At 73.3% G+C, this 56,063-nt stretch carries 53 protein-coding genes (1 of these 53 only partly in view); 25 read left to right on the plus strand and 28 right to left on the minus strand.

Annotated elements, in window-relative coordinates; translation table 11 throughout:
• Window positions 1-265: 265 nt before the first annotated feature.
• The 4 genes from AC07AB_RS08515 to AC07AB_RS08530 form a co-directional block, all read right to left on the minus strand.
• Window positions 266-1,489 (minus strand): bifunctional RNase H/acid phosphatase, encoded by a 1,224-nt coding sequence (locus AC07AB_RS08515; protein WP_478562165.1) that lies wholly within the window; start codon window positions 1,487-1,489, stop codon window positions 266-268.
• Window positions 1,490-2,233: a zinc ribbon domain-containing protein gene (locus AC07AB_RS08520; protein ID WP_478562641.1), complete on the minus strand. Its 744-nt coding sequence runs from the start codon at window positions 2,231-2,233 to the stop codon at window positions 1,490-1,492.
• A 13-nt stretch (window positions 2,234-2,246) separates the two neighbouring features.
• A complete protein-coding gene (locus AC07AB_RS08525; RefSeq protein ID WP_478562167.1) occupies window positions 2,247-3,086 on the minus strand; it encodes a Nif3-like dinuclear metal center hexameric protein in 840 nt (279 codons plus the stop codon).
• A 101-nt stretch (window positions 3,087-3,187) separates the two neighbouring features.
• Window positions 3,188-4,219 (minus strand): ABC transporter substrate-binding protein, encoded by a 1,032-nt coding sequence (locus AC07AB_RS08530; RefSeq protein ID WP_478562170.1) that lies wholly within the window; start codon window positions 4,217-4,219, stop codon window positions 3,188-3,190.
• A 199-nt stretch (window positions 4,220-4,418) separates the two neighbouring features.
• Between AC07AB_RS08530 and AC07AB_RS08535 the strand changes: the two genes are divergently transcribed.
• Both AC07AB_RS08535 and AC07AB_RS08540 read left to right on the plus strand, forming a co-directional pair.
• Window positions 4,419-5,633, plus strand: a complete 1,215-nt coding sequence (locus tag AC07AB_RS08535) for a hypothetical protein (RefSeq protein WP_478562644.1) — start codon at window positions 4,419-4,421, stop codon at window positions 5,631-5,633.
• A gap of 296 nt (window positions 5,634-5,929) precedes the next feature.
• The gene (locus AC07AB_RS08540; protein WP_478562173.1) at window positions 5,930-6,106 is read left to right on the plus strand and encodes a hypothetical protein; all 177 of its coding nucleotides are present in this window, start codon (window positions 5,930-5,932) and stop codon (window positions 6,104-6,106) included.
• A 119-nt stretch (window positions 6,107-6,225) separates the two neighbouring features.
• Here AC07AB_RS08540 and AC07AB_RS08545 read toward each other — a convergent pair whose 3' ends face one another.
• From AC07AB_RS08545 to AC07AB_RS08555, 3 genes are all read right to left on the minus strand, one after another.
• On the minus strand, window positions 6,226-7,164 hold the full coding sequence (locus AC07AB_RS08545; protein ID WP_478562176.1) for a 3-oxoacyl-ACP reductase: 939 nt from the start codon (window positions 7,162-7,164) through the stop codon (window positions 6,226-6,228).
• 29 nt (window positions 7,165-7,193) lie between these two features.
• Entirely contained in the window at window positions 7,194-8,270 is a 1,077-nt protein-coding gene (locus AC07AB_RS08550; RefSeq protein WP_478562178.1) for a Zn-dependent alcohol dehydrogenase, read from the minus strand.
• A gap of 107 nt (window positions 8,271-8,377) precedes the next feature.
• Entirely contained in the window at window positions 8,378-9,232 is an 855-nt protein-coding gene (locus tag AC07AB_RS08555; protein WP_478562180.1) for a MaoC/PaaZ C-terminal domain-containing protein, read from the minus strand.
• A gap of 361 nt (window positions 9,233-9,593) precedes the next feature.
• Between AC07AB_RS08555 and AC07AB_RS08560 the strand changes: the two genes are divergently transcribed.
• On the plus strand, window positions 9,594-10,793 hold the full coding sequence (locus AC07AB_RS08560; protein WP_478562183.1) for a sensor histidine kinase: 1,200 nt from the start codon (window positions 9,594-9,596) through the stop codon (window positions 10,791-10,793).
• 126 nt (window positions 10,794-10,919) lie between these two features.
• On the opposite strand, the gene AC07AB_RS08565 is transcribed toward AC07AB_RS08560, so the two are convergent.
• Entirely contained in the window at window positions 10,920-11,723 is an 804-nt protein-coding gene (locus AC07AB_RS08565) for a GAF and ANTAR domain-containing protein (protein ID WP_478562186.1), read from the minus strand.
• Window positions 11,724-11,898: 175 nt separating this feature from the next.
• Here AC07AB_RS08565 and AC07AB_RS08570 point away from each other — a divergent pair, with 175 nt between their 5' ends.
• The 4 genes from AC07AB_RS08570 to AC07AB_RS08585 all read left to right on the plus strand — a co-directional run bounded on the left by AC07AB_RS08570 (window position 11,899) and on the right by AC07AB_RS08585 (window position 14,687).
• Entirely contained in the window at window positions 11,899-12,270 is a 372-nt protein-coding gene (locus tag AC07AB_RS08570; RefSeq protein WP_478562188.1) for a hypothetical protein, read from the plus strand.
• Window positions 12,271-12,303: 33 nt separating this feature from the next.
• Window positions 12,304-13,107, plus strand: a complete 804-nt coding sequence (locus tag AC07AB_RS08575; RefSeq protein WP_478562191.1) for an SDR family oxidoreductase — start codon at window positions 12,304-12,306, stop codon at window positions 13,105-13,107.
• A 329-nt stretch (window positions 13,108-13,436) separates the two neighbouring features.
• Entirely contained in the window at window positions 13,437-14,078 is a 642-nt protein-coding gene (locus AC07AB_RS08580; RefSeq protein ID WP_478562194.1) for a response regulator, read from the plus strand.
• Window positions 14,079-14,339: 261 nt separating this feature from the next.
• A complete protein-coding gene (locus tag AC07AB_RS08585; protein ID WP_478562197.1) occupies window positions 14,340-14,687 on the plus strand; it encodes an SH3 domain-containing protein in 348 nt (115 codons plus the stop codon).
• A 103-nt stretch (window positions 14,688-14,790) separates the two neighbouring features.
• On the opposite strand, the gene AC07AB_RS08590 is transcribed toward AC07AB_RS08585, so the two are convergent.
• From AC07AB_RS08590 to AC07AB_RS08600, 3 genes are read right to left on the minus strand one after another with little or no spacing between them, the layout of a single operon-like run.
• On the minus strand, window positions 14,791-15,981 hold the full coding sequence (locus tag AC07AB_RS08590) for a lipid-transfer protein (protein WP_478562200.1): 1,191 nt from the start codon (window positions 15,979-15,981) through the stop codon (window positions 14,791-14,793).
• A gap of 12 nt (window positions 15,982-15,993) precedes the next feature.
• Window positions 15,994-18,177: an acyl-CoA dehydrogenase gene (locus AC07AB_RS08595; protein WP_478562203.1), complete on the minus strand. Its 2,184-nt coding sequence runs from the start codon at window positions 18,175-18,177 to the stop codon at window positions 15,994-15,996.
• Window positions 18,178-18,214: 37 nt separating this feature from the next.
• Window positions 18,215-19,816, minus strand: coding sequence for a SpoIIE family protein phosphatase (locus tag AC07AB_RS08600; protein ID WP_478562206.1), 1,602 nt, complete (start codon window positions 19,814-19,816; stop codon window positions 18,215-18,217).
• A 334-nt stretch (window positions 19,817-20,150) separates the two neighbouring features.
• On the opposite strand from AC07AB_RS08600, the gene AC07AB_RS08605 reads away from it, so the two are divergent.
• From AC07AB_RS08605 to AC07AB_RS08620, 4 genes are all read left to right on the plus strand, one after another.
• Entirely contained in the window at window positions 20,151-20,789 is a 639-nt protein-coding gene (locus tag AC07AB_RS08605; protein WP_478562209.1) for a class I SAM-dependent methyltransferase, read from the plus strand.
• A gap of 153 nt (window positions 20,790-20,942) precedes the next feature.
• On the plus strand, window positions 20,943-21,821 hold the full coding sequence (locus AC07AB_RS08610; RefSeq protein WP_478562212.1) for an N-acetylmuramoyl-L-alanine amidase: 879 nt from the start codon (window positions 20,943-20,945) through the stop codon (window positions 21,819-21,821).
• Window positions 21,822-22,134: 313 nt separating this feature from the next.
• On the plus strand, window positions 22,135-23,037 hold the full coding sequence (locus tag AC07AB_RS08615; protein WP_478562215.1) for a hypothetical protein: 903 nt from the start codon (window positions 22,135-22,137) through the stop codon (window positions 23,035-23,037).
• 217 nt (window positions 23,038-23,254) lie between these two features.
• Entirely contained in the window at window positions 23,255-24,265 is a 1,011-nt protein-coding gene (locus AC07AB_RS08620) for an LLM class F420-dependent oxidoreductase (protein ID WP_478562217.1), read from the plus strand.
• Between the two features lie 92 nt (window positions 24,266-24,357).
• Here AC07AB_RS08620 and AC07AB_RS08625 read toward each other — a convergent pair whose 3' ends face one another.
• On the minus strand, window positions 24,358-25,701 hold the full coding sequence (locus AC07AB_RS08625) for an MFS transporter (protein WP_478562220.1): 1,344 nt from the start codon (window positions 25,699-25,701) through the stop codon (window positions 24,358-24,360).
• A gap of 104 nt (window positions 25,702-25,805) precedes the next feature.
• Between AC07AB_RS08625 and AC07AB_RS08630 the strand changes: the two genes are divergently transcribed.
• The gene (locus AC07AB_RS08630; RefSeq protein ID WP_478562223.1) at window positions 25,806-26,258 is read left to right on the plus strand and encodes a winged helix-turn-helix transcriptional regulator; all 453 of its coding nucleotides are present in this window, start codon (window positions 25,806-25,808) and stop codon (window positions 26,256-26,258) included.
• 121 nt (window positions 26,259-26,379) lie between these two features.
• Here AC07AB_RS08630 and AC07AB_RS08635 read toward each other — a convergent pair whose 3' ends face one another.
• From AC07AB_RS08635 to AC07AB_RS08645, 3 genes are all read right to left on the minus strand, one after another.
• Window positions 26,380-27,870, minus strand: coding sequence for a M1 family metallopeptidase (locus AC07AB_RS08635; protein ID WP_478562226.1), 1,491 nt, complete (start codon window positions 27,868-27,870; stop codon window positions 26,380-26,382).
• A gap of 73 nt (window positions 27,871-27,943) precedes the next feature.
• Window positions 27,944-28,735: a maleylpyruvate isomerase family mycothiol-dependent enzyme gene (locus AC07AB_RS08640; protein ID WP_478562229.1), complete on the minus strand. Its 792-nt coding sequence runs from the start codon at window positions 28,733-28,735 to the stop codon at window positions 27,944-27,946.
• A 39-nt stretch (window positions 28,736-28,774) separates the two neighbouring features.
• Window positions 28,775-29,323, minus strand: coding sequence for a hypothetical protein (locus tag AC07AB_RS08645; RefSeq protein WP_478562232.1), 549 nt, complete (start codon window positions 29,321-29,323; stop codon window positions 28,775-28,777).
• Window positions 29,324-29,969: 646 nt separating this feature from the next.
• Here AC07AB_RS08645 and AC07AB_RS08650 point away from each other — a divergent pair.
• The 5 genes from AC07AB_RS08650 (at window position 29,970) to AC07AB_RS08670 (ending at window position 32,692) form a co-directional block, all read left to right on the plus strand.
• Complete coding sequence (locus AC07AB_RS08650) at window positions 29,970-30,164, plus strand: hypothetical protein (RefSeq protein WP_478562235.1); 195 nt, start codon at window positions 29,970-29,972, stop codon at window positions 30,162-30,164.
• Window positions 30,165-30,176: 12 nt separating this feature from the next.
• Complete coding sequence (locus tag AC07AB_RS08655; RefSeq protein WP_478562238.1) at window positions 30,177-30,386, plus strand: DUF397 domain-containing protein; 210 nt, start codon at window positions 30,177-30,179, stop codon at window positions 30,384-30,386.
• A gap of 59 nt (window positions 30,387-30,445) precedes the next feature.
• Window positions 30,446-30,646, plus strand: coding sequence for a DUF397 domain-containing protein (locus AC07AB_RS08660; protein ID WP_478562241.1), 201 nt, complete (start codon window positions 30,446-30,448; stop codon window positions 30,644-30,646).
• A 280-nt stretch (window positions 30,647-30,926) separates the two neighbouring features.
• On the plus strand, window positions 30,927-32,288 hold the full coding sequence (locus tag AC07AB_RS08665; protein WP_478562244.1) for a PARP domain-containing protein: 1,362 nt from the start codon (window positions 30,927-30,929) through the stop codon (window positions 32,286-32,288).
• Between the two features lie 110 nt (window positions 32,289-32,398).
• Window positions 32,399-32,692 (plus strand): hypothetical protein, encoded by a 294-nt coding sequence (locus AC07AB_RS08670; protein WP_478562246.1) that lies wholly within the window; start codon window positions 32,399-32,401, stop codon window positions 32,690-32,692.
• Window positions 32,693-32,738: 46 nt separating this feature from the next.
• Here the strand turns inward: AC07AB_RS08670 and AC07AB_RS08675 are convergent, their stop codons facing one another.
• The 4 genes from AC07AB_RS08675 to AC07AB_RS08690 all read right to left on the minus strand — a co-directional run bounded on the left by AC07AB_RS08675 (window position 32,739) and on the right by AC07AB_RS08690 (window position 36,609).
• On the minus strand, window positions 32,739-33,281 hold the full coding sequence (locus tag AC07AB_RS08675; RefSeq protein WP_478562248.1) for a hypothetical protein: 543 nt from the start codon (window positions 33,279-33,281) through the stop codon (window positions 32,739-32,741).
• Window positions 33,282-33,347: 66 nt separating this feature from the next.
• Window positions 33,348-34,430: a prenyltransferase/squalene oxidase repeat-containing protein gene (locus AC07AB_RS08680; RefSeq protein WP_478562251.1), complete on the minus strand. Its 1,083-nt coding sequence runs from the start codon at window positions 34,428-34,430 to the stop codon at window positions 33,348-33,350.
• Window positions 34,427-35,170 carry a class I SAM-dependent methyltransferase gene (locus AC07AB_RS08685; RefSeq protein WP_478562254.1) on the minus strand — a complete coding sequence of 248 codons (744 nt, stop codon included), beginning with the start codon at window positions 35,168-35,170 and terminating at the stop codon, window positions 34,427-34,429. Before AC07AB_RS08685 ends, AC07AB_RS08680 begins: the two co-directional genes overlap by 4 nt.
• Before the next feature lie 86 nt (window positions 35,171-35,256).
• A complete protein-coding gene (locus AC07AB_RS08690; RefSeq protein ID WP_478562256.1) occupies window positions 35,257-36,609 on the minus strand; it encodes a glycosyltransferase family 4 protein in 1,353 nt (450 codons plus the stop codon).
• A 229-nt stretch (window positions 36,610-36,838) separates the two neighbouring features.
• Here AC07AB_RS08690 and AC07AB_RS08695 point away from each other — a divergent pair, with 229 nt between their 5' ends.
• Both AC07AB_RS08695 and AC07AB_RS08700 read left to right on the plus strand, forming a co-directional pair.
• The gene (locus AC07AB_RS08695) at window positions 36,839-37,471 is read left to right on the plus strand and encodes a TetR family transcriptional regulator (RefSeq protein ID WP_478562259.1); all 633 of its coding nucleotides are present in this window, start codon (window positions 36,839-36,841) and stop codon (window positions 37,469-37,471) included.
• A gap of 192 nt (window positions 37,472-37,663) precedes the next feature.
• Window positions 37,664-38,275, plus strand: a complete 612-nt coding sequence (locus AC07AB_RS08700; RefSeq protein ID WP_478562262.1) for a response regulator transcription factor — start codon at window positions 37,664-37,666, stop codon at window positions 38,273-38,275.
• 219 nt (window positions 38,276-38,494) lie between these two features.
• Here the strand turns inward: AC07AB_RS08700 and AC07AB_RS08705 are convergent, their stop codons facing one another.
• The 6 genes from AC07AB_RS08705 to AC07AB_RS08730 all read right to left on the minus strand — a co-directional run bounded on the left by AC07AB_RS08705 (window position 38,495) and on the right by AC07AB_RS08730 (window position 47,277).
• Entirely contained in the window at window positions 38,495-40,465 is a 1,971-nt protein-coding gene (locus tag AC07AB_RS08705; RefSeq protein ID WP_478562265.1) for an ATP-binding cassette domain-containing protein, read from the minus strand.
• Window positions 40,458-42,239, minus strand: a complete 1,782-nt coding sequence (locus AC07AB_RS08710) for an ABC transporter transmembrane domain-containing protein (protein ID WP_478562268.1) — start codon at window positions 42,237-42,239, stop codon at window positions 40,458-40,460. The genes AC07AB_RS08705 and AC07AB_RS08710 overlap by 8 nt, the downstream gene beginning before the upstream one ends.
• Window positions 42,240-42,351: 112 nt before the next feature.
• The gene (locus tag AC07AB_RS08715) at window positions 42,352-42,477 is read right to left on the minus strand and encodes a SapB/AmfS family lanthipeptide (protein WP_478562271.1); all 126 of its coding nucleotides are present in this window, start codon (window positions 42,475-42,477) and stop codon (window positions 42,352-42,354) included.
• Window positions 42,478-42,546: 69 nt separating this feature from the next.
• Window positions 42,547-45,471: a class III lanthionine synthetase LanKC gene (gene lanKC, locus AC07AB_RS08720; protein WP_478562273.1), complete on the minus strand. Its 2,925-nt coding sequence runs from the start codon at window positions 45,469-45,471 to the stop codon at window positions 42,547-42,549.
• Between the two features lie 112 nt (window positions 45,472-45,583).
• Window positions 45,584-45,817 (minus strand): ferredoxin, encoded by a 234-nt coding sequence (locus tag AC07AB_RS08725; protein ID WP_478562275.1) that lies wholly within the window; start codon window positions 45,815-45,817, stop codon window positions 45,584-45,586.
• Complete coding sequence (locus AC07AB_RS08730; protein ID WP_478562277.1) at window positions 45,817-47,277, minus strand: aldehyde dehydrogenase; 1,461 nt, start codon at window positions 47,275-47,277, stop codon at window positions 45,817-45,819. Before AC07AB_RS08730 ends, AC07AB_RS08725 begins: the two co-directional genes overlap by 1 nt.
• Before the next feature lie 156 nt (window positions 47,278-47,433).
• On the opposite strand from AC07AB_RS08730, the gene AC07AB_RS08735 reads away from it, so the two are divergent.
• The 6 genes from AC07AB_RS08735 (at window position 47,434) to AC07AB_RS08760 (ending at window position 54,765) form a co-directional block, all read left to right on the plus strand.
• Window positions 47,434-48,477, plus strand: a complete 1,044-nt coding sequence (locus AC07AB_RS08735; RefSeq protein WP_478562281.1) for an MBL fold metallo-hydrolase — start codon at window positions 47,434-47,436, stop codon at window positions 48,475-48,477.
• A gap of 394 nt (window positions 48,478-48,871) precedes the next feature.
• A complete protein-coding gene (locus AC07AB_RS08740) occupies window positions 48,872-50,128 on the plus strand; it encodes a prenyltransferase/squalene oxidase repeat-containing protein (protein WP_478562284.1) in 1,257 nt (418 codons plus the stop codon).
• A complete protein-coding gene (locus AC07AB_RS08745; protein WP_478562287.1) occupies window positions 50,125-50,805 on the plus strand; it encodes an SCO2322 family protein in 681 nt (226 codons plus the stop codon). Before AC07AB_RS08740 ends, AC07AB_RS08745 begins: the two co-directional genes overlap by 4 nt.
• Entirely contained in the window at window positions 50,802-52,238 is a 1,437-nt protein-coding gene (locus tag AC07AB_RS08750; protein WP_478562290.1) for an energy-coupling factor transporter transmembrane component T, read from the plus strand. The genes AC07AB_RS08745 and AC07AB_RS08750 overlap by 4 nt, the downstream gene beginning before the upstream one ends.
• Window positions 52,235-53,929 carry an ABC transporter ATP-binding protein gene (locus AC07AB_RS08755; protein ID WP_478562293.1) on the plus strand — a complete coding sequence of 565 codons (1,695 nt, stop codon included), beginning with the start codon at window positions 52,235-52,237 and terminating at the stop codon, window positions 53,927-53,929. Before AC07AB_RS08750 ends, AC07AB_RS08755 begins: the two co-directional genes overlap by 4 nt.
• A complete protein-coding gene (locus tag AC07AB_RS08760) occupies window positions 53,926-54,765 on the plus strand; it encodes an ECF transporter S component (RefSeq protein WP_478562296.1) in 840 nt (279 codons plus the stop codon). The genes AC07AB_RS08755 and AC07AB_RS08760 overlap by 4 nt, the downstream gene beginning before the upstream one ends.
• Here the strand turns inward: AC07AB_RS08760 and AC07AB_RS08765 are convergent.
• The 3 genes from AC07AB_RS08765 to AC07AB_RS08775 all read right to left on the minus strand — a co-directional run.
• The gene (locus tag AC07AB_RS08765) at window positions 54,762-55,298 is read right to left on the minus strand and encodes a hypothetical protein (RefSeq protein ID WP_478562299.1); all 537 of its coding nucleotides are present in this window, start codon (window positions 55,296-55,298) and stop codon (window positions 54,762-54,764) included. The two genes, AC07AB_RS08760 and AC07AB_RS08765, sit on opposite strands and share 4 nt — an antisense overlap.
• Window positions 55,282-55,530 carry a toxin-antitoxin system HicB family antitoxin gene (locus tag AC07AB_RS08770; protein WP_478562302.1) on the minus strand — a complete coding sequence of 83 codons (249 nt, stop codon included), beginning with the start codon at window positions 55,528-55,530 and terminating at the stop codon, window positions 55,282-55,284. Before AC07AB_RS08770 ends, AC07AB_RS08765 begins: the two co-directional genes overlap by 17 nt.
• 115 nt (window positions 55,531-55,645) lie before the next feature.
• Window positions 55,646-56,063, minus strand: the 3' portion of a protein-coding gene (locus AC07AB_RS08775) for a GNAT family N-acetyltransferase (protein ID WP_478562305.1). Its footprint extends 248 nt past the window's final position; only the last 418 of its 666 coding nucleotides appear in the window; the start codon falls outside the window, past its right edge; the stop codon is at window positions 55,646-55,648.

The raw sequence follows: 56,063 nt of genomic DNA on the forward strand, positions 1-56,063 counted from the left end.
GAGGGGTCTTAGCCCCACAGAGCAGCACAAGCCCCATCCCAAACCGCAAAGGGTCGCGCCAACTCGACGGCCCCCCCCCCCCCCAAAAACCCCACCCCCCCCCCCCCCCCCCCCCCCCCCCCGTCCCCGCACCACAACGCACGCCGCACCAGCCCACGGCGGGGCACCACACCCAGGCACCCCGCACCACAGGGGCATAAGCGCCGCAGGCGCCCCGCACCGCAGGGGCATAGATGAAGCCCACCGCAGGTGAATGGCGCCAAGCTCACCGCAGGTGGCTGGTGTCGTTCAGCAGCCGCACCGAGGCATTGCCGTCCGCGTAATACGCCACCGCCGACAGCGACGCCGCCGCCAGCTCCATGCGGAACAGCGACTCGGGCGGCGCGCCCAGTGCGAGCCGTACCAGCGTCTTGATCGGCGTCACATGCGTGACCAGCAGGACCGTACGCCCCGCGTACCGGGTGATGAGCTTGTCGCGCGACAGCGCGACCCGGCGGGCGACCGTGGCGAAGCTCTCGCCGCCGCCCGTCGGCGCGGCCTCGGCGGATCCGAGCCACGCGTCGAGGTCATCCGGGTGGCGCTCGCGCACCTCGGCGAAGGTCAGCCCCTCCCACGCCCCGAAGTCGGTCTCGCGCAGCCCCTCGTCGATACCGACGTCCAGGCCCAGCCGCTCGGCGACCGTCTCGGCCGTCTGCCGGCAGCGGCGCAGGGGTGAGCTGACGACGGCCTGTACGGTGCCGCGCGCGGCGAGCGCGGTCGCGGCGGCCTCCGCCTGGCGGCGGCCCACGGCGGACAGCTCGGGGTCGGCGCCGCCGCTGCCGGAGAACCGCTTTTGCGGGGTGAGGGCCGTCTCACCGTGCCGCAGCAGTACGAACGTGGCGGGCTGCCCGAGGTCGGCGGGAGCGGCCCAGCCGACGGGTACGGCCTTGGGCTCGGCCTCGTCCAGGGTGCCGAGGGGCCCGGCGGAACCGGGGGAGGACGCGGCCACCGAAGCGCCCGTGCCCGTAGAGACAGCGCCCGTACCGGCCGCCGACGCGGACAGCGCCGCCGACGAGTCGCTCGCGCTCCACTGCTTGCCGGCCTTGCCCGCGTCCATGGCCTCGTTCGCGAGCCGGTCGGCGTGCTTGTTCTTCTCGCGCGGGATCCACTCGTACGTCACCCGGGAGGGCGGAAGGACCGCTCTGGCCTCGGCCGCCAGCGGCCTCATGTCGGGGTGCTTGATCTTCCAGCGGCCCGACATCTGCTCGACGACCAGCTTGGAGTCCATGCGGACATGGACCACGGCCTCCGGGTCGAGCGCCTTGGCCGCCCGCAGCCCGGCGATCAGCCCCTTGTACTCCGCGACATTGTTCGTGGCCGTGCCGATGTACTCCGCGGCCTCCGCGAGCGCCTCGCCCGTCGCCGGGTCGAGGACCACCGCGCCATAGCCCGCGGGCCCCGGGTTGCCCCGGGACCCGCCGTCGGCCTCGACGATGAAGCGATTCGCCACTTACAGCCCCGAGTCGGAGGTGCGGACCAGAATGCGGCGGCAGTTCTCACACCGCACGACCTCGTCGGCGGCGGCGGCCCGCACGTCGTTCAGCTCGGTGATGTTGAGCTCCAGGCGGCAGCCCTCGCAGCGGCGCTGGAAGAGCTTGGCCGCGCCCACGCCGCCCTGCTGCGCGCGCAGCTTGTCGTAGAGCTTCAGCAGGTCGGCGGGGATGGACCCGGCGACGACCGCGCGCTCCTTGGTGACCGTCGCGGCCTCGCCGTCGATCTCCCCGTAGGCGGCGTCCCGGCGCGCGGTGGCGTCGTTGACCTTGGCCTGTACGGACTCCACGCGCGCGGTCAGCTCGCCGGCCCGCTCCTGCGCGGACTCGCGGCGCTCCATGACCTCCAGGACGACGTCCTCCAGGTCGCCCTGGCGCTTGGCGAGGGAGACGATCTCGCGCTGGAGGTTCTCCAGGTCCTTCGGCGAGGTGATGGCACCGGAGTCGAGGCGCTGCTGGTCGCGGACCGCGCGCTGGCGCACCTGGTCCACGTCCTGCTCGGCCTTGGTCTGCTCGCGGTCGGTGTCGCTCTCCTCGGTCTGCACGGCGACGAGGAGGTCCCGGTGCTGGGCGAGGTCGGCCTCAAGGGCCTGGATCTCGGCGTGCTCGGGCAGCGACTTGCGCTTGTGCGCGAGCTGCGAGAGGCGGAGGTCGAATGCCTGGACGTCGAGGAGGCGGATCTGGTCGGCGGGCGCGGCGTTCAGTGGAAGCTCCTGGTTATTCGTTGGGTGACGAGGACGCCGCGTGGGCGGTCCAAGGGTCGGTGACCGTGCGAGAGACGTGGGTGCGCAGGCCCCAGCCGTGGCGGTCGGAGATCTCGTCGAGCTGGGCCGCGGCCTGCTCGGTCCAGGGCCACTCGGTGGCCCAGTGGGCGGCGTCGACCAGGGTCAGCGCGCTGTGCTGCTGGGCCTCGGAGGCCGGGTGGTGGCGCAGGTCCGCGGTGACGTAGGCGTCGACGCCGGCGGCCCGTACCTCGTCGAAGAGGGAGTCGCCGGAGCCGCCGCAGACGGCGACCGTGCGGACGGTGCGCTCCGGGTCGCCCGCGACGCGGATGCCCTGGGCGGTGCCGGGGAGCCGGGCGGCGGCGCGGGCCGCGAACTCGCTCACCGTCTCGGGCCGGTCGAGCTCGCAGATCCGGCCGAGTCCGCGGCGGCCCTCGGGGTCTCCGGCGTCCGGCACGAGCGGGCCCGTGACGCGCAGGTCGAGGGCGCCGGCGAGGGCGTCGGAGACGCCGGGGTCGGCGCGGTCGGCGTTGGTGTGGGCCACGTGCAGGGCGATGTCGTTCTTGATCAGCGTGTGCACGACGCGCCCCTTGAACGTGTCCGCCGCCACCGTCGTCGTGCCGCGCAGATAGAGCGGGTGGTGGGTCACCAGCAGGTCGGCGCCGAGCTTCACGGCCTCGTCGACGACTTCCCGCACGGGGTCGACGGCGAAGAGCACACGGCTCACGGAGGCATCGGGGTCGCCGCAGACCGTGCCGACGGCGTCCCACTGTTCGGCCCGCTCCGGGGGCCACAGGGCGTCGAGGGCGGCGAGGACTTCAGACAGTGCGGGCACGGGTGGAAGGTTACCTCTCACCCGCGCCCATATGCCCGGCCGTGCGGGGCGGTCCTGCGCGACCGGGCGGAGCCCGTCCCGCGTGAGGCGGCCGGCCGGTCCTACTTGACCAGGTAGCCGCGGAGGTCGTCGAGGACGGAGTCGGCCGCCGTGACGCCGAGGCCCAGGAACCAGGTCTCGTCCTTGACGCTCTTGGCGTGGCCGTCCTTGACCGCCTTGAGGTTCTTCCACAGGGGGTTGCCCTGGGCCGCGTCCTGCTTGGTGGCCTTGGGGTCGCCGTAGACGCCGGTGAAGATCCAGTCGGCGTCGGCCTTGTTGATGTTCTCCGGGCTGATCTGCACGGCGAGGTCGTTGACCTGCTGGTTCGCGGGCCGGGGCAGGCCGGCGTCCTTGAGGATGGTGCCGATGAAGGACTGCTGCGCGTACAGCCGCGTGAACTGCGGCATGTAGCGGAGCATGCTGACCGTCGGCTTCTTCGCGCCGAGGTCGTCCCCGAGCTTCCTGGCCTTGGCGTCGTACGCGGCCAGGTTCTTCTTCGCGTCGGCGGTCTTGTCCAGGGCCGCGGCGTTGAGGAGGTAGTTCTCCTTCCAGGTGAAGCCGGGGCGGATGGAGAAGACGGTCGGAGCGATCTTCGCGAGGTCCTTGTAGTTCTTCTCAGCGCGCAACTTGCTGCCCAGGATCAGATCCGGGTGGAGCGCGTTGATCGCCTCAAGGTTGAGGTTGTTGATGGTGCCGATGTTCTTGGGGTCACCGGCGTTCTTCTTGAGGTAGCCGGGGATGCCCTGGCTGCCTTCGGAGGGCGCGTAGCCGACCGGCTTCATGCCGAGCGAGACCACGTTGTCCAGCTCGCCGACGTCGAGGACGACGACCCGCTTGGGCGCGGCCTTCAGCTCCGCGGTGCCGAGCGCGTGCGTGATGGTCCGCGGGAACTGGCCGGGCTTCGCGTCCGTGCCCATCTTCGCCGTCTGCTCGGCGGCCTTCCCGAAGTCCTTGCCGCCCTGGGCGACGGCCTTCGATCCGTTGCCGCCGTCCTTGCCGCCCTTGCTCTCGTCGGAGGAGCCGCAGGCCGCGAGCGAGAGCGCGGCGACCGCGGAGAGTGCGACGGCGGCGGCGCCGCGACGGCGTATGGGCATGACGTGCTCCTGTACGGATCTGGACGGTGAGCCTACTTAGGCACGCCTTACTTTAAACGCGCGCCCCAGAGCCAGCACAGCCACCCCCCACCTCTCAGGCAAATCGGTCGAGAGACACCCTTATGTGTGAATCGGTTCAACTCACGTCCTTCGCCAGGAAGTGCGAAAACTACCTTCGGTGACGGAGGTGACTTCACTGATGACGGCCTGTGCCCCAGAGACCGCCACACCCAGCAGCACACCGGGTCGCCCGGGGCTGACGATCGCCGCGGACGGCTCGTACGCGGCCCGCCTCACCCTCGGCGGCCCGGCGGGCGCCACAGGCGGCTGGTTCCCGGAGCGGTGGACGCTCACGGGACCCGAGCCGTACGCGGTGCCGCTGCCCGGCTGCCAGCCCGAGGAGCCCGACAGCGAGGTGCTGCCGCTCGCCGACGGACGGGTGCTGATCCGCCGCCGCGTCGCCGAGCGGCACGCGTTCGCGCTGCTCTACCCGACCGGGCCCGGCACCGGCGAGGTGCCGCTGGGCGCCGTCGAGTGCGAGCGGCTGACGCTGCTGCCGCCCGCGCCCGACGGCTCGTCCGTGTACGCGCTCGCCCCCGGCCGGCACGGCACCGATCTGTGGCTCGTGCACGGGGGCGCCTTCGGCCCCGAGCACGTCGCCGAGGTCCCGGGCCGCTGCACGGGCGGCAGCTGGCTGGACCGTACGGGCCGGCTGCTGGCCCTCGACCGGGAGCTGGAGGGCCGGACGAAGGCGGTCGTCGTCGATCTGGAGCGGGGCGGCGAGACGAGCCCGCTGCTGCAGATCACGCGGGAGAGCGAGGACCGGCTGCTGTTCGCGGACCCCGACAGCGGCCTGCTGCTCGTACGGTCCGACGCCCCCGGCGAGCACCGGCTGGGCTGGGGCGTACTCGGCTCCATACTCCCGGTGCGGTTCCCGGAGTGCCTGCGGGTGCCGGGCGGGACGGCGACGCCCATCGCGGTGCAGCCCGGCCAGTCGCTGACGCCGGAGGCGTGCGCGGTGGCGTTCCGGATCGACGGCGCGCCCGGCGGCGGGGCCGTCAACCCCTGGCTCGGCGTCTGGCGACCGCTGGGACGGCAGTTGCAGCAGTTCCCGGCACCGGTGGGGTGGCTGGCGGGCGCGGGCCTGTGGACGCCGGGCGGCCGGCTGCTGCTCCCGTACGCGACGCCGCAGGTGCCGTGCGGGGTGGCGCGGCTGCTGCTGCCGCCCGGTCCGGAGCCGCGGCGCAGAGATCCGGAGGCCGCGGAGCGGGATCGGGTCGCGGAGCGGGATCGGGATCGGGTCGCGGAACAGGAGCAGGCCGCGGACCAGGAGGCCGGTCCGGGCGCGCCGTTGCCTCCGGAGGCCCCCCGGCCGGTGCCTCTGCAACAGGCGCCCCTGGCGCAGGCGCACTGACGCGGGGCGGAGGCGGCCCCGATCGGGCGCACGGGCAGGGGCCGCTCTTCGCTGCTGTGCCATTGCAACAGTGCGCGTTCAGCCGCCCGCGGACCGGGCGCCCCCTGGTCCGCGGGCGGCTGGGCGCCGTTCGGTAGACTTGCGCGGGGGTCACGCGGCAGCGCCGGGCGGGACCGGATGAGGTTTCCGAACGGCCGTGCGTGGAAGGCGTGTTGACGTCTGGTTTGCGCCGTACGCGACTGCGACGGCCCCCGACGCCACAGCACGCAGCGAGATTCAACGGAGTGACGTCCCACATGCCCGAAGCCCGTATCGACACGACCGAGGCGCGCCCCCGCGAGGCGTCCGCCCAGGCCGCAGCCGCCGGCTCCGGCGCCGGCAAGCACCGCGGTCCCGCCCTGCCGGAGGAGTCCCCGGCCCCCGTCCATGGGAAGCACCGCCGGCCGGAGGACGACGCCGTCCGGCAGTCCTGAGACGGCGGCGAACGCGTCCGCACCGGCCTGTGGCCGCCCCGGGGTCACCACCCCGCGGCGGCCACCGCTGTGTACGGCCGCTGCCGCGTACGGCCCGGCCACTGCCGCGTACGGCCGCCTCAGCCGCCGTGCTTGAGGCCCAGCACCTCCACCGCCGCGAACGTCTCGTTCGGCGGGCGCCCCTCGTAGTACGGGGTCAGCAGCTCGTCCAGCTCCGCCACGCTGAAGCGGTCCTTCCCGGTGTCGAACTTGGCCGCCACCTTGGGCCGTTCGAGGACCGCCACCATCCCGCCGTGCACGACGAAGACCTGGCCGTTGACGCGCCCGGCCGCCGGCGAGGCGAGATAGCCGACGAGCGGCGAGACGTGCCCGGGGGCGAGTGCGTCGAGATCGCCGCCCTCGGGGACCTCGAACCCGGCGAAGACGTCCTCGGTCATCCGGGTGCGGGCGCGGGGGCAGATCGCGTTGGCGGTGACGCCGTACTTGCCGAGGGCGGCGGCGCTCGACGTGGTGAGGCCGACGATGCCGCCCTTGGCCGCCGCGTAATTGGGCTGCCCGGCCGAACCCGCGAGGAACGCCTCGGAGGAGGTGTTGACGATCCGCCCGTAGACCGGCCCGCCCGCCGCCTTGGACCGCTCGCGCCAGTGGACGGACGCGAAGTGCACGGTGTTGAAGTGGCCCTTGAGGTGGACGCGGATGACGGTGTCCCACTCCTCCTCGCTCATCGAGAAGACCATCCGGTCCCGCAGGATGCCCGCGTTGTTGACGAGGATGTCGAGCTGTCCGTACGTGTCGACGGCCAGCTGTACGAGCCCCCGCGCCCCCTCGAAGTCGGCCACGTCGCCGAGGTGCGCGACGGCTTGGCCGCCCGCGGCGCGGATCTCGGCGACGACCTCCTCGGCGGGCGCGGCCGACGCCTCGCCGGAGCCGTCGCGGCCGGGCCGCCCGAGGTCGTTGACGACGACGTTGGCGCCCAGCCGCGCCAGTTCGAGGGCTTCGGCGCGGCCGAGGCCGCGGCCCGCGCCGGTGACGATGGCCGTCCTGCCCTGGAGTGACATGTGCGTCTCCTCGCGTTCGGGGTGTGCGTTCACAGTTCGATGCAGGTGCGCAGCGCCTCGCCGGTACGCATCTGGTCGAGCGCGTCATTGATCTCGGTGAGCCGCACCCGGTGGGTGATCAGCCCTTCGAGGTCGATGCGGCCCGCGCGCCACAGCGCGATGGACCGCTCGTAGGACCGCAGCACGTCGCCCCCGCCGTACAGGGAGGGCAGGATCCTCTTCTCGTCGAAGAACAGCTCGAACATGTTGACCTGGAAGGTGTCGTCCATCGCGCCCGCCCCGACGACGCACAGGGTGCCGCCGCGCCGGGTGTTCTCGTACGCGGTGCGCGCGGTGGCGGACTTGCCGACGACCTCGAAGACGTAGTCGAAGCCCTCGCCGCCGGTGATCCGGGCCTTGGCGTCGGCCAGCCCGTCCGGTGCCACCGCCTCGGTCGCCCCGAACCGCAGCGCGGCCTCGCGGCGGGAGGCGACCGGGTCGACGGCGACGATCTGCGCCGCGCCGCTGGCCCGCGCGCCCTGGATGACGGAGAGGCCGACGCCGCCGCAGCCGATCACGGCGACGGACGAGGCGGCCTCGACCTTCGCGGTGTTGAAGACGGCCCCGAGGCCGGTGGTCACCCCGCAGCCGATGAGCGCCGCTATCTCGTACGGCACGTCGTCGGGGATCGGCACGGCGCAGCCGGCCCCGACCACGACCTCCTCGGTGAAGGTGCCGGTGCCGGCGAAGCCGAAGACGTCGCCGCCGGGGCGCTTGAAGTTGGGGGTGCCCGCGTTCATGAAGCCGGTCAGGCACAGCTGGCTCTGGCCGCGCTTGCAGGACGGGCACGTACCGCAGGCGGGCAGCCAGCAGACCAGTACGCGGTCCCCCTGGGCGAGGCCGCTGACGCCGTCGCCGACGTCGAGGACCTCGCCCGCGCCCTCGTGGCCGGGGACGAAGGGGGCGGGCTGCGGCAGCACGCCGCTCATCGCGGAGAGGTCGGAGTGGCAGAGCCCGGTGGCCTTGATGCGGATCTTGACCTTGCCGGGGCCGAACCCCACCGTCTCGACGTCGTCGAAGACCTCCAGTTTCTCCTGTCCGATCTCCTGCTGCACGGCTGCGCGCATGGTGCGGCTCCTTACACAAGGTGCGTACGGGTGCGGTCGGTTGCTGGGCGTTCTCCTGGCCGGTGGTTGCTGGGCGCTCCCCGCGACGGGCGGGCGGGCGCCGCGCGCTACTCGTACTCGACGACGGTGTCCGCGAGGACCGGGGCGTCGTCCCGCTCGGCGGCGGTGACCGACACCTGGACCCGGCCGTCGCCCCGCCACATGCGGACGCGCAGGGTCTCGCCGGGGAAGACGACGCCGGTGAAGCGCGCGGAGTACGAGCGCACGCGCGTGACGTCGCCACCGAGCGCGGTGTCCACGACGGCCTTGAGGACGACGCCGTACGAGCAGAGCCCGTGCAGGATCGGCCGGTCGAACCCGGCGAGCTTGGCGAATTCGGGGTCGGCGTGCAGCGGGTTCCAGTCGCCGGAGAGGCGGTAGAGGAGGGCCTGGTCCTCGCGGATGGCGCGCTCGGCGGTGTGATCGGGCGCGCGGTCGGGGGTTTCGAGGCGGTTGGACGGGCCGCGTTCGCCGCCGAAGCCGCCCTCCCCGCGCACGAAGATCTGGGTGTCGGAGGTCCAGAGCGGGCCGTCGGCGTCGGCGACCTCGGAGCGCAGCACGATGACGGCCGCCTTCCCCTTGTCGTAGACGGCGGGGACGGTGGAGGTCTGGGTGGCCGCGCCCTTGACGGGGATCGGGCGGTGCAGCTCGATCCGCTGGCTGCCGTGCAGGACGGCGGCGAGGTCGACGTCGATGCCGGGGGCGGAGAGCCCGCCGACGACGGCCATGCCCGCGCCCGCGACGGTCGCGAAGCTGGGGAGCACGTGCAGCCTGCTCTCCAGGGTGTAGCGGAGCTCGTCGGGGTCGGTGGCGGGGCGGCCCGCGCCGATGCCCAGGTGGTAGAGCTGGATGTCCTTGTGGTCCCAGGTGAGATCGGTACTGCGGGGCGCGGCCGAGGTGGCCTTCGCGGCATCGATGGGCATGCGGTACTGCTCCTTCGCCACGTGGCGGTGGCTCGTAGACAGGCGGTCAGCGGCGGTTCGCGGACGGCGACAGTACGTGGCCGACGGCGGCCGGTGGCGCGCGGCAGGCGGTCGCGCAGCTCCGGCGCGGCCGTCCGCACCGTCGATCGCGCCGGAGCCGTCGCGGCCGGCCGTCCGCGCCCTTCTAGAACGCGTTCTAGCCGGTGGCCCATGTATAGCCGATCCCCCGGCCACTGTGAAGAGTGCTGACGACCCATCAGATACCCGGCGCGCCCCTCCCCGGCCACCGGTACAAATGTCACGGCCGGCTCCTGACATCCGCGTCTGCGCAGCTCGCGCCCGGTTACGTAAGGTCGTGGGCATGACCGACCCGCTGGGCGACTTCCCGCACAACGCACCGCGCAAGTGGGCCTTCCTGCCGTGGCTCTTCATGCTCACCGGGAACGCCATCGCCGTCGTCAAGGGCGAGCCGCCGCTGCCCTGGCTCGCCGCCGCGGGGCTGCTCGTCTTCGCGGGCTGCTACGCGGGCACCATCGCCCTGGGATTCGACGAGCGCCGCCACTCCCCCTTGGCCCGGACCCTGCTCGCCGTCGAGGCCACGGCCGTCTACGCCCTCGCCCTCGGCTACGGCGCCGAGTGGATGCGGTGCTTCCTGCTGCTGTCGATCAGCGCGGGCATCACGCTGCGCGGCACGCAGCGCGCCCTGGCCGTCGTAGTGATCACCCTCGCGGGCTCGGCCGGGGCCATCACGGGACTGTTCGGCGACGCGGGCGACTCGGCGCTCATGGGGTACGGCACCCTGCTCTCCGGTCTGGTCGTCGCCGTGATCCTCACCCTCTTCGAGACGGTGAAGCAGCTCCGCGACACCCGCGAGGAACTGGCCCGCGGCGCGGTCGAACGAGAGCGGCTGCGCTTCTCCCGCGACCTGCACGACCTGCTCGGCCACACCATGTCCGTGATCGTCGTCAAGGCCGAGGCCGTACGGCGCCTGGCGCCCCGCGATCTGGACGCCGCGCTCGGCCAGGCCGCCGACATCGAGGCCGTCGGCCGGCAGGCGCTCACCGAGATCCGCGAGGCCGTCTCCGGCTACCGCGAGGGCAGCCTGGCCACGGAGCTCGACCGCGCCCGTTCCCTGCTGGAGGCGTCCGGCATCGACACCCGGATCACCCAGTCCGGCCCGCCGCTGCCACCGCAGACCGCGGCGCTGCTGGGCTGGGTGGTGCGCGAGGGCGTGACCAACGTCGTACGGCACAGTGGCGCGGCCAACTGCTCGGTGGAGGTGCGCTGCAAGCCCGACGGCGTGCACCTGGAGATCACCGACGACGGCCGCGGCCCGAACGAACCGGCCACCGCCCCCGGCACGGTCGGCGGCACGGGCCTCAAGGGCCTCACCGAACGACTGGCCACCGCCGGCGGCTCCCTGACCAGCGGGCCCGACGGACGGCGCGGCTTCCGCCTGGTGGCCGAACTGCCGGTGGACGCGGCAGAAGAGCCGACCGCCCGCACGGGCGAGCCGGAGCGGCGGTCATCGCCGAGCGCGGAAGGCGACTTCGTGTCGTGAGGAGGGTGCGGCCGCGTCGTGAAGGCAGTCGGGGCCTCGCCGCGGGACGCTGGGGATGCCTTTCCCGTTGGGGCCCCTCGCGCCGGCCCCCGACGCCTGGATGCGCGTATCGGCGGCATCCGGGCTTCAAGGCTGGGCGGTAGCGGCCTTGTCGGTCTCCGGGGGCGGGGGCAGGACGGTGGCGCCGGTGACGATGTCGCGGGCGAGGTCGACCAGGCGCAGATGGTGGCGGCGGGCGTGGGTGCGCAGGCGGTGGAAGGCGGTGTCCGGGTCGGTTTCGTGACGGGCGGTCAGGAAGCCTTTGGCCTGTTCGATGATGGTGCGGGTGTCCATGGCCGTCTGGAGCTGGGCTCGTACGGTGCGGTGCTGGTCGAGGGTGGTCTGCTGGAGCAGGGAGATGGCGGTGGCATCGGCCAGGGCCCGGGCCAGGTGCCGGTCGGCTTCCAGCAGGGGACCGGAGACGCGGCGGAAGAGGTTCAGCACACCGATGGTCTCGGCGCGCAGCCGGATCGGGGTCGCGTGGACGGAGGTGTAACCGGCGCGGCTCGCGCGGGCGCTGAAGCGCGGCCAGCGTGGTGAGGGCGTGACGCCGATGGTGTGGTCGACGGGGTGGGCTTGCTCGAATGCGGTGCAGCAGGGCCCTTCGCTGGCGTCGAGTTCGAAGAGTTCGACGAGGCGCACGCGTTCGGAGGAGGAGGCGACCAGGTGCAACGGTCCGTCGGGCAGGGCGAGCATGACTCCGGCGTCGCCGATGTCGAGCAGGTCCATGCAGTGTTCGGCGACGCGGTAGAGGAACTCGGCGGGATCGAAGTCGTCGACCAGGGTGTCGGCCAGGTCGATCAGGGCGGCGGTGATCCGGGCCTCGCGCGGCAGGCCGGGCGGCCCGTTCTTCGAGGGCTGATCAGGCGGGGAGGTGGGCGAACTGGGCATGGTGGCCCTCCGGTCGGGAAGAGGCAGCGACCGGGGCCGGGAGCACACTACGGGGACTGGGTGGAATACCACCCGCCGAGGGCTGACCTACTGCCAACGTACTCCCCCGCAGGAGTGCGAACCAGCCGTTCGACACCTTGCGCCCCATGCCTTCGGCAGGCCACACGGTGCGCTCGTGACGGCGCTCACCGGTGGCGACGGCAACGATGCCACCCGGCTCATCCCACTGCCGCAGGCCGCGCCGCCGGTGCGGGGCAGACGCGGACGCCCACGGCACCGCCCGGACATCGTGCTGGGCGACCGCGGCGACGACCACGACAAGTACCGACGCCTGGTACGGCACCTCGACGGGAAGCCGCTGATCGCCCGCCGTGGCGCCGAGCACGGCTCGGGCCCGGGTGTCCAACGCCGGTTCGTAGAAGCCGCCTTCGCCCACCCGCACGGGCTCCGCCGCCCGCGCATCCGCTGGGAGATACGCGACGACGTCCACGGGCCCCTTCCTCCGCCGCTGCGCCGCCGTGTCGCCGCAGCGCAGGAAATCGATTGACGCCGCAATGCCGTTCGTGAACCATTTCGGCCCGTGACCACGGACACCGATCAGCACCGACCCGCCCACGGCCAAGGCTCTTCGGCCGGCCGTCCGCTCGCCCTGATCACCGGGGTGGGCCGCACCGTCGGCATCGGCGCGGGCATCGCCCGGCGGCTGGCCGCTTCGGGCTGGGACATCGCCTTCACCTACTGGACCCCCTACGACGCCCGTATGAGCTGGGGCAGCGAGCCCGGCGCGACCGAGGCGATCAGCCGGTCCCTGGCCGAACACGGGGCGTCCACCACCGCGATCGAGGCGGACCTCGCCGACCCGGATGCCCCGGCACGCGTCTTCGACCAGGTCGAACAGCGGATGGGCGGTGTCACCGCGCTGGTGATGAGCCACTGCGAGTCTGTCGACTCCGGGCTGCTCGACACCACCGTCGAGAGTTTCGACCGGCACTTCGCCGTCAACGCGCGCGCCGCCTGGCTGCTCATTCGCGAGTTCGGCCGCCGCTTCGCCGCGGAACGGGGAACCGGCCGGATCGTCAGCCTCACCAGTGACGACACCGTCGGTAACCTGCCTTACGGGGCGAGCAAGGGGGCCCTGGACCGCATCACCCTGGCCGCCGCCCACGAACTCGCCCACCTCGGCGTGACCGCCAACGCGATCAACCCCGGGCCGGTCGACACCGGCTGGATGCCCGAGGAAGTCCGGGAGCACTGCGCCCGCAGCGCCCCGCTCGGCCGGCTGGGCACTCCGCGGGACACCGCGCACCTCGTGGACTTCCTGTGCTCCAGGGAAGGCGAGTGGATCAACGGTCAACTGCTGATGAGCAACGGCGGCCTCGCGTAGGCGCCCAACAGTCCGATACGCGGGCACCACCCGCTCGGCAGCGCCAACAGGGCTCGTTCATAACGGAGTTACCGTCCCGGGCGGCCGGGCATCCGGCGCTTCAGCACCTCGACGCGGTTGGCATGGCCCTCCGCGACACCGGAGTTCCACTGGTGCGGGGCCGTTGGCCGAGGCGGCTTCGAGCGGGAGCCGGTGGCCTTCGGGCAGGGCACCGGGGTGCGTCAGGATCCGGCGCGTGACGGCGCGTGACGGCGGGCGACGGCGCGGGCCGATGCCGGCCGGGGCTTCCCCCGGCCCTGAGCTGGGACGCGGGCCGTAGCCTGATCTCCATGGACGAGACGCCCCGAGACCACCGGCCGGTACCCCCCGTAAGGGTTCTCCTCGCGGAGGACCAGCGAATGATGCGCGGCGCGCTCGCGCTGCTGCTCGGCCTTGAGGACGACATCGAGATCGTCGCCCAGGTCTCGGACGGGGACGAGATCCTCCCGACGGCCGAGGACGTACGGCCGGACGTCGCGCTGCTCGACATCGAGCTGCCCGGTCGCAGCGGCCTGGACGCCGCCGCCGAGCTGCGCGGGGCGCTGCCGGACTGCCGGGTGCTGATCCTGACCACGTTCGGCCGTCCGGGGTATCTGCGCCGGGCGATGGAGGCCGGGGCCAGCGGGTTCCTGGTCAAGGACGGGCCGGTGGAGGATCTGGCCGCGGCGATACGGCGGGTGTTGGCGGGCGAGCGGGTCATCGATCCGGCGCTGGCCGCGGCGGCGCTGAGCGCGGGGCCCAATCCGCTCACCCAGCGCGAGCGGGACGTGCTGGCCGCGGCGGTGGACGGCGCGACCGTCGCCGACATAGCGGGCCGGGTGCACCTCTCCCCCTCGACGGTGCGCAATTACCTCTCCGCGGCGATCGGGAAGACGCAGACCCGTAACCGGATGGAGGCAGTGCGCGCCGCCCGGCAGAACGGGTGGCTCTAGTGGGCCGCGAAGGGCCGCGGGGCCCTGGGAGGGCACCGCGCGGGCAACCGCACAGAGTGACGAGTTGCGGACATAGAGCCACATATTTACCGTAAGGCGCGTGAGGCACGCAGTACATCTCATAAGGGATGGACCGTACTCACAGCCGGAGAAAGGCCACCACGCCGCGACAGCGCGGCGCGGCCCCGGCCCATGGCGTCCCCGAACGCCCCGGCTACCCCGCTCCATCCCCTTGGGATGTCCCTTCGCAGGAGGAAGCAGATGTTTCCGCAGTCGAAGCTCAGCAAACTCGCCCTCGTGACCGCCACCGGCGCCCTCGCCGCCACCGCCGCGATCGGCCCAGCCATCGCCGCCCCGGCGGGTGACGGCCACGCCCCGTACAAGGGCCGCGTCATCGCCAAGACCGGCCTGCTGGTCCGTACCGGCCCGAGCACCCACTACAAGGTGATCGGCAAGCACCAGTACGGCAAGATCGTGCACATCGTGTGCAAGGTCAACGGCCAGAACATCCGCGGCAACCCGCGCTGGTACCTGCTCAGCGACGGTACGTACGGATGGTCCTCCGCCCGCTACATCACCAACATCGGGCAGCCCCCGGCCTGGTGCTGACCCGCGCCGCGGGCTGACGCCGCCCGCCCCCCGTAGCCCCGGCCGCCGGATCTCCGGACGGCCGGGGCGTACGGCCACGCACCGGGGGCGGGCCCGGCATCCGCTACGGCTTGCGCAGCAGCGTGACCACGGCCGCGCCGCCCAGTCCGATGTTGTGCGCGAGGCCGGTGCGCGCGCCCTCGACCTGGCGCGGGCCCGCCTCGCCGCGCAGCTGCCAGACCAGTTCGGCGGCCTGCGCGAGGCCCGTCGCGCCGAGCGGGTGCCCCTTGGAGATCAGCCCGCCGGACGGGTTGACGACCCATCGGCCGCCGTACGTGGTCGCGCCGGCGGCGACGAGCTTGCCGGACTCGCCGTCCGCGCACATCCCCAACGCCTCATAGGTGATCAGCTCGTTGACGGAGAAGCAGTCGTGCAGCTCGATCACGTCGACGTCCTCGATGCCGAGCCCGGAACGCTCGTAGACCTGCCGGGCCGCCGCCCGCGACATAGGCTTGCCGACGACGTCGATACAGGAGCCGGAGGCGAAGCTCTCCTCGGTGTCCGTGGTCATGGCCTGGGCGGTGATCTCCACCGCCCGTTCCATCACTCCGTGCCGGTCGGCGAAGCGCTCGGAGACGACGACGGCGGCGGCCGAGCCGTCCGAGGTCGGTGAGCACTGGAGCTTGGTCAGGGGCCGGTGGATGGTCTTGGCGGCCAGTACCTCCGCCACCGAATAGGCGTCCTGGAACTGGGCGTTGGGGTTGCCCGTCGAGTGCCGGTGGTTCTTGGCGCCGACGGCGGCGAGCTGTTCGGCGGTGGTTCCGTACCGCTCCATGTGCTCGCGGGCGGCGTTGCCGAAGATCTGGGCGGTGGGCGGGGTCCGCTCGAAGCCGTGCCGGGCGGCCATGACGCCGTAGTGCCGGGCGACGGGTGAGGTCTTGAAGTCGCCTCCGTCCGCGCCGCCGCCCAGCGCGCCCTTCTTCATCTTCTCGAAGCCGAGGGCGAGCACGCAGTCGTTGACGCCCGCCTCGACGAACTGGCGGGCCAGCATCAGGGCCGTGGCGCCGGTCGCGCAGTTGTTGTTGACGTTGTAGACGGGGATGCCGGTCAGGCCGAGCCCGTAGACCGCGCGCTGTCCGGCCGTCGAGCCCTGGTAGCAGTAGCCGACGGGCGCCTGCTCGACGAGTCCGTACGGTATGCCGGCGTCGGCGAGCGCCTTGGAGCCCGCCTCCTCGGCCATGTCCCAGTACTGCCAGTCCCGGCTCTCGGGCTTCTCGAACTTCGTCATCCCGACGCCGACGATGTACGCCTTCATGCGACAAGCTCCTCAGATCAGGGGGCGGGGCTCCGGGTCGCGCGCCAGGCCCAGCAGCCGTTCGGCGACGACGTTGAGCTGGACCTGCGTCGTGCCGCCCGCGATGGTCAGGCAGCGGGACATCAGGAAGCCGTGCAGGGCCCGCTCGCCCGGCCCCTCGCGCACCGCGCCCTGCGGGCCGAGGAGTTCCAGGGCGAGTTCGGCGACCTTCTGCTGGTGCGGGGTCTGGGCGAGCTTGCGGATGCTGGCGCCCGCGCCGGGTTCGAGGCCCAGGGTCTGCTGGAGGGTCGTACGGAGCCCGATGCAGGCGAGCGCGTGGGCCTCGGCGGCGAGCGCGCCGACCCGCTCACGCACCGATCCGTCGGCGTCACCGGTCCGCGCGATCAGCGTCTCCAGGCCGGTGTCGAAGGTCAACTGGTCGGCCATGTGGACGCGTTCGTTGCCCAGGGTGTGGCGGGCGACCCGCCAGCCGTCGCCCACCTCGCCGACCACGGCGTCCAGCGGCAGCAGCGCGTCGTCGAAATAGACCTCGTTGAAGAGGGAGTCCCCGGTGATCTCCTTCAGCGGCCGGATGTCGATGCCCCCGGTCCGCTTCATGTCGACGAGGAAGTAGGTGAGCCCTTTGTGCTTGGGGGCGTCGGGGTCGGTACGGGCCAGCAGGATGCCGTAGTCCGCCCACTGGGCGGCCGACGTCCACACCTTCTGGCCGCTGATCCGCCAGCCGTCCGCCGTGCGTTCGGCCTTGGTGCGCAGCGCGGCGAGGTCGGAGCCGGCGCCGGGCTCGGAGAACAGCTGGCACCACAGCACGTCGCCGCGGAGCGTCGGGGGCAGATAGCGGTCGCGCTGCGCCTCGGAGCCGTAGGTGATGAGGGAGGGCACCACCCAGGTGCCGATGCCGAGGTCGCTGACCTTCACCTGAGCAGCCGTCAATTCCTGCTGTACGGCGAGCTGTTGTACGGGTCCGGCGCCGAGCCCGTACGGGGGCGGCAGGTGCGGTGCGGCGTAGCCGGTGGGGGCGAGGGCGCGGCGGGCGGCGGCGGGGTCGAGGCCGTGGGCGGCCTCGATGGCGGCCCGTGCCCGCGCGCGGTGGGCGTCGGCCTCGGGGGGCAGTTCCAGGCGCAGTTCGCGGCGGGCCCCGTCGGCGGCGAGGCGGGCGGCGCGCAGCCGGTGGGCCGCGCCGGGGCCGAGCAGCTGACGGGCGACGGTGGCGCGGCGCAGATAGAGGTGGGCGTCGTGTTCCCAGGTGAAGCCGATGCCGCCGAGGATCTGGATGCAGTCCTTGGCGCAGCTGTACGCGGCGTCCAGCGCGGTGGCCGCCGCGAGGGCGGCCGTCAGGGCGCGCGCGCCGGGCTCCGCGTCGGCCGCGCGGGCGGCGTCCCAGGTCAGGGCGCGGGCCTGTTCGGTCCGTAGGAGCATGTCGGCGCAGAGGTGCTTGACGGCCTGGAACTGGCCGATGGGGCGGCCGAACTGCTCGCGGACCTTCGCGTACTCGGCGGCGGTGGTCAGCGCCCAGGCCGCGGTGCCGCACGCCTCGGCGGCGAACAGGACGGCGGCGAGGTCGCGGACGCGCGCGCCGTCCACGGCCACGGTCCGCCCGGCCGGCACGGCGGTCCCCTCGGCGGAGACCTCGGCGGTGGGCCGGGTGGCGTCGGCGCTGTCCTGGGCCCGTACGGTCAGCGTCCGGGCGTCCACGGCGAGCCACAGCGGGCCGTCGGCGGCCTCGGCGGTGAGGAGGATCAGGTCGGCGTCCGCGCCGCCGAGCACGGGTGGCGCGGTGCCGTCGAGTACGTAGCCGTCGCCCGTCGCGACGGCGGTCAGCGATCCGGCGCCGAGGGCGACGGCACCGGCGCGCTTCCCGCCGACGAGGGTGCGGGCGAGGTCGGGGCGGTCCCCCGCCGCCAGCAGGGTCGAGGCGAGCACGGTGGGCAGGTACGGGCCGGGGAGCGCGGCCCGGCCGGTCTCCTCCAGCACCACCGCCAGGTCCAGCAGTTCTCCGCCGTCGCCCCCGCACTCCGGCGGCAGGTGCGGGCCGAGGAGCCCGAGTTCGGCGAGCCCGGCCCACCACGCGGGCCGTCCGGGGTCGCCGCCGGGCGCGTCGAGCAGTTTGCGCACCTCCTCGGGCGGCACGGCGCGGGCGATCCAGCCGCGGACGGCCTGCGCCAATTCGCGTTGCTCTTGCGTGATTCCGATGCCCATGCGCGCAGACTAGAACACGTTTCATTCTGACGGAAGGTCAGATAACGACTCCCCTGATCCGCCCCTCCGCCTCCGCCGGATCGCCCCCGCCGGATCGCCCCACTCGGCAGGACACCACGCACTCCGCGACGGCGGGAGCGGTCCGCAGGGTGAACCAGACGGCCTTGCCGACGGGGTCGGGCCGGGTACCCCAGGCGTCTGCCAGGGCCTCGACCAGCATCAGGCCGCGCCCGCACTCCTCCGTCGCCGTCGCGAGCCGGGCCCGCGGCCGGGGCGTGCTGCCGTCGGTGACCTCCACGCCCAGCTCCCGGGCGCTGTGCCACATCCGCAGGCCGACCGGGCCCCGCGCGTGACAGACCGCGTTGGTCAGCAGCTCCGAGACCAGCAGCGGCGCGATGTCCTCCAGCGCCGTGAGCCCCCACTCCCGCAACACCCCCAGCAGGAACCGCCGCCCGGCCGGCACCGAGGCCGTCTCACCGGGCAGCTCCAGCGAGGCCGTCCCCAGCGGGGCCGCGGGGAAGCCGACCAGCAGCAGGGTCACATCGTCGGCGTACGCGGGGGTGCCCGGCAGCAGCGTGTTCAGCACCCCGTCCGCGGCCTCCTCCAGGTCCGCGGCGGTGGCGAAGACCTCCTGGAGCGTCGCGGTCAGAACGCTCAACTGGGCATCGATGTCGCTGCGCGGAGTCTCCACCAGCCCGTCGGTGTAGAGGACCAGGGTCGCCCCGGCCCCGATCGGGAGGCTCACCTGCTGGTGCGGCACCCCGCCCACGCCCAGCGGCGTGCCGATCGGGACCGGCAGCACCTCGACCGTCGCGTCCGGCGCGACGAGCAGTACCGGCAGATGCCCGGCCGAGCAGGCCGTCACCGTGCCGCGGGCGGGGTCCGCCTCCAGATAGACACAGGTGACGAACTGTTCCGACATCCCGCAGGTGAACGCGTCCAGCGCCTGGATCAGCTCGCACGGCGCGACCCCCGCCAGGGCCAGCGCCCTGGCCGCGGAGCGCAGCTGCCCCATGACGACGGCCGCGTCCAGGCCGCGCCCCATCACATCCCCGATGACCACCCCGACCCGCCCGCCTCCCAGGTCGATCAGGTCGAGCCAGTCCCCGCCCACCCCCTGCCCCTGGGTCGAGGGCAGATAGCGGCTGGCCGCCAGGGTGCCGGGGATCACCTCGGAGACGCCCATCAGGCGCAGCGCCAGCGCGACGTGCCGCTGCTGCTGGTACAGCTCGGCCAGCTCCTTCGCCGCCCGCTTGCGTTCGGTGATGTCCCGCGTGATCGAACAGGCGGCGGTGACAGTGCCGCGCCGGGTACGGACCGGCCACAGGGTCACGTCGACGTCCAGCAGCCGGCCGTCGCAGGTGGCCCGCCGGGTCTCGTAGTGCTCGATCCGCTCGCCCCGGGCGATCCGGTCCAGCAGCCCCGCCTCCTCGTCCTTGAGGTCGGGCGGGATCAGCATGCCGACGTGCCGGCCGACGGCCTCGACGGCGCTGTAGCCGTACAGGCGCTGCGCGGCGGCGTTCCAGTAAGCGATCTGCCCGTCGAGGGATTTGATGAGAATCGCGTCGTCGGAGGACTCCACCACCCCCCGGAGCAGCTCGTGCCCGCCCGCGCTGCCCAGCAACGTCTCCTGTGACATCACCGGTGCCTCACCTCGCATGATGTAGTCGTGCCCGATCAGCGAGAGCGACAGCTCACCGCCCCGAAGCGCGCCCGATGTTCCAGCCCCCCATCGGGGGCGGGGACATTGCAGCACCCTTGAGGCCCGCCTCCACCGACATGTCCGATTATGGCCGTCACTTGCACAACTACTGCTCCTTTACGCTCACTTCGATCACTTGTGCCGCACATCGGGACACGAGTCACGTCACGCACTCCCCCACGCCCCGGCGCCGCCCCCTGCCCCGGCGCGGCCCGCCGAGGGCCGTCCGGCACGATGGGCCGTCGAGACCGCCACCCGCAGGAGGACACCCATGGCGCCCAAACCCGAGATCCTCGCCGCCTTCGAGGCGGCGAAGGGCTTCATGCCCCTCGACGAGGGGCTCGCCCTGCACGCCGCCGCCGAGGAGGCCGCCCGGCTCGGGCTCCCGCTGGTCGAGGTCGGCACGTACTGCGGGCGCTCGACCATCCTGCTCGCCGACGCCGCGCGGGGGGCCGGGGTGAGCGCCGTGACCGTCGACCACCACCGCGGCAGCGAGGAGCAGCAGCCGGGCTGGGAGTACCACGACCCCGACGTCGTCGACCCCGAGGTCGGCCGGATGGACACGCTCCCCGCCTTCCGCCGCACGCTGCACGCCGCCGGGCTCGAAGAGCACGTCATCGCCGTCGTCGGCCGCTCCCCGCGGGTCGCCGCCCTGTGGGCCGCGCCCGTCGGGCTCGTCTTCATCGACGGCGGCCACACCGACGAGCACGCCACTGGCGACTACGAGGGCTGGGCCCCGCACATCGCGCCCGGCGGCGCGCTCGTCATCCACGATGTCTTCGCCGACCCGGCCGACGGCGGCCAGGCCCCCTACCGGATCTACCGCCGCGCCCTGGAGTCCGGCGCGTTCACCGAGGTGTCGGCGACGCGGTCGCTGCACGTACTGCGCCGCACAGGCCAGGGCGTATGAGCCGCACGGACCCGGCCGCCGCACGTACTGCGCCGTACGGGCCACAGCCTATGAGCCGTACGGGCCACGGCGTATGAGCCGTACGGCCGCTGATCACGCGTCGGACGACGCCGCTCGGCGATCGCCACAGGGTGAGGCGCTAGCATCGCCCGCGTGTCGAACGGCAGCCCTTCCCCCGCGCCCCGCCGCCCCAGAGGCGGCACCCTCGCCATAGGGCTGGCCGTGCTCATCCCGATCGGCTTCGCCGGCTGGCTGGCGTGGGACGCGTCGGGCGGCGACGGCGCCCCCGAGGACGACGCGAAGCGCCCGGCGGCGATGGGCCCCGAGCCCGCCCGCTCGGCGTCGGCCGCCCATGGGCGCCCTCTCGCCGGGAAGGTCGTCGTCATCGACCCCGGGCACAACCCCCGCAACCGCGACCACACCGCCGAGATAGCTCGCGCCGTCCAAGCGGGCAACGGCCACAAGGCGTGCGACACCACCGGCACCGCCACCGACGCCGGCTACGCCGAGGCCGCCTTCACCCTCGACGTCGCGCACCGCATGCGTACGCTCCTCGAAGCGCGGGGCGCCAAGGTCACGCTCACCCATGACGCCGACCGGCCGTTCGGGCCGTGCGTGGACGAGCGGGCGAGAATCGGGAACGCGGCACACGCCGACGCGGCGGTTTCCGTGCACGCGGACGGCGCCTCCGTCGGAAACCGCGGATTTCACGTCATTCTGCCCGCGGCCGTCAAGCAGGACGGCGCCGACACTTCGCCCATCGTCGGTCCGTCCCGAGTACTGGGAGAGGGTATTGCCGGTAAGTTCAGCCGCGCGACAGGCAGTCGCCCGGCCAACTACATCGCCGCCGGCAGCGGCATGAATGTCCGCGATGACCTGGGCGGTCTCAACCTCTCCACCGTGCCGAAGGTGTTCATTGAATGCGGCAATATGCGTGATCCCAAGGACGCCGCCGAACTCATCGACGCGAAGTGGCGGCAAAAAGCGGCACGCGGTATCGCGGACGGCATTACGGACTTCTTGGCGAGGTAAGAGCCCCCATCGGACCGTTCAGGGCCTGTGCCAGGCCGTTCAGAGCTCACGTCAGGCTGTTCGGAGCTTGTGTAAGGCCGTTCAGAGCTTGTGCAAGGCCGTGCGAAGGCCCGCGTCAGGCCCTGCGGACGCCCGCGTAAGGCACTAAGGACCGGCAGGCCACGGCCGTGTCACAGGGGTGAAACGATGAGGACGCCCCGACCGTCCAGGCTATATGTTCACCCGTACGATGGGGGGCCACCCCCGCGCCCTCGCACCTCGCGTTCCGGCGACAGCGACAAAGAAGACCGACGAGACCGACAAAGGATTTCAGGTGAACATCCGCTCCCTCACTAGAGGCGACGGCGTGGTGATCGGAGCAGCGGTGTTGCTGTTCATCGCCTCGTTCCTCGACTACTACTCCGTCGACAACTGCGGTAGATTCTGCGACAAGCTCGATCTCCCCAACGCGTGGTCGACGGACAAGCTTTTCCTGGTGCTTCCGTCGGTGATCCTTCCCGGCCTGATCGGCGCGATCCTTATCCTCGCCGCGCGTTTTCAGCCCGCCGGCCGCAAGCTCGCGGGGCTCTCCCTCGACCAGTGGGGCGCGGCCCTCGCGGTGGCCGCGGCGTGGTCCTCGATCTGGTCCCTGGTGGTCGCCCCCGGTGACTTCTCGGCGGGCATCGGCTCCATCCTCACGCTGGTCGCGACCGTGGCACTGGCCGCGGCGGCCGTGCTGACGCCGCGCCTCCCGGCGCTGAAGGCGGGCCTGCTGCCGACGGCCGCCCCGAAGCCGTCCCCGTACGCCGCGGGCCCGAACCCGGGCTACGGCTACCCGGGCCCGGGCGCCGGCCAGCCCGGCGGCCCCTCCCCTTACGGCGCGCAGCCCGGCCAGCAGCAGCCGTACGAGCCGTACGGGGCGCAGCCCGGCCAGCAGCACAGCCAGGGCGGTCAGGGGGGTCAGGGCGGTCAGCCGCAGGCCGCCCAGCAGCAGCCGGCCCCGGCCGCGCAGCAGCCCGCCGCGGCGCAGCCCGGACCGGAGTTCGCTCCGTTCTGGTTCGCGGTGCCGGTCGCCCGCCCGCTGTACGCGGAGGACGGCGGGCCGACGCCGATCGCGGAACTCGCGCCCGGCACTTGGTACCTCGCGGTGGACCAGCGCGGTCAGGCGCTCATCGCGCAGACCCAGGACGGCCGCCGCGGCGTCCTCCAGGACACCACGGGCATCCAGCGCGGCTGACCCACCGCGCACCGGCGCCCCGGCCCCTCGTCCGCACACTCGCGGGCGGGGGGCCGTTGCCTTGTCCGCACCCCGGGACCCCGGGACCTCGGGCGGGGTCATCGCCCAGTCCGCACCCCGGGGGCGGGAGGCGTTGCCCGGTCCGCACTCCGGCCCGTACAGTCACGACGCATTGAACTGACGCAACGTCAGCTACGGCGACCGTGGAGGGCACACCATGCGGCTCGGCCTCGCACTCGGCTACTGGGGCCGCGGCCCCGACCCCCGTCATATCGAACTCGCCCTGCTGGCCGAGGACTTGGGGTACCACTCGCTCTGGACGTCAGAGTCCTGGGGCTCGGACGCCTTCACCACGCTGACCTGGCTCGCCGCGCACACCACGCGGATCAGGCTGGGCACGGCGGTCGCGCAGATGGCTGCCCGTACGCCCACGGCCACCGCCATGCACGCGCTGACGCTCGATCACCTCAGCGGGGGCCGGGTGCTGCTCGGCCTCGGGCTGTCGGGCCCGCAGGTCGTGGAGGGCTGGTACGGGCGGCCGTTCCCCAAGAGCCCGCTGACCGCGACGCGCGAGTACGTGGACGTGATCCGGCAGGTCCTGCGGCGTGAGGCGCCCGTCGAACTGGCGGGGCGCTGGCACCCGCACCCGTACCGCGGCCCCGACGCCACCGGGCTCGGCAAGCCCCTGAAATCGATCACCCACCCGCTCCGCGCGGACCTGCCCGTACTGCTCGGCGCGGAGGGGCCCAAGAACATCGCGCAGACGGCGCGCATCGCGGACGGCTGGCTGCCGCTGTACTGGTCCCCGACGCGCGCCGACGTGTACGCGCCGGCCCTCGCCGAGGCGCCGCCCGGCTTCCTGGTCGCGCCCATGGCCCAGGCGCGGCTCTGCGACGACGTCGCCGAAGGGCTGCTGCCGGTCAAGGCGATGCTCGGCTTCTACATCGGCGGCATGGGGCACGCGACCCGCAACTTCCACGCCGACCTCATGGCCCGGATGGGGTACGAGACGGCGGCCCGGCGGGTGCAGGAGCTGTTCGGGGAGGGCCGCCGCGACGAGGCGATCGCGGCCGTGCCTGACGCGTTCGCCGACGAGATCTCCCTGGTCGGCCCGCGTGAGCGGATCGCGGAGCGGCTGGAGCTGTGGCGCGCGGGCCCGGTGACGGACCTCCTGGTCACGGCCGCGGACCCGGCGACGCTGCGGGTGCTCGCGGAGCTCAACGGCTGAGCGGGCTCACGAGGCCGCCTCGGCGGCGGGACGCCCGTACAGGGGCCGGGGCGCTCGTACAGGGGTCGGGGCGCTCGTACGGCTGAGACGGCTCATGAGGCCGCCTCGGCGGCGGGGGCCGGGGTGGTGTGCCGGGTGAACGCCCACAGCACCAGCCCGAGGCAGCTGAACGCGGCGCCCAGCGCGCATACCGCGCCCCAGCCGGCCACCGTGTAGAGGGAGGTCCCGGCGATGGCGCCGGTGGCGCTGCCGATCGAGTAGAAGACCATGTATCCGCCGATCAGCCTGCTGCCCGCATCCGGGTGGAGCGCGTAGATCAGGGTCTGGTTGGTGACATGGACCGCCTGCACGGCGAGGTCGAGAAGGACGACTCCGAGGACCAGGGCCCAGAGCGAGCTGCGGGTGAAGGCCAGGGGCAGCCATGAGGCGGTGAGCAGGGCCAGGGCGATGCCGGTGGTCCGCCGGGAGAGTCCGCGGTCGTTCAGGCGGCCCGCCGCGGTCGCGGCCAGGGCGCCGGCGACGCCGATCAGGCCCAGCGCCCCGATCGCGCTGTGGGACAGGAAGTACGGGGCCTCGCTGAGCGGGAGGGCAACGCTGCTCCACAGGGTGCTGAAGGAGGCGAAGATCAGCAGGCCGAACAGGGCCCGGAGCCGCAGCAGCCGTTCCCGTGCGAACAGGGAGACCGTGGAGCGCAGGAGCTGCCCGTAGCGCAGGGGCGTCGGCGAGGGGCCGCTGTGAGGTGTCGCTGTCGACGGAACGCCGCTGTGGCTCGTCGCTGTCGACGGGGCGTCACCGCGGCGCGTCGCCGTCGGCGGAAGGTCGGCGCGGCGCGGCAGCACTCGGTGCAGGACCAGGGCGAGCAGCGCGGTGAGCGACGCCGAGGCGAGGTAGACGGAGCGCCAGCCCGCAAGGTCGGCCAGGAGGCCGGACGCGGTGCGGGCGAGCAGGATTCCGGTGACCACGCCGCTGGTCACCAGGCCGACGACCCGGCCGCGCCCGGCGGGCGGGGCCAGTGACGCCGCGAAGGCCACCAGCGTCTGCGTGACGACCGCGAGCAGCCCTGTCGCGGCCATGCCCGCGAGCAGGACCGCCGCCGTGCGGGCGGCGGACACCACGATCAACGCCAGTATCAGGAGCAGCAGTTGGGCCACGATGAGCCGTCTGCGGTCGACCACGTCGCCCAGCGGCACGAGGAAGAAGAGGCCCAGCCCGTAGCCGACCTGGGTGAGGGTGACCACGCTGCCGACGAGTGCCGGGCTCATGGCGAGGTCGTGACCCATCGTCACCAGCAGCGGCTGGGAGAAGTAGACGTTGGCCACCGCGGCCCCGCAGGCGACGGCGAACAGCATGACGACGCCGCGGGACAGGGCGGGCGCGGACTCCTCCCCGCTCCGGGCCTCGGTCCGTCGCGTCACAGCCTCACCGTTGCCGGGCATCAGCACACCTCCACGCATCTGGTTTCATCTTGCTACCACGAAGGAAGATAGCCCGCCTGGTAGCATGTTGCAACCGTTATGAGAGTGAGGAGTGTGAGGACGCCATGGTGAGCAGGACGCGCTTCGACGACAGCGAGTGCCCCGTCGCCCGGTCGGTGGACGCGATCGGCGACTGGTGGTCCCTGCTGATCGTGCGGGACGCCTTCGACGGGAGCCGGCGCTTCGGGGAGTTCCAGCGCAGCCTGGGCGTGGCGAAGAACATCCTCACCGCGCGGCTGCGCAGCCTGGTCGCGGGCGGCGTCCTCGAAACCGTTCCCGCCTCGGACGGCAGCGCCTACCGTGAGTACGTACTGACTCCGAAGGGCGAAGCGCTCTTCCCCGTCATCGTGGCGCTGCGGCAGTGGGGCGAACAGAACTTCTTCGCACCCGGCGAGCCGCACTCACAGTTGGTCGACCGCCGGCAGGAACACCCCCTCCGCGCGCTGGAAGTGCTGTCCGCGGACGGCCGGCGCCTGCACCCCGACGACACCACGGTCCACAAGGTCCCCACCGAGTGACGCGGAACGCCCGGCGCCGCGCCGGCGAGCACCGGGCCGGGGTGTCGGTCAGGCGAGCGCCGGTCGCGGCATCAGGCCAGGCCCCGGCCAGGCATCAGGCGCGGCGTCGTCAGGCGCGGCATCAGGCGTCGGCGGACGACGGCTTCCCCTTGCCCCGCAGCCAGGTGTCGAAGACGCCGCCGAGGTCCTTGCCGGACTGCTCCTCGCACAGCCGGATGAACTGCGCGGTGTCGGCGTTCCCGTGCCGGTGGTCCTTGGCCCAGGCCCGTACGGTCGCGAAGAAGGTCTTGTCGCCGACGGCCTTGCGCACCTTGTGCAGGACCATGGCGCCCCGGCCGTAGACCGGGGGATCGGAGACCTTCGCCGCCGAGGGCGGGTCGGCGGGCGGGAAGGCCCAGATGCCGCCGCTCTCGTCGTCGCTGCCGTCGTAGAAGTCCGCGAAGATCTGGTCCGTGGAGCGCCCGCCCGACTTCTCCTCCCACATCCACTCGGCGTACGTCGCGAAACTCTCGTTCAGCCACATGTCGCGCCAGGTGCGGGGGGTGACGGAGTTGCCGAACCACTGGTGGGCCAGCTCGTGCACCACGAGGGCCTCGTCGGGCGCCGAGTCGAAGTACGGCTTGGTCTGGGTCTCCAGGGCGTAGTCGAGGCCGGGGAGGTGGTCGACGATCGCGCCCGCGCTGCCGAAGGGGTACGGGCCGAAGAGGCCGCGCTCCCAGTCGAGGACCTCGTCGACGGTGCCGGGCACGTCGATGCTGTCGTCGTCCTCGGTCTCCGCCTCCTCGGGGTCGGTGGCGACGTAGACGGGGGTGTCGCCGGACTTGGAAGTGGCGACGTCGAAGTCGCCGATGGCGACGGTGGCGAGGTAACTGGCCATGGGCTCGCCGTTGTGCCAGGCGAACGTGGTGCGCGCGCCCTTGGTCTCCTTGCGCTTCAGCTCGCCGTTGGAGACGGCGGTGAGGTCCTTGGGGACGGTGACGGTGATGTCGTAGGCGGCCTTGTCGGAGGGGTGGTGGTTGCCGGGGAACCAGGTCATCGACCCGGTGGGCTCACCGAGCCCGACCGCGCCGTCGTCCGTCTCGATCCACCCCTCCTTCGAACCGTCCGCCCCCACGATCGTCTTCGGGACCCCGTCGTAGACGACGGTCGTCGTGAACTGGCTGCCCTTGCCGACGGCCGTCTTGGGCGTCACCGTCAGCTCCGTGCCCTCGCGCTCCGTGCGGGCCGCCTTCCCGTCGACGGTCGCGCTCCGCACCTTCAGCCCCTTGAGGTCCAGGTTGAACGCGCTGAGCGCCTGGGTGGCACGGGCCGTGATCACCGCCGTGCCCTTGAGGCGGTTGCCGTCGGGCTCGTAGTCGAGCGTGAGGCCGTAGTGCCGGACGTGGTAGCCGCCGTTGCCGAGCCCGGCGAAGAGCGGGTCCCCGACCCCGGCCGCCCCCGCCCTCGCACCGGCCGCGGTGTTCTCCTGGTGGCCCGCGCTCGTACAGGACGCGGTGAGCGCGAGTACGAGCGGCAGCGCGCAGGCCAGGAGCCGGCGGCGCGGGGCCGTGCGGCGCGCGGCGGTCCTTCTCGACGTGGCCGTGCTCGACGTGGCCCTGCTCGATGTGGTCATTCTCGGGCGTTCCCCCCAGTCAGCGATCACCCGAGCATAGAAGACGGGCGGAGCGGAACCGCGCGTCCGCCCCTTATCCGAACTTGACCCGCTCCAGCCAGAAGTCGAACAGCTTCGCGTCGCCGCGCACCTCGACGCCGCCTGCCGCGGCGGGCTGCCGGCGGTAGACGACCTGGAGCACGTCGGCGACGGGGCCGCGCACGGAGACGGCCGCCTCCTCGTGGGCGCGCCGGACGGCTATGGCCTCGCCGGTGAGGTCGATCAGCCATTCCGCGCCGGTGCCGGGTCCGGCATCGGTGGCCGTGACGCTCAGGGTGCGCTCGGGCCCGAGCAGTTCGCGCAGCTCGGGCCGTGCCTCCATGAGCTGCGGCATGGCGCTGATCTGGAACCACTCGTCAATGGTGTCGGCCCCGACCGCCCCGTCGACGGTGAACTCCGCGCCCACGGTCAGCTCCGCGTCCGCGCGGTGGACGACGGTCTCGTGCGTCATGCGCCGGGCCCAGAACGACGCGGGCCCCGTACCGAAGATCACCCACACCTCGGCGTCGGGCCCGGTGTCGCGCAGCGTCCGCACCAGCTCGGCCGCGCCCTCCCGCAGCCAGTCGGCGATGGCGCCCGCGTCCTGGCCCTCGGGCCCGGCGATGCCGCTGATCTGCTCGTCCGGAATGAACGCGGTCGCCCGCGTCCGGATGATCGCCTCGACCCGGTGGTGGGCCCCGCCGACGTGCCGCAGCAGCTGCTCCAGCGTCCACTCCGGACAGGACGGCACCATGGCCGTCAGATCCGCGCCCGCGACGGCGGACGCCAACCGCTCGGTCTGCGCGAGGACTTCGTCGCAGTAGCGGTCAAAGCTGAGAAGAGTCATGGCGGCACCATAGACCGGCCCACTGACAACGGGCCCCCGCTACCCCTTCTTGACGTCCGAGAACGACGGAACCTTGTCCGTCACTTCGGCCCCCGCCCCCTTGCCCGCGTCCTTGACGCCGGAGATGACGTTCTGGAACGAGCTGACGTCCCCGTCCACGCTCTCTCCCCTGCGCAGCTTGCTCCCGAGCCCCTTGAGCGAGGCGATGCCCGCACCCAGCGGCGCGACGGCCTTGGAGAGCGTCGGGTCCCCCTTGGCGTTGGCGGTAGCGGCTTTGAGCCGGTTATAGGTAAAGGCCCCCGCCAGACCCGCCTTGACCATGGCGGCGACGCGCCCGCTCGCCCCCTTCTTGAACTTGCCGTTCCGGTACGGCTTCACAATCCACTGATACGTCGCCCCCGCCGCGAGCCCCGCATTGGCCACGAACCGCGTCTTCGCGAACTTCTGCCGCTCCGCGGACGTACTGGCCGACGGCGTCGCCCCACTCCCACCGCCCTTGTCCCTACTCCCGCAGCCCGTCCCCACCAGGAGGAGGCTGCTGAGCAGGAGAGCAATGACGGCATGGCGCAACGTGACGCGTACGGACACCGCGGACCTCCAGGCAGGGCGCTATCAGGACACACTCTCTGGCAGGGTCGCCCACCCACCCCGCTACCGCGACCCCAGGACGTCCGTACGGGTCCGATTCGAGCCGATCCGCACAGGGCGGCGCGGCCCTGACGGCAGTACGGGAAGTCATACGGCGACGCGATGCGGTCCGCGTACCGCCGGCTCGCGAGAGCCACCACGGAGGTTGGCGGGCTCATCCAGTTGGAACCAGACGGATTTGCCGGTCCCTGGCCCGTCGAGACAGATGCCCCAGCGGGCGGCACAGGTGGCGATGAGGTGCATACCGCGGCCATGCACGGCATCGGGGGCAGGACTGTGCACAGCGGGAACACCAGGTGCCGCGTCGCGCACCTGGATGCGGAGCGAACCCTCACGCCGCCACTCGCCGTGAAGCGTGATGGCGTGCGCGCACCCGCCACCCGCGCAAGCCGTGATCGCATTGGTAACGCTCTCCGAAGTGAGCAGCACGGCGAGTTCGGTGAGCTCGGGGGCCTTTAGCGTGCGGGTGAACGTACGAATGGTCTCCCGGCAGGTACGGACCCACACCGGATCGGGTGGGAATGCGAGGGAGAAGTCGAGAGAGGGAGCCAGAGCAGGGGTGGGGCACATGATGCGGCCTCCGTGAGTGAACACCGTCTACCTGGAACACGACACGGGGGCCGTCTTCTTCGGCGATCAAGGCCACCTCAATCGGTACGACATGATCTTCGAGCGCCTCTCATCAGTCGCCCTGCCGGCCCTTATGCCCGAGGCCGAACGAAGGTTCCCCACAGAGCGGGATTCGTTTACCCTCTTGCAGCACCTCGCCTACATCCTGTGAGAAAGCGGCCTCATGTCCCAACTGTCCTGGCAGAAATCCTCCTTCAGCAGCAGTGACGGCAACACCACGTGCATCGAAGTCGCCGCTGACGGCATCGGCGTCCTCCGCCTCCGCGAGAGCGACACCCCCCACACCGTGATCGCCCCTTCCAAGCCCGCCATGCAGGCGCTGCTCAGCTGGGCGAAGGGGCCGGGCACGACGGTTTCGGCAGCGAAGGTGTAGGCAACAGGATTCGCTCAGCCTTTCGCAGCACCTGCCGCACGCCCTGTGAGGGGACCCCGATGTCCGCGCTCAACTGGCAGAAGTCATCCATGAGCAGCAGCGACGGCAACACCAACTGCCTGGAGCTGGCAACCACTTCCACCGGCACCCTCCGCCTCCGTGAGAGCGACGACCCACACACAGTGCTCAGCGCGTCCAAGCCCGCCATGCGGGCGCTGCTCAGCTGGGCGAAAGGGCCGACGGCGACGGTCCGGCGGTAGAGGGGGCGATCGTCCGGATTGAGGCAGGTCACCCCCTCAAACGCACGCGCGCCCGGCGCCCGTCCTGACGGCGGCCCGCAAGCGCGCGAGGGTCCGCCGAAACGTCTACCAGTGCCGGGAGAGGGGCAGTTCTTCTGCCCTCCGAGGCCCCCTCACGTCTCCCTTACGGTCATACGGCCAGTCCCGCTGCCCTCAGTTGTGCCCTCGTGGTCCTGCCTGATAGGGACGCGCTGGAGGACAGTGTCGTGCTGATGTGCATACACCGACGAGGGGAGCATTCGTGCGCGCGCAGGACAGCGGCAAGGAGGCGGACCGCGGGAGCGGACCGGCTGGGAACCGGTCCCGGCCGTCGCGGGCGCCCGAGTGGCCGGCCGGTGTCCTCTCGCTCCAGCGGCTGGCCGGGAACGCGGCCGTCTCGCGCGCGGTCGGCGAGGCCCGGCACCAGCACGGTCCCGGGTGCGGACACGGTCAGCGGACGACGCGGGGAGAAACCGCCGGCCTGACACTGCCCGGCGCCCCCGGCCTCGTCCAGCGGGCCGCCGAGGCCCGCGCCACGCACGTCCAGCGGGCGCCGGGCAATACCCCGGCCCCGCCGCAACCGCAGGTCGGACTGCCGCCGGACCTCAACGCCGCGCTCGGCAAGGAGGCCCCGGACTACTGGAACGATCTCCAGTGGACCGACAGCGGGCGGGGCTTCCACACGGCCTCCCTGCCCCGCGGCCACCGGGTGTGGGACGCCATCGAGAACTACGCCCGGCTCTCCCAGGAACGCGCACCCGTCACCGCGCCGAAGGGCGAGGCGACCCGGATGGCGGAGTCCCAGAAGCGGCTCACCGACCCGGCGATCACCGACGAGCAGCGCGCGTCCCACACCCGTCGGCTCCAGGAGGGCAAGCCCGGCGGCCCGCCACCGCCCAGCAGCGCCCACATGGACATCGTGGAGATCACCGTCTGCGCCAACCCCACGCTGTGGGAGAAGTACGCGACCAACCGGCAGCTCTACCACCAGTCGCTGACCTCGAACGACAAGCAGGGGCTCAAGGTCTCGGGCAAGGACCGCAGCGAGCGGGTCCCCTGGTCCACCGGGAGCCGGCCCGACCTCGGCGGTGCGGCGTCGACCTCGGTCCAGCCCGGCTACCAGCGCCCCGGCCAGTCGCCGTCGGGCGTGCCCCAGGGCGCCGGGGAGGGCTTCTTCTGGCACGGCACCGGCACCAACATCATGGACCTGATCAACGAGAACGGGCCGGCGCCCGAACTCGGCCGGAACAAGGGCACCAAGGACAAGCCCCAGTACGGCGTGCTGGGCCAGGGCACCTATGTCGCCGACAACGCCTCCAAGGCGCAGACGTACTTCGCCTGCCCCCAGTGCGAGGACCCCGAGTGCACGGACGCGACGCATCCTCCCCGGCAGTTGATGCTGATGCGCGGCCTCCTGGGCTCACCCGACTTCGCGCACCTCGGGCACAACAGGCGGGCCGAGGATCACAAGACGATGAAGGACGGTCGCACGTCGGTGATGAGCCCCGGCATCAAGAAGAGCCCGGGCCGGCTCGGCCCGACAGGAACCAACGAATTCCTCATCAAGGACAAGGCATTGCTCTACCCGGAGATCCGCGTCCACTACCGGCGGACCGCGTCGTGACGGTACCGGCCGGCTGCCCGGGAGGGACGGGCTGGCCCTAGCCACCGTCGCGCCCAACTCCCCTGCCACCGGGCGGGTTTGAGACGTTCCTCACGGGCCACTCGGGGCCTATGTCCAGACGCCTTCGGCAGGGGAGCAACGGCGCGGCGACAGCCGTGATAGTCGTCGCGGATGTCACCGCGCTCATCCTCGGCCTGTGGATCCTCTTCTACGTACTCGACGCGAACCGCGCGAACGACCTCGTCGGCTTCGTACACGACGCCGCCCGCTGGCTCGCGGGCTGGTCGTACAACCTCTTCACCATGCGCACCGACTGGCTGCGCACACTGCTCAACTACGGTCTGCCCGCCGTGATCTACCTGCTCGTCGGGCACGCGGTCGCGGCCCGTATCCGCCGCGTCTAGCGGGTGGATCACGCCGCCCGGAGGTCGCGCCGCCCGGAGGGCACGCTTACCAGACGGAGGCGATCCACTTCAGGGGCGCGCAGTCGTCGCGGTTCGTGGTCCCCTTGCAGACGGTCACGTACATGTTGGTCATGGGGCCCAGGCCGTAGTTCGGGAAGCTGTGGTGCACCGGGGCCGTGCCCGCGCCGCACTGGGTGCCGGCCTTCGTGTAGACGGGTCGGCTCATGTCGAATGTGACTGCGAACCAGGTGGAGTAGCACTGGCTGTCGGTGTTCGTCAGCCGGCCGTCGAGGACGACGTCCCAGTCGTCGGATGACGGTCCGCCTACCTGTTCGTACGACCACGTGCCCGCCGTGGAGGCCGGACCGTACGACGTCGACCACGTATCGGCCGCGGGCGCCGCGGTGGCCGTGCCTTGGGCGAAGAAGAGCGCCAGGCAGGCCAGGAGCCCGACCCCGACCGCGCCGTGGGGTGTACGTAAGCGTCGGGACTTACGGAAGCGCAGCAGGGTGAGGTCTCCTTCCGGGGCCGGCCTCGGCACCCCCTGCGTACGGGAGCCGAGGTGCGGCAACTCTAGAAGTATCCTCACCCGTTCGGCACATTGGCCGGTTGGACAGAGGGCTCTCTCCTGCCCAAAGCCCTCGACGGGCGGGCGTCAGCAGCAGTCCGGCGCCAGCCCCACCGGCAGGCGGTCGCCGCTGAATACCGCGGTCGTCGCCTCGTCGCCGCCCAGTGCGGCCACGGCCAGGAGCAGGGAGGCCGCTGTCCAAGTGGTCCGTTCCTCCGGCCAGATGGCGTCGTCGTCGTAGACGTAGCCGGTCCAGTACAGGCCGTCCGGGGCGCGCAAGTGGGGCTGAATCCATTGGAGGATCTCCACGGCGCGGTCGGATTCGCCCATGACCCAGAGGGCCAGGGCGAGTTCGCAGCTCTCGCCGCCGGTCACCCAGGGGTTGGGGAGCACGCAGCGGACCCCGAGGCCGGGTACCACGAAGCGGTCCCAGCCGGCCTCGATGTGCTCCTTGGCGGCGGGGCCGGTGAGGGCACCGCCGAGGACCGGGTAGTACCAGTCCATGGAGTAGCGGCGCTTGTCGAGGAACCGCTCCGGGTGGCGGCGGATCGCGTGGCCCAGCAGGCCGAGCGCCAACTCCCAGCCCGGCTGGGGTTCTTCGCGGTGTTCGGCGATGGCCAGGGCGCAGCGCAGGGCCTGGTGGATGGAGGAGGAGCCGGTGAGGAGGGCGTCCGCGACCGGAGCGCCGTCGTCCTCGCGCTTCCAGCCGATCTGGCCGCCGGGCTGCTGGAGGGCCAGTACGAACTCGACCGCCGCGAAGACGACCGGCCACATCCGGTCGACGAAGGTGTCGTCGCCGGTGGCGAGGTAGTGGTGCCAGACGCCTACCGCTACGTACGCGACGAAGTTCGTCTCGCGGCCCCGGTCGGCTGGTTCGGCGGTGTTCACACCGTCGGGCTCGTCGGTGTAGGCCGCGTACCAGGAGCCGTCGGGGTTCTGGTGCTCGGCGAGCCACCGGTAGGCGGCCTCCGCGCGGTCGTGTTCGCCGGCCGCGTCGAGCGCCATCGCGGCCTCGACGTGGTCCCAGGGGTCCAGGTGGTGGCCGCGGAACCACGGGATGGCCCCGTCCGAGCGCTGGGCGGCGGCGATGCCCGCCACGGTGCTGGCGGCCTGTTCGGCGGTGAGGACCCCGGTGAGTTCGAGGTGTTCGGTGCGGTCCGGTGAGGTCATTCGGCGGCCGCCGCGGCCGTGGCAGGCAGGTGCGGCTTGGTCGCGTAGGCCACGAAGCTCTTCCCGATGAGCGGGTTGAGCGCCTGTTCCGCGACGCGGGTGGCCAGGGGCTTCTTCATGATGTCCCAGACCAGCAGCTGGTGGTACGCCCGTACCGGCAGCGCCTTGTCGTTGTCGACGCCGAACGCGCACTTCAGCCACCAGTACGGGCTGTGCAGGCCGTGCGCGTGGTGGGTGCCGTACGGCTTCAGACCGGCCTCGCGCATCCTGGTGAGCAGTTCCTCGCCGCGGTAGATGCGGATGTGGCCGCCCTCCACCTCGTGGTACGCGTCGCTCAGCGCCCAGCAGATCTTCTCCGGTCCGTACCGTGGCACGGTGACAGCGATCCGGCCGCCGGGCCGCAGGACGCGGACCATCTCGGCGAGCACGCCCTTGTCGTCCGGGATGTGCTCCATGACCTCGGAGATGATCACGACGTCGAAGCTGTCGTCGGGGAAGGGCAGCGCGAGCGCGTCGCCCTCCATCGCGGTGGCGGTGGCGCCGGCCGGGGCCTCGCCCGCCTCCTTCATCGCGGCGAACCACTTGGCGACCTCGCGGATCTCCTCGGCGTTGCGGTCGAGGGCCACGACCTGGGCGCCGCGCCGGTAGCACTCGAAGGCGTGCCGCCCTGCGCCGCAGCCCAGATCGAGGACGCGATCGCCTGCGGCGAGTGGGAAGCGGGAGAAATCGACGGTCAGCACGGGTCTGCCTTCTGTCTCGGATGAAAGGTGCGTCCGGCGGGCGGGGGCGGGGCCACGGGACGGGCCCGTGGGGCGTCCCCGGCCGGCTAGCCCCGCCGTCGTCTGGGCGGGGCGGCGGTGGCCGGCCGGGCGGCGGGCTGGTCCCGCATCGCGGCGCGGTAGCGCTCGGCCGTGCCGAGAGCGGCCTGTTTCCAGGTGAAGCGGGCGAGTACGCGCTCCCGCCCGGCGGCGCCGAGCCGGTGCCGCAGCTCGGCGTCCCCCAGCAGTCGGCCGAGTCCGGCGGCGAGCGCCTGCGCGTCGCCGGGCGGCACGGCCAGACAGGTCTCGCCGTCGGGTCCGGCGACCTCGGGGATGGCACCGCCCGTGGTGGCGACCAGCGGGGTGCCGGTGGCCATGGCCTCGGCGGCGGGCAGTGAGAAGCCCTCGTAGAGGGAGGGCACGCAGGCGATCTGCGCGGAGCGCATGAGGTCCACCAGCTCGGAGTCGCTGATGCCCTTGACGAATTCCACGGCGCCGTTGAGCCCGTACCGCTCGATCGCGGCGGCCACCGGGCCGTCCTCCGCGCGCTTGCCGACGACGACGAGGTGCGCGTCGGGGTACTCGGTACGGACCTTCGCCAGCGCCTCCACGAGGTGGACGAGGCCCTTGAGGGGGACGTCCGCGCTGGAGGTGGTGACGATGCGGCCGGGGGTCTCGGGGACGGCCGGATCCGGCGAGAAGAGGCCGGTGTCGGCGCCGATGTGGACGACGTGCACCCGGTCGTCGCGGACGCCGAGCTGGTCGACGATCTCCCGGCGGGAGGAGCCGGAGACGGTGAGCACGGCGGGCAGCCGGCGGGCCACGCGCTTCTGCATCCGGGTGAAGCCGTACCAGCGGCGGACGGAGGCGCGGCGCCGCCAGTCGGCGGCGGCGTCGAGGTCGAGCTGCCGGTCGACGGTGATGGGGTGGTGGACGGTGGTGACCAGGGGGAACCCGGCGCGCTCCATGCCGAGCAGCCCGTAGCCGAGGGTCTGGTTGTCGTGGACGACGTCGAACTCGCCGCGCCGGGCGGCCAGGTGGCGGCGGGCGCGGAGCGAGAAGGTGAGCGGCTCGGGGAAGCCGCCGGTCCACATGGTGGCGACTTCGAGTGCGTCGATCCAGTCGCGGTACTCGCCGCGGCCCGGGGTGCGGAAGGGGTCGGGCTGGCGGTAGAGGTCGAGGCTGGGCAGCTCGGTGAGGGTGACGCCCTCGCCGGGGTCGAGGACCGGGTAGGGCTGGGCGCCGATGACCTCGACGCGGTGGCCCAGCCGGGCGAGTTCGCGGGAGAGGTGGCGTACGTACACGCCCTGGCCGCCGCAGTACGGGTTGCCCTTGTAGGTGAGCAGCGCGATGCGCAGCGGCCCGTCCTCGTCCCCGCCCAGGAGGCGAGGCGCAGCTGCCTCCGTGGCCTCAGCGGTCACTCTCGGCCCCCTTCTCACGCAGTTCAGCCGGAGCGTAACCGGTAGCGCTAATCTAGAACAAGTTTCAGACTTGATCGTTCAAGAGGCTCCGAATCTACCGGCCCGGCACGGTCCGCAAAGGGTCGGATCGGGTGATTCGCGCCACGGCCCCGGGCCCTGCCATGCTGTGGGGCCATCCGGGCCGCGGCAAGTCCGCCCGGTGGGCACCAGGGACCAGGGAATGGGACATATGACGACAGAAACCAAGTCGGCCATCGCCTCCACCCCGCCCCTGACTGAGCGTCAGGAGGCGCGTCGGCGCCGCATCCTGCACGCCAGCGCGGAGCTGGCCGGCCGCGGCGGTTTCGACGCCGTGCAGATGCGGGAGGTCGCCGAGGCGGCCGGGGTCGCGCTCGGCACCCTCTACCGCTACTTCCCGTCCAAGATCCATCTGCTGGTCGCGACCATGCAGGACCAGCTCCAGCACATGCACGAGACGCTGCGCAAGCGCCCGCCGACCGAGGAGGCCCCGGCCGCCCGCGTCGCGCAGACGCTGATGCGGGCCTTCCGCGCCATGCAGCGCGAGCCGCACCTCGCCGACGCGATGGTGCGCGCCCTCACCTTCGCCGACCGGTCGGTGAGCCCCGAGGTCGACACCGTCTCCCGGCTGACCACGGCGATCATCCTGGACGCGATGGGGCTGACGGGCCCGCCCACGCCCGAGCAGCTCTCCGCGGTCCGCGTCATCGAGCACACCTGGCACTCGGCGCTGATCACCTGGCTGTCGGGGCGCGCGTCGATTGCCCAGGTGAAGATCGACATCGAGATGGTCTGCCGCCTCATCGACCTCGCCGCCCCCCACCAGGACACCCCGGCCGCTTAGTACCCATGTCGGTCCCGGGGGGCCGCAACGAGCGTATTTGGCAGCAAGCGGGGCGCACACGGCTGGTTCCTTGCGCCCCCGCGCATCCTCTTGGCCATTTCTGCGTATCCGTGACGCCGATGGATACCGGTAGGAATATGTAGGCCGCGCGTCCAACCGATGCGACCTGCGCAGAGGGTCTGGGGGGAGAACGTGATCCGGGTACTTCTGGTGCACGACACCTATCTGCTGCGCACCGCGCTGGCGGCGCTGGTCGGCAGAGAGACCGACATCGAAATGTCCTCGACGGCCTGGAGCGGAGCCGTGGGCAAGGCCCACGCCGTGCGGCCGCACGTCTGCGTGGTGGACATGGACAGCCCGGAGGCCGGAGGCCCGCGTGGCGTCCGCCGGCTGCGCGAAGACTGCTGCGACGAGGAAGGAGGCCCCTCGCTGCTCGCCCTCGCGACGGCGGGCAGACCGGGCCCGCTGCGCCGCGCGTTCGAGGCGCGGGCGCTGGGGTACGTGAGCAAAAACGCTTCCCCGGGGCGGCTTATCGAGTCGATCCGGCGCGTGGCCAAAGGCGAGCGCTGCATAGACGAATCACTGGGCTTCGGCTTCCTCCAAGCAGCGGAGATCCCGCTCACGCCACGCGAGTTAGGGGTCCTGTCGCTCGCCGCCGAAGGCGCCTCCATCAGCGAGATCGCGGGCAGCCTGCATCTCTCGCAGGGCACCGTGCGCAACTACATGGCCGCCATCACCCGCAAGACCGGTGCCCGCAACCGGGTCGACGCGATCCGCATCTCCCGCGGGGCGGGGTGGCTGTGACGGGGCTCCCGTGGAGCGAGGGCGAACGTGAGCCGTGACAGGGCTGCCGGTGAGGGGCCTCCCGCGCGAACGGGCCGACCGCGGCAAGTCCCCCGCGGAAAGGGCCGACCGCGGCAAGCCCCTCACCAAACGGTCCGACCGTGACGAGGACGCGGCCGCGCCGGGGGTGGCACCCGGCCCCAGCCCCGACTGCGGCTACGACTACGACTACGACTACGACTATCCGACCCCCACGTGCGGAGGCTCCGAAGCGGAAGCCGAGGGGGGCCCATCACTCGAAGTGGACCAGCCGCCGGTCAGCGCCCGGTAGAGGTCCGAGCGGCGCAGCAGTTCCTCGTGGCTGCCGCAGAGAGCGTCCGGGCCATCCATGATCAGGATGCGGTCCGCGCGGTGGGCCGAACTGACGCGGTGGGCGATCACGATCAGCGTGCCCCCGGCGCGGCGGGCGAAGGCCCGTTCGGCGCGGGCCTCCGCCGCCGGGTCGAGATGGCAGGTCGCCTCGTCCAGCACCGCGACCGGCGCGCGGCTCACGTACGCCCGTACCAGCGCGATCAGCTGACGTTCCCCGGCGGAGAGCCCCGCCGGGTCGACGGCGGCCGCCAACCCCCCGATCCGTTCGGCCAGTTCGCTCAGGCCGATCATGTCGGCAGCCGCCGCCAGCTCTGTGTCCGGTACCGGATCGGCGCGCAGATAGCCCAGGTTGTCCCGGAGCGTTCCGGAGAAGACGTACGCCTCCTGCGGGATCAGCACTCGCCGCCCGGGGTCGCCGCCGCCCCGTACGGGCTCGCCGCCGACCCTGACCTCCCCGGAGCGCGGTTCCAGCAGCCCGGCGATCAGCCCGGCGAGGGTGGACTTTCCGACGCCGCTGGGTCCGACGACGGCCAGGTGCCCGCCCGCGGGCACGGTCAGGTCGAGGTCCCGGACCACTGGGCGCGCGTGCTCGCCGTACGCGAAGGTGACCGAGCGCAGTGCGACGGCGGGTTCCGGCCGTAATTCCTCACCCGCACCGGCGGTATCGACGGCATCGGGCGCATCGCCCGTACGGTCCGGGCCGCCCGCACCACGCGTACGGTCCGAGCCGCTCCCACCACCAGCACCACGTGCACCGCCCGTACGGTCCACACCGTCGGCACGGCCCGCACCGCCCGTACCGAATGCACCACTCCTCGCCCTCTCCACACCGCCCGTACCATCCGAACCGCCCGTATCAGCCCTCCCCCGGCCACCAGGCGGCACAGGCGTCGCGGCCGTCAGCCGCCGCAGTACCACCACCAGCCGCGAACCGCTCGTACCGAGCCCGTGCATCAGGTTCTGCAAGGCGGGCAGCAGCGACGCCGTGAGGTAGGAGAGCGCGCCGACGAGCGCGCCCGCCGTGACGCCGCGGTCCAGCAGCCACGGCGCGGTGACGATCAGCAGGACGATGGAGAACCGCCCGGCCAGCGCGACGGCCAGCACCCGCAGCACCCCCCAGCGGGCGAGCGTGCGGGCGGCGCGGAACTCGGCCTCGATGCGGATGTCCGCGTCCGCCGCCACCCGGTCCTCCGCACCGGCGGCGGTGATGTCGCGCAGCCCCCCGGCCACCGTGCCCAGCTCCTCGGCGATGGCCTCGTCCGCCGCGAGGAACGTCTCCTGGCGGCGGGCCATCGGCCGCAGGGTGGCCGCGAAGAGGGCGAGGCCCACGACGAGGGGCGGCACGACGACGAGGAGCAGTACGGGCGCGAGGGAGAAGAGGCCGATGAGCGCGCCGGCGGCGGTGAAGACGAAGGAGCGGGCCACCATGATCAGGCCCGCGAAGGTGTCGCGGGCGATCTCGACCTGGTGGGTGAGGCGGGAGACGGCCGCGCCGTCGGCGTCGTCGATCGCCCGGGTCACCACGCGGCGCACGAGCGCGTCGCGCAGCGGCTCCACGAGCTCGGCCACGGCCCCGAACACCCGGCCCGTGCCGTACGCGCCGACGGTCACGGCGAGCGCCGCCAGCCCCAGCCAGCCCAGTCCCACGGCGGACCGGCCGGCGAGGAAGCCCTCGTCGAGCGCGCGGGCCAGCGCGAACCCCATCACGAAGGTCTGCCCCGACTCCAGCGCCGACCACGCCGCGAGCCGCCCCACCACCCGGCCGCGGCGGCGCAGGAACCGCAGCCCCTGCCCGTACAGCCCGGGGCCCGCCTTCCGGCCGCGTCCGCCGTCAGTCATGCGGCCCCCGCTCGCCGTCGCGCGCCCGGCCCTGATCCGATGGCGGCGCCGCGTCGAACACCGCGCGGTAGCCGGGGAGTCGCCACAGCTCCTCGTGCGGGCCCACGGCCCGTACGCGGCCGTCCTCCAGCCAGGCCACGCGGTCGGCGCGGGCCGCCGTGGTCGCGCGGTGGGCGACGATCAGGCGGGTGCGGGGCCCTATGTCGTTCAACAGGGCCTCGGCGACGCGCAGTTCCGTCACCGTGTCCAGGCTGGAGGTCGCGTCGTCCAGTACGAGCAGGCGGCCCTGGTGCGTGAACGCCCTGGCCAGTCCCAGGCGTTGGGTCTCTCCGCCGGACAGTGGGGCGTCCGCCAGCCGGGTTTCGTAGCCGTTGGGAAGCAGCCGTACGAACCCGTCGGCGCAGGCCGCGCGCGCCGCCTCGCGCACCTGCTCCGCGGTGGGTTCGCGGGCGCCGAAGCCGATGGTGCCGCCGATGGTGCCACCCAGCGGCGCGGGCCGTTCGAAGGCGTAGCCGACCGCGCCGCGCAGCGTCTCGCGGTCGAGGGCGGTCAGTGGCTCGCCGTCAAGGGTGACCGTACCGGCGTCCGCCTCGGCGAGCCGTCCGGCCACCGCCGCGAGCACGGACTTCCCCGTGCCGGACCGCCCTACCAGGGCCATCGAGGTGCCGCCCGGCACCACGAGGTCCACCTCCCGCAGCACCTCGCGGCCGCCGCGCCGCGCCGTCACCCCGGCCAGCTCCAGGGTGCCGGGGCCGGGCGGGAGCCCGCGCCGTCCGTACTCCATCGCGGGCTCGGTGAGGACTTCGGCGAGGCGGCGGGCGGCGGTGCGGGCGTGCACGAGGGCGTTGAGGCGGCCGACGATCACGCCGATGCCCGAGGCGAGGACGGCGTACCGGGAGATGGCCAGCAGGTCGCCCACGCTCAACTCCCCTGCCGCCAGGCGGAGTCCGGCGACCGCGAGTACGGCGATCTGGAGGAGTGGGACGACCATGGCGGCCCGCGCGCTGGACCGGCCCTGCACCCGCCACATCCGGTGGCCCTGCCGGCCGAGTTCCGGGAGCGGTTCGAGGATGCGGGCGCGCTCCCGCCCGGCGGTCCGCGCGGCGGCGATCGTGGCGGCCCCGCCGATGGCCTCCATGAGCCGGCCCGCGATCTCGCCCTGGCCGCGCTGGTACTGGGCGATGCTGTCGGTGGTGTCGCGCACGAAGACCCGCAGCAGCGCGGCGAGCAGCGGCATTCCGAGGAGGAAGGCCGCGGCGGCCCAGAGGTCGAGCAGGGCGAGCGCCACGAGCCCGCCGACGGGCGGGATGACGGCGGCGAGGGTGGCGGCGAGGGTGCCGGGGGCGGTGCCCGCGTAGGCGGCGTTGCCGACCAGCCGGGAGACGAGGTCGCCGGGGCCGAAGCGGTCGGCGGCGCGCGGGCCCGTGTGCAGTACGTGCCGCAGCAGCCGGCCGCGCGCCCATGCCGTGCCGCGGGCGTTGGCGGTGCCGGTGAGCAGTTCTTCGAGCGCGTCGAACAGGACGGAGAGGCCGATCAGGGCGGCACACGCGGCGATCCACCGGGTGTCGTGCGGCCCGTGGCCGCCGGCCAGGGCGGCGTCGAGGGCGCGGCCGAGCACCAGGGGCAGCGCCAGGGAGGTGCCGGCGGCGGCCGTGGTGAGCAGGCAGATCGCCGTGGTGCGGCCGGCGCTGTGCCGGACCGCTTCCAGCAGCAGGCGGTCCGCGGCCTGGTTCGTCGTCCGCGTCGGCTGGTCTGCGCCGGTGGGCGTCGGCATGCTCGGAGCGGTCCTCCCCTTCGGGGGCGGCCCCGGGCGGTGTAGCTGCCCGGGGCCGCCCTATGACCGATGAAGCGTCATATGCGACGGGTCATCAGCGATATTCAGTCACTCAGAGACACAGAAGGATGCTCGCGTCGCTCCAGCACAGCAGGAGGCTGGCTTCGCTGCCTCCGCCGCCGCCGCCGTGGCCGCCGAGCTCGGTGGTTTCCATCGTCTGCAGATCGAGAAGGGCCATGGTGGTTCCTTTCGCAGTGGGGACTGTTCTCTTGCTACGGCCCCGTCTCCGGGTCCGCTTGGTTCCTTGCTACGGCCCCGTCTCCGGGTCCGGTTCGTGGTCCCGCCGCGGGGGCGGGAGGAAGGGGAGCCCTACGGGCTCGGTGTGCAGCGCCGCGCCCACGGCGAGGAGGCAGCCGGCGGTGCCGGTGGCCAGATCCATCGACAGGCGCATCATCTGGTCGCCGGGGAAGGCGAGGTGGCCCTGGTAGGGCACCGCGTACCAGGCGAGGGCGGCCAGTTGCGCGGCGAGGTCGCCGGGGGCGACACCGGCCGCGGTGGTGCGGCTGAGGTGGAGGACCGAGCCGCCGCGGCCCCGGAAGAGGCCGGGCTGCGCGTAGAAGCGCGACTTCGCGGCGGGCAGGATGGCGGATCTCGCCGACTCGAAGTCCGCGTCGGCCCGGTGCGCCGCGAAGTCGTCGAGGACCGCTCCGATGCCGACGCTGCCCTCGCCCAGGTAGGGCATGGTGCGCCAGCCCTCGTCGACGACCAGGGTGCCGCGGTCGTTGCGCACGCATCCGGCGAGGTCCTGCCGCAGGGCGCCGGCCGCGAGGTCCAGCAGGGCCGCGTCGCCCGTACGCTCGTACAGCCGCAGGAAGAGCAGGGCCGGTCCGCTCGCCCCGTGCAGCAGCCCGGCGCGGGCCCGCGTCCCGGTCTCCCGGCCTTGGGACAGCCGGGCGGCGGCGAGCTCGGCGACCTCCAGGGCCCGGACGCGCAGGGCGTCCTCGCCCGTGGTCGCCGCCAGGTGGTCGAGGGTGAGCCCCAGCCCGGCGAGCCCGCTGTTCAGGTCGGGGGACAGCCGCTGCCACTTCTCGCTGAGCACCCGCTCGACGAGATCCAGCGCGGGCTCGGGGTGGCCGAGCCGGTCGAGTACGTAACCGGCGCCGAGCAGGCCGTCGTAGAGACCGAGCGGTGCGCCGCGCGGCGGGTCGCCGGCCTGGCGCAGCAGCCACTCCTCGCCCTGCTCGTAGCGGGGTGCGCCCACCTCTCCGAGCGCGTACAGCACCCCGGCGGCGCCGTGCGCGAGGCCGAGTCCGCCGCCGACCTCGAACTGGGAGATGTCGCCCGGGAAGAGCCGGTCGTCGCGCTCGGGGGTGGCGGACGCGAGGATGGCGCGGACCATGGAGTCGCGGCTGTGCGGCCAGTCGGCGGGCTCGACGGGCAGATACCCGTCCGCGGAGGCCCCGGAGAGCGCGGAGGCCGCTGGGGCCGCGGAGGCGGTGGAGGTCCTGGGGACGTCGGCGCGGCGCGTCCCGGCGGGGCGGTCCGCTCCCGAGGCGTGGCCCGATGAGGTCTCGTGGCGGTCCGATGAGGTTCCGGTGCGCCTCGACGCCGTTTCGGTATCCGTCGACGCGGTTTCGGCGTGCCCCGACGCGGGTTCGTAGCCCCCCGGCTCCGATGCCCCTTCGTGAAGCCGCTCCGCCACGTCCGCCGCGCTCCTCGGGTACGGGCGTTCTCCGGTGACCGGCTCGGTGGCCGTGGCCGCCGCCTCCGCCGGTCCGGTGGCGCGCCCGATCTCCCGGACCGCGTCGTCCCAGAACTCCTGTGGTACGTCCGGGAATTCGGCGGCGGCGACAGTGGCGAGGTGCGCCGCCTTGTCCCGGTCCATCACCAGCAGCGTGGTCATCGGCAGGAACAGCGCGAGGCCCAGACACGCGAGCGCGTAACGGTCGACGTCGAAGCCCCGGCGGTCGGCGGGGGCGATGAAGCCGGGGTGGGCGACGGCCTGCCGGTGGTTCTCGTCGACGTGTGCGGCCGTCTCGAAGTCGAGGAGCATCACGGACTCCTCGTCGGGGGCGACCATGATGTTGAACATGTGCAGGTCGTTGAAGACCACGTCGCGGCTGTGCAGGGCGGCGACGGCCACCCGGACCGCACCGTGGATGCGCAGCGCCCACCGCGTGTAGTCGGCGACGGCCCCGGGGTCCGGCAGGGCGCCGATCAGGGGGTGGCGCCGCGCGTAGAACGAGTTGAGGGTGGTGCCCTCAAGGTGGTCCATCACCAGGAAGCGGTGGTCGCCGAGGGTGAACCAGTCCCGCACCTCGGGGGCCACGCCGAGGCCGGAGAGCCGCTCCAGGGCCGTCTTCTCGCGCTCCAGCCGGGTGACGGCGTCGGCCCGGTCGGCGGCCAGCCCCGCGTACGGCCGCGCCTCCTTGAGCACCACCTTCGCGCCGGTCCGGGTGGACTGCCCCGCGTAGACCCCGCCGCCGTTGGAGAAGTGCAGCGCCCGCTCGATGCGGTACGGGAGTTCGGTGGTGGTCGTGGCGTTGCGGGCGGCCAGCTGCGGTTCCAGGAAGGCGGGCAGGGTCACCCAGTCCGGGACGTGGAAGGCCGGGTCCCGGCGGTCCGGGATCAGCCGGCCGTCGGCGTCCTCGATGGCGGTGACGAGGGAGCCGGTGGCGTCGAGACAGTAGCGGGGTGCGAAGCCGCCGTATCTGACGTACAGCGGGCCGTCGTTCCAGCGCAGGTCGGAGAGGATGTACGGGCCGGGTTCGCCGGCCAGCAGCGCGCCCAATTCTTCGAGAATGACGCGGAATTGCCGGTCGTCGGCCGGGTAGATGGTGACGAATTTCCCGCTCGATCCGCGCGGCGCGTACTTGGAGTTCCGCAAGTGGAGCGGGCGCGGGCCGGGTACGAACTTGAAGGGAATGGCGCGGGGCACGCAGTAGTCCCACACCTTCGCGGCGGTCTTCTCGGCGTTCTCCAGACACGCGGAGACATGGACCTTCCAGCCCTGCTGGGGCCTGCCCGGCAGGGATTTCCCCTCCGGGGTCACAGGGCTGACGTGGAGCCAGTCCCCGGAGAGGAAGGATCGCCACCCTTGGGGGACCGCGCGCTGGGCGGCCTCGTAGAGCGTGCCGGAACCACCGGATCCGGGCGCTGCGGCGGAGAGTCGGTCCGGGGTCTCGTAGAAGTACTTGTCGGCAAGACAGAAGACCTCGTACCGCTTCTCCACCGGACCCCCCTCGACGACGTTGTATCGAGATTTCCACGCCGCCGGGGGGGCCTGACAGTCACGGTTGTCATGAGACAGCCGTGCGGAACTCACAAGTAACCGCTATTACAAGCTATTCCTCGGGCGGGAAGACCACTTCTCCGCTCGCCGCCACCGTGATGGCGATGGCCTCGACGGGGCAGCCCTCGGCCGCGGCGAGCACCGATTCCGCGGCGTCCCGTTCGGCGGCCACCGGGTGCGACTGGCGGGCCTCGTCGAGCCGGAAGTCCTCCGGGGCGGCGGCCACGCACATGCCGGAGCCGATGCACACGCCCCGGTCCACCTCGACGTGCCAGCGGTCGCTCATCAGCTGTCCCCGTAGCCCGCGGGCAGGTGGATCATCTTGTGCTCCAGGTACTCCGAGAACCCCTCGGGCCCGAACTCCCGGCCCAGTCCGGAGTTCTTGTAACCGCCGAACGGCCCGAGCATGTCGAGGCTGAAGGTGTTCACGCAGTACGTGCCGGTGCGCACCCGGCGCGCGATGTCGATGCCGTGCTCGACGTCGGCGGTCCAGACGCTGCCGGACAGTCCGTAGTCGGAGTCGTTGGCGATCCGCACCGCCTCCTCCTCCCCGTCGTACGGCAGCAGGCAGACGACGGGTCCGAAGATCTCCTCACGGGCGATCCGCATGGAGTTGGCGACGTCGCCGAAGAGTGTCGGCTCCACGTACCAGCCCGTCTCCTGGCCGGCCGGGCGTCCGCCGCCCGTGAGGAGCTTGGCGCCCTCCCGCTGCCCGATGGCGATGTAGTCCAGGGACCGCTGCCGCTGCCGTCGCGCGACGAGCGGCCCGACCTGGGTGGCGGCGTCGAGCGGGTCGCCCACCACGAGCGCGCCCGCGGCGGCGGCTAGGCGCTCCGCGACCTCGTCGTACTGGGCGCGGGGCGCCAGCACGCGGGTCTGGGCCACGCACGCCTGCCCGTTGTTCATCCAGGCGCTGGGCACGATCCCGGCGACGGCCGCCTCCAGGTCGGCGTCCGGCAGGATGACGGCGGCCGACTTGCCGCCCAGTTCCAGGGTGACGCGGGTGAGGTTCCGGGCGGCCACCTCCATGACGCGCCGGCCGGCCTCGACCGACCCGGTGAAGGAGACCTTGTCGACGCCGGGGTGCCCGACCAGGTACTCGCTGACCTCCCGGTCGGCCGGGAGGACCGACAGCACCCCGCGCGGCAGCCCCGCCTCGGCGGCGATCTCGGCCAGCAGATACGCGTCCAGCGGCGTCTCCGGCGACGGCTTGAGCACCACCGAGCACCCGGCGAGCAGGGCGGGCGCGAGCTTCGCCGCGGCCACGAACTGCGGCACGTTCCACGGCACCACGGCCGCGACCACGCCCACCGGCTCGCGCCGCACCAGCAGCGGCCCGAGCACCCCGGCCCGCCGCTCCTCGTAGCGGAAGTCGCGCGCGACGGTGATCGCGCAGTCCCAGACCATCATCGCGCCGAGCGCCTGCGCGAGGACGCTCCAGGAGAAGGGGGATCCGTTCTGGGCCGAGATGAGCCGGGCGAGCTCCTCGTGGCGCGCGGCGATGGCGTCCTTGACGCGGGTGACGACCTCGATCCGCTCGTCCAGGGTCCGGTTCGCCCAGATCCCGGAGTCGAAGGAGGCACGGGCGGCGGCGACCGCCTTGTCCACGTCCGCGCGCGAGGCGTGCGGCACCCGGCCGATGACCTGCTCGGTGTGCGGCGAGACGACCTCGATGACGTCCCGGCCTGCCGGATCGGTCAACTCGCCGCCGATGAAGAGCTGTCCGTGCTCGATGAGGTCGCTCATGTGTGAGCCTCCCGCGGGTTGGCTTGGCCCCTGCCCGTACGGCCGCCGGTCCCGGCAACCGTTCTGACGCTTCATCAGAACTGATACCAGTTCTAGTTATAGTGGGCAATGGATCCGACGCGGGACGCGGCGAACCACGGCGAGAGGGGCCCCGGCATGGCACACGTGACGGACCACGGAGGCGGGGTCTGGTCCATCCCGGTCCCCATACCGGACAACCCCCTTGGCCACACCCTCATCTACCTCCTCGACACCGACGGCGGCCCCGTCCTCATCGACACCGGCTGGGACGACCCCGCCTCCTGGGACGTACTCGCCGCCGGGCTCACGGAGTGCGGCACGGCCGTCGGCGAGCTGCGCGGAGTGCTCATCACCCACCACCACCCCGACCACCACGGCCTCTCCGGACGGGTCCGCGAGGCGTCGGGCGCGTGGATCGCCATGCACCCCGCCGATACGGACGTGGTGCGCCGCACCCGGGAGACGGAACCCGCCCGCTGGCTCGGCCACCTCGTCGACAAGCTCGTTGCCGCGGGCGCCCCCGACGACCACCTCGCCCCGCTGACCACCGCGCTCACCGAAGGCCGCGCCCGGCCCCTCCCAGGGCACCGGGCCGCGCTGCCGGACCGGGCCATCGAACCGGGCGAGCTGCTCGACCTCCCCGGCCGCCGGCTGCGCGCCGTCTGGACCCCCGGCCACACGCCCGGCCATGTCTGCCTCCACCTCGAAGAGGCCCACCCCGCCGGCCGCCCCGGTCACGGCCGGCTCTTCTCCGGCGACCACCTGCTGCCCGGCATCACCCCGCACATCGGCCTGTACGAGGACCCGGACACCGCCGCGGGCGAGCCCATCGACCCCCTCGGCGACTACCTCGCCTCCCTCGAACGCGTCGCCCGCCTCGCCCCCGCCGAGGTGCTCCCCGCCCATCAGCACCCCTTCGCCGACGCCCCCGGCCGCGTCGGCGAACTCCTCGACCACCACCGGGCGCGCCTCGCCGACCTGCGCGTCCTCCTCGCCGCCCCCAGGACGCCCTGGCAGCTCGCCGTGGCCATGGAGTGGAACCGCCCCTGGGCCGACATCCCCTACACCTCGCGGAACATCGCCGTCTCCGAGGCGGAGGCCCACCTGCGGCGGCTCGTGAAGCTCGGCCACGCGGAACCGGTGCCGGACAGCGACCCGGTCACCTACCGGGCGGTGTGAGCGCGCGGGCGGGGCTCGGCGCGGGGGTACGGGCCCCGCAGCGCCCCGGCGGCCCGTGAGCGGAGGGGAAAGGGCCCGCCCGTTAGAGTGTTCCGGACAACTCCATCCCGCCTCGCCATGGGGAAAGCCGGTGCGACTCCGGCGCTGACCCGCAACCGTGAGTCCGGCCCGTACCCGCGTACGGCCGTACGAGCCGGAGCACCCGCGTCGGGGCGAACAGGCTCCCGGAGCCGGACGCGTCCGCCTGGCGGCGGCCGCCGGCCACCGGCACCGTCGAGGTATACGGCGCTGAGCCCGGTGCCACCGCGCGGTCTGGCGACAGCGCGCGGGTGGGCGGCCGTGCATGGCTGTGTACCACCCACCGCAGTGACATTCACCGAGAGGCACCGACCCCATGGCCCCCTCCCCCGCCGTCCACGTGCGCCGCGGCGCCGCGGCCCTGGCCACCGCCGCCCTGCTGAGCGCGGCCGCGGCCCCCGCCGCCTTCGCCGATTCGCCGTCCCCTACGGCGCCGGGCCTGTACGGGAAGACGAACCCGCAGTTCGACGGCGTGTTCCGGCAGTCGCTGGCCTTCCTCGCGCAGGACTCGGTGGGCGTCACCCCCGCGAAGTCGGCCGTCGACTGGCTGGCCGGGCAGCAGTGCGCGGACGGCGGCTTCACCGGGTACCGGGCCGACACCGGCACGGCGTGCGACGCGAAGAAGGGCGAGTTCACCGACGCCTCCGCGGCCGCCGTGCAGGGGCTCGCGGCGGTCGGCGGGCGCGGCGCGGAGGTGAAGAAGGGGCTCGACTGGCTGAAGGCCACGCAGAACGAGGACGGCGGCTGGGGCGCACAGCCCGGCAACCCGAGCAACGCCAACTCCACCGCGACCGCCGTCGGCGCGTACGCCGCGGCCGGCCAGGACCCGGCGAAGGCCACCGCGAAGGGCGGCAAGAGCCCGTACGACGCGCTGCTCGCCTTCCAGCTCGGCTGCGACGCCAAGGAGGGCGAGCGCGGCGCCTTCGCCTATCTGCCGCAGAAGGAGCAGCTGCTCTCCAACGACCTCGCGAGCGCGGCGGCGACGCTGGCCGCGTCGGGCAAAGGGTATCTGGTCGAGCACCCCGGCGGGGACAAGGCCCCGAAGCCGCTCGACTGCGCGAAGGACGGCGGCAAGGCGCAGGACGCCACGGCGGCGGCCGGCGCCGGGTCGGCCTACCTGGCGGCGAAGCTCGCCGGCAACGGACAGCACCTGACCTCCGCCATGGACCCCAAGTCCGACAAGCCCGACTTCGGGTCCACGGCCGACGCCGTCGCCGCCCTCGCGGCGGGCGGCCACACCGACGCCGCGGGCAAGGCCATGGGGTGGCTGCGGGACGACAAGAACGGCGCCGCCGCCTGGGCCAAGGGCGACCCCGGCAAGCTCGCGAAGCTGATCCTGGCGGCCAAGGCGTCCGGCACCGACCCGCGCGCCGTCGGCGGCGACCTCGTACAGCAGCTGAACGAGACGGGCCCGAAGCCGGAAGCGGCCGCGGACTCGTCGAAGAAGGACACGAAGGAGAAGAAGAAGGACGACAGCGGGTTCGGCGTCTGGTGGTTCGTGGGCGTCTGCCTGGTGGCGGGCATCGGCGTCGGCTTCCTGCTCAGCGGCCGCAAGAAGAACCCGAAGCTGTGACGGGCGGCCTGCGCCGGGCGTCCGGTGCGGCGCTGCTCGCCGGGGCGCTCGCCGTCCTGGGCGCCGCGCCCGCGCACGCGGAGGGCTACCGCTACTGGTCCTTCTGGGAGCAGGCGGGCCAGGGGAAGTGGACGTACGCCACGCAGGGGCCCTCGGTGGCGCGGCCCGACGACGGCGACACCCTCGGCTTCCGGTTCGCCGTCAGCCAGGACTCCGCGCAGGCGGCGAAGCCGCGCGGGACCGCCGGCTACGGCGCGATCTGCGCGAACACCCCGGCCAAGGGCGGCAGCAAACGCGTCGCGCTCGTCGTCGACTTCGGCACCGCCGCCGACGCGCCGGACGGGCGGACCCCGCCCCCGGCCCGTACGGCCTGCGCGCGGGTCGGTACGGACGCGAGCGCGAGCGAGGCCCTGGCGGCGGTCGCGAAGCCGCTGCGGTACAACTCGGCGGCGCTGCTGTGCGCCATCGACGGCTACCCGAAGTCGGGCTGCGGCGAGCAGGTCGGCGACGGCGAAAAGAAGACGCCCGCGCCGTCCGCGACCGGCGGCACGGCCGCGGCGGCCGACAAGGACGACGACGGCGGGGGCGGCCCGTCGGCCGGGCTGATCGGCGGCGTGGCCGCGGTCCTCGCCCTCGGCGCCGCCACCTGGTGGCAGGCGCGCCGCCGCCGCGGATGAACGAGCGCGAAGCGCGGAACTCCCGCGCCAGGACGACGGCGGACCAGGAGGACGGGCCGGGTAGGCGGCCGGGGCCCGGTCGGCCGGAAGGCGGCCCGGGCTACGCCAACGGCCCCGGCACCCTCTCCGGCTCCGGGCGCGGTCCGGGCACCCCCGACGGCTCCGACGGCTCCGACGGCTCCGGCGGCTCCGGCCCCCGCCTGGGCCCGGGCCGCGCCCGCGCCCCCCTGGCGTCCCGGAGCAGCGCCCTGCACCCCGGCGCCTGGTGGCTGTGGGCGCTCGGGCTCGCCACCGCCGCCTCCCGCACCACCAACCCGCTGCTGCTGTGCCTGCTGGTCGGGGTCGCGGGCTATGTGGTGGCGGCGCGGCGCACGGACGCGCCGTGGGCGCGCTCGTACGGGGCCTTCCTCAAGCTCGGGCTGCTGGTCCTGGCGATCCGGCTGGTCTTCGCCGTCGTGCTCGGCTCCCCGATCCCCGGTACGCACACCCTCCTCACCCTCCCCGAGGTGCCGCTGCCCGACTGGGCGCGCGGCGTGCGGATCGGCGGCCGGGTGACGGCGGAGGGGCTGGTCTTCGCGCTGTACGACGGGCTCAAGCTCGCGACCCTGCTCGTCTGCGTCGGCGCGGCCAACGCGCTCGCGAACCCGGCGCGGCTGCTGAAGTCCCTGCCGGGCGCGCTGTACGAGGCGGGCGTCGCGATCGTCGTCGCCATGACGTTCGCGCCGAACCTCGTCGCGGACGTGGCGCGGCTGCGCGCCGCCCGCCGGCTGCGCGGCCGCCCCGACCGCGGCGTCAAGGCGCTCCTCCAGGTCGGGCTGCCGGTGCTGGAGGGCGCGCTGGAGCGCTCGGTGGCGCTGGCGGCGGCCATGGACGCGCGCGGCTACGGCCGTACCGCCCAGGTGCCGCCCGCCGTGCGGCACACCACGACCGCTCTGACGCTGGGCGGGCTGCTCGGGGTGTGCGCCGGTACGTACGGGCTGCTGGCCGCGCAGGGCGCGGGGTACGGGCTGCCGGTGCTGCTGGCCGGGCTCGCCGCCGCCATGGGCGGCCTGTGGCTGGGCGGGCGCCGCTCGGTCCGCAGCCGGTACCGCCCCGACCGGTGGGGCGCCCGGGCCTGGCTGGTGTCGGGTTCGGGGGTCGCCGTGGCGGGCCTGATGATCTGGGCCGGTACCTATGCCGCGCAGCCGCTGCACCCCCCGGCCGTGCCGCTGACCTCGCCGGACCTGCCGCTGTGGCCCGCGGCCTCGGTGCTGCTGGGGCTGCTGCCCGCGTTCGTCGCACCGGTGCCGCCGCGCATGCCGCGGTCGCCGTCCGGCGGGCAGCGGGGCCCGGCGCCCGCCCGTACGCCCCGTCGTCCGCCCCGCCGTACGCCGTCCGCCCCGCACCCCCCGGGCGGCGAGCCCGGCCCGTATCCGAAGGAGGCCGGACAGTGAGCGCAGCGATCCGCTTCGAGCAGGTGTCGGTCACGTACGACAGCGCGACCGCGCCCGCGATCCACGGCGTGGACCTGGCCGTGCCCGAGGGGGAGCTGGCGCTGCTGGTCGGGCCGTCCGGTGTCGGCAAGTCGACCCTGCTGGGCACGGTGAGCGGGCTCGTACCGCACTTCACCGGGGGCACCCTGCGCGGACGCGTCACTGTCGCGGGCCGCGACACCCGCACCCACAAACCGCGCGAGCTGGCCGACGTCGTCGGCACCGTCGGCCAGGACCCGCTCTCCCACTTCGTCACCGACACCGTCGAGGACGAGCTCGCCTACGGCATGGAGTCGCTGGGCCTCGCCCCCGACGTGATGCGCCGCCGCGTCGAGGAGACCCTCGACCTGCTCGGCCTCGCCGAGCTGCGCGACCGGCCCATCGCCGCCCTCTCCGGCGGCCAGCAGCAGCGCGTCGCCATCGGCTCGGTGCTCACCATCCACCCCAAGGTGCTGGTGCTCGACGAGCCGACGTCCGCGCTCGACCCGGCCGCCGCCGAGGAGGTCCTCGCGGTCCTCCAGCGGCTCGTCCACGACCTGGGCACCACGGTGCTGCTGGCCGAGCACCGGCTGGAACGGGTGGTGCAGTACGCGGACCAGGTGATCCTGCTCCCCTCCCCCGGCGCGCCGCCCGTGGTCGGCGACCCGGCCGAGGTCATGGCCCGCTCGCCGGTCCGCCCGCCCGTGGTCGACCTCGGCCGCCTCGCGGACTGGTCGCCGCTGCCGCTGTCCGTACGGGACGCCCGCCGCAGGGCCGGGCCGCTGCGCGAGCGGCTGGCCGGCCTCACCCCGCCCGCGCCCCCGGCCGCCGCCCCGGGCCCCGGCGAGGCCGCGCGCCGCCCGCGCGGCGTCGGTCTCCTCCGCAGGGGGGCCAAGGACACCGGCGCCGAGGCGCCGCCGGCCGCCGTCGCCGGGCTCGCGGTGCGCCGCGGCCGCGTCGAGGCGCTCAGCGGCGTCGGGCTGACCGTGCGGGCCGGGGAGGCCGTCGCGCTGATGGGCCGCAACGGCGCGGGCAAGTCCACCCTGCTGCGCACCCTCGTCGGCATGCACGAGCCGGCGAACGGCACCGCGCGCGTCGGCGGGCTCGTCCCGCACCGCACCGGCCCGCGCGAGCTGCTGCGCCACGTCGGGCTCGTACCGCAGGAGCCCCGCGACCTGCTGTACGCGGACACCGTCCGCGCCGAGTGCGAGGCGGCCGACCACGACGCGGGAGCGGCGCCCGGCGCCTGCCGGGCGCTGGTCGGCGAGCTGCTCCCGGACGTGGCGGACTCCACGCATCCGCGCGATCTCTCCGAGGGCCAGCGGCTCGCGCTCGCGCTGGCGATCGTCCTCACGGCCCGCCCGCCGCTGATCCTCCTGGACGAGCCGACGCGCGGCCTGGACTACGCGGCCAAGGCCCGTCTCGTGGAGATCCTGCGCGCCCTGGCGGCGGACGGCCACGCGATCGTGCTGGCCACCCACGACGTCGAGCTGGCCGCCGAGCTGGCGCACCGGGTGGTGATCCTCGCCGACGGGGAGATCGTCGCGGACGGCCCGACGGCCGAGGTCGTCGTCTCGTCCCCCGCCTTCGCCCCGCAGGTCTCGAAGGTCCTCGCGCCGCTGCCCTGGCTGACGGTCCCGCAGCTGCGCGCCGTACTGGAGCCGACCGCGTGACCGCGTCCCGGGCCGCCGAGACGGCCGGCCGGCAGGCGAGGGCGATCCGTCTCGGCCCGCGTTCCGTGGCCGCCCTCGTGCTGATCTCCGCGATCGGCGTGGCCGCCTTCGGGTGGCCGCTGCTCGCCGACTCGGCCTCCGGCCTGGCGCACTCCAAGGACGCGCCCTGGCTCTTCGCCGCCCTGCTCCCCCTGCTGCTGGCCGTCGTCGTGGCGACGATCGCCGACACCGGTCTGGACGCCAAGGCCATCGCGATGCTCGGCGTCCTGGCGGCGGCGGGCGCGGCCCTGCGGCCGCTGGGCGCGGGCACGGCGGGCATCGAGCCGATGTTCTTCCTGATGGTGCTGTCCGGCCGGGTGCTGGGCCCCGGCTTCGGCTTCGTGCTGGGCGCGGTGTCGATGTTCGCGTCCGCGCTGCTGACGGGCGGCGTGGGGCCGTGGATGCCGTTCCAGATGCTGTCGATGGGGTGGGTGTCGATGGGCGCGGGGCTGCTGCCGGGCGCCGACCGGCTGCGCGGCCGGCGCGAGTGGGCGATGCTCGCGGCGTACGCGGCCGTCGCCTCGCTCCTCTACGGCACGGTCATGAACCTCCAGGGCTGGCCCTACATCGGCGGGCTGACCTCGGGCGTCTCCTTCGTCCCGGGCGACGCGCTCCCCGACAACCTGGCCCGCTTCGTCGCGTACTGCCTCGCCACGTCGCTCGGCTGGGACCTGCCCCGCGCGGTCGTCACGATCACGCTGACGCTCACGCTCGGGCCCGCGGTCCTCAAGGCGCTGCGCAGGGCGACGCGGAGGGCGGCTTTCGACGCGCCGGTGGAGTTCGCCGACAGGGCCTAGCCGCGGGGGCGGGGGCGGGGCCGCCGCTCGGGCTCCTGCCAGCGGCGCAGGACGGCGGCGATGGTCCGTACCGTGCGGGCGGGGTTGCGCAGCTCGCGGGCGAGTTCGGCGACCGCGGCCCGGCCGGGTACCCGTACGGGCCCCGACTCGCTGAGGTAGCGCACGGCGCACGCGGCGGCGACGGTGGTGTTGGCGCGCTCCAGCCAGTCCAGGCTGAGTGCGTGCGCGAGGGCGGCGGCGCGCTCGGAGGGGGTGCCGTAGACGGGGCGGCCCAGCAGCCCGGCCCGGTGCCGCTCCACGGCGGCGATGCCCACGCCGAAGTCCGCGGGCGCCCGTCCCCGGCCGTACGCGCCGGCGTCCTCGGCGGTCTCCAGCACCCAGGCGAGGTCGACATCGGGCCCTCCGCCGCCGTTGGTACGGGCGTACGGGCCCGGGGCCGTGCCGGGGCCGGGGCCGGGTTCCGCGCCCGTGCGCGAACCGGCGTTCAGGCCGCTGCCCGAGCCCGGTCCCGTGCCGTCAGCCCTGGACGACACGCCGCGCCTCGCCGTCCACCCGGGCCGCCTCGGCCTCGATGAACTCTCCCCACTCCGCGATGAAGCGGCCGGCGGCCCGCCGCGACGCGGCGCGCTTGGTGTCGGTGTCGGCGTTGATCAGCCGCTCGATGTACTCGTTGAGGCTGATGCGCTGGTCTGTCGCCGCGTGCCGGGCCGCGTCGGCGGCCTCCTGCGACAGCCGGACGTTGAACTGCGTCTTGATGGTCCCCATGCGGGGAAGCTAGCCGGGCCTAGCGCAGACCCACCAGCCTTGGCCAGTACCTTCCGCACAGCGACGAAGGCCGTGTCACAGCGGTCCCCGCGGCCACCCGCCCCTACTGAGGGGATCAGACCTCCCGCGAGCCGATGGGGTCACTGGGGCCGGCGGAGCCACCGGGGGTGATGGGAAAGACCAGCTCAGGCCGGTCCCACCGCACCGCGGGCGGATTGGCGGGGAGCACGCCGACCCACCGCGCGCCCACGCTCCGGTAGAAGCCCTCGGCGGGCGGGTGCGAGATCACGCGGACGCCCTCCAGCCCGGCGGCGCGCGCCTCGGCGGTCATGTGCTCGACGAGGAGACGGCCGATACCGAGCCCCTGGGCCGCGTCGGACACGAACATCAGGTCCAGCTCCGGCGGCTCCACGATCAGCGCGTAGAAGCCGAGCACGGCGCCCGCGCCGTCCGCGCCCCCGCCATTCGCGCCCCTGCCATTCGCGCCCCTGCCATTCGCGCCCCTGCCGTCCGTGCCCGCGCCGTCCGTGCCC

This window comes from Streptomyces sp. NPDC044033 (assembly GCF_056434425.1).

Excerpts from the sequence above, each read along its gene's own strand:
- AC07AB_RS08530 (WP_478562170.1), bottom strand. The coding sequence starts at position 4,219 with ATGCCCATACGCCGTCGCGGCGCCGCCGCCGTCGCACTCTCCGCGGTC.
- AC07AB_RS08535 (WP_478562644.1), top strand. The coding sequence starts at position 4,419 with ATGACGGCCTGTGCCCCAGAGACCGCCACACCCAGCAGCACACCGGGT.
- AC07AB_RS08540 (WP_478562173.1), top strand. The coding sequence starts at position 5,930 with ATGCCCGAAGCCCGTATCGACACGACCGAGGCGCGCCCCCGCGAGGCG.
- AC07AB_RS08545 (WP_478562176.1), bottom strand. The coding sequence starts at position 7,164 with ATGTCACTCCAGGGCAGGACGGCCATCGTCACCGGCGCGGGCCGCGGC.
- AC07AB_RS08550 (WP_478562178.1), bottom strand. The coding sequence starts at position 8,270 with ATGCGCGCAGCCGTGCAGCAGGAGATCGGACAGGAGAAACTGGAGGTC.
- AC07AB_RS08555 (WP_478562180.1), bottom strand. The coding sequence starts at position 9,232 with ATGCCCATCGATGCCGCGAAGGCCACCTCGGCCGCGCCCCGCAGTACC.
- AC07AB_RS08560 (WP_478562183.1), top strand. The coding sequence starts at position 9,594 with ATGACCGACCCGCTGGGCGACTTCCCGCACAACGCACCGCGCAAGTGG.
- AC07AB_RS08565 (WP_478562186.1), bottom strand. The coding sequence starts at position 11,723 with ATGCCCAGTTCGCCCACCTCCCCGCCTGATCAGCCCTCGAAGAACGGG.
- AC07AB_RS08580 (WP_478562194.1), top strand. The coding sequence starts at position 13,437 with ATGGACGAGACGCCCCGAGACCACCGGCCGGTACCCCCCGTAAGGGTT.
- AC07AB_RS08585 (WP_478562197.1), top strand. The coding sequence starts at position 14,340 with ATGTTTCCGCAGTCGAAGCTCAGCAAACTCGCCCTCGTGACCGCCACC.
- AC07AB_RS08590 (WP_478562200.1), bottom strand. The coding sequence starts at position 15,981 with ATGAAGGCGTACATCGTCGGCGTCGGGATGACGAAGTTCGAGAAGCCC.
- AC07AB_RS08595 (WP_478562203.1), bottom strand. The coding sequence starts at position 18,177 with ATGGGCATCGGAATCACGCAAGAGCAACGCGAATTGGCGCAGGCCGTC.
- AC07AB_RS08600 (WP_478562206.1), bottom strand. The coding sequence starts at position 19,816 with ATGTCACAGGAGACGTTGCTGGGCAGCGCGGGCGGGCACGAGCTGCTC.
- AC07AB_RS08605 (WP_478562209.1), top strand. The coding sequence starts at position 20,151 with ATGGCGCCCAAACCCGAGATCCTCGCCGCCTTCGAGGCGGCGAAGGGC.
- AC07AB_RS08620 (WP_478562217.1), top strand. The coding sequence starts at position 23,255 with ATGCGGCTCGGCCTCGCACTCGGCTACTGGGGCCGCGGCCCCGACCCC.
- AC07AB_RS08625 (WP_478562220.1), bottom strand. The coding sequence starts at position 25,701 with ATGCCCGGCAACGGTGAGGCTGTGACGCGACGGACCGAGGCCCGGAGC.
- AC07AB_RS08630 (WP_478562223.1), top strand. The coding sequence starts at position 25,806 with ATGGTGAGCAGGACGCGCTTCGACGACAGCGAGTGCCCCGTCGCCCGG.
- AC07AB_RS08635 (WP_478562226.1), bottom strand. The coding sequence starts at position 27,870 with ATGACCACATCGAGCAGGGCCACGTCGAGCACGGCCACGTCGAGAAGG.
- AC07AB_RS08640 (WP_478562229.1), bottom strand. The coding sequence starts at position 28,735 with ATGACTCTTCTCAGCTTTGACCGCTACTGCGACGAAGTCCTCGCGCAG.
- AC07AB_RS08655 (WP_478562238.1), top strand. The coding sequence starts at position 30,177 with ATGTCCCAACTGTCCTGGCAGAAATCCTCCTTCAGCAGCAGTGACGGC.
- AC07AB_RS08660 (WP_478562241.1), top strand. The coding sequence starts at position 30,446 with ATGTCCGCGCTCAACTGGCAGAAGTCATCCATGAGCAGCAGCGACGGC.
- AC07AB_RS08670 (WP_478562246.1), top strand. The coding sequence starts at position 32,399 with ATGTCCAGACGCCTTCGGCAGGGGAGCAACGGCGCGGCGACAGCCGTG.
- AC07AB_RS08680 (WP_478562251.1), bottom strand. The coding sequence starts at position 34,430 with ATGACCTCACCGGACCGCACCGAACACCTCGAACTCACCGGGGTCCTC.
- AC07AB_RS08695 (WP_478562259.1), top strand. The coding sequence starts at position 36,839 with ATGACGACAGAAACCAAGTCGGCCATCGCCTCCACCCCGCCCCTGACT.
- AC07AB_RS08705 (WP_478562265.1), bottom strand. The coding sequence starts at position 40,465 with ATGACTGACGGCGGACGCGGCCGGAAGGCGGGCCCCGGGCTGTACGGG.
- AC07AB_RS08710 (WP_478562268.1), bottom strand. The coding sequence starts at position 42,239 with ATGCCGACGCCCACCGGCGCAGACCAGCCGACGCGGACGACGAACCAG.
- AC07AB_RS08715 (WP_478562271.1), bottom strand. The coding sequence starts at position 42,477 with ATGGCCCTTCTCGATCTGCAGACGATGGAAACCACCGAGCTCGGCGGC.
- AC07AB_RS08725 (WP_478562275.1), bottom strand. The coding sequence starts at position 45,817 with ATGAGCGACCGCTGGCACGTCGAGGTGGACCGGGGCGTGTGCATCGGC.
- AC07AB_RS08730 (WP_478562277.1), bottom strand. The coding sequence starts at position 47,277 with ATGAGCGACCTCATCGAGCACGGACAGCTCTTCATCGGCGGCGAGTTG.
- AC07AB_RS08735 (WP_478562281.1), top strand. The coding sequence starts at position 47,434 with ATGGCACACGTGACGGACCACGGAGGCGGGGTCTGGTCCATCCCGGTC.
- AC07AB_RS08740 (WP_478562284.1), top strand. The coding sequence starts at position 48,872 with ATGGCCCCCTCCCCCGCCGTCCACGTGCGCCGCGGCGCCGCGGCCCTG.
- AC07AB_RS08750 (WP_478562290.1), top strand. The coding sequence starts at position 50,802 with ATGAACGAGCGCGAAGCGCGGAACTCCCGCGCCAGGACGACGGCGGAC.
- AC07AB_RS08770 (WP_478562302.1), bottom strand. The coding sequence starts at position 55,530 with ATGGGGACCATCAAGACGCAGTTCAACGTCCGGCTGTCGCAGGAGGCC.